Annotated in this window: 56 protein-coding genes, 6 tRNA genes, 1 rRNA gene, 1 other RNA gene, 1 riboswitch and 2 other annotated features; all 64 genes read right to left on the bottom strand. The window is 33.8% G+C overall.

Going from position 1 to position 57671, the window contains the following annotated elements; all coding sequences use genetic code 11:
* Nucleotides 1–49: 49 nt before the first annotated feature.
* A complete protein-coding gene (locus tag BX659_RS13230; RefSeq protein WP_216358780.1) occupies nucleotides 50–541 on the bottom strand; it encodes a hypothetical protein in 492 nt (163 codons plus the stop codon).
* 329 nt (nucleotides 542–870) lie between these two features.
* A complete protein-coding gene (locus BX659_RS13225; protein WP_097017852.1) occupies nucleotides 871–1374 on the bottom strand; it encodes a hypothetical protein in 504 nt (167 codons plus the stop codon).
* A 159-nt stretch (nucleotides 1375–1533) separates the two neighbouring features.
* Entirely contained in the window at nucleotides 1534–1977 is a 444-nt protein-coding gene (locus BX659_RS13220; protein WP_097017851.1) for a hypothetical protein, read from the bottom strand.
* Between the two features lie 183 nt (nucleotides 1978–2160).
* A complete protein-coding gene (locus tag BX659_RS13215; RefSeq protein ID WP_097017850.1) occupies nucleotides 2161–2448 on the bottom strand; it encodes a hypothetical protein in 288 nt (95 codons plus the stop codon).
* 43 nt (nucleotides 2449–2491) lie between these two features.
* A complete protein-coding gene (locus BX659_RS13210; protein ID WP_097017849.1) occupies nucleotides 2492–2839 on the bottom strand; it encodes a hypothetical protein in 348 nt (115 codons plus the stop codon).
* A gap of 279 nt (nucleotides 2840–3118) precedes the next feature.
* Entirely contained in the window at nucleotides 3119–4150 is a 1032-nt protein-coding gene (locus BX659_RS13205) for a hypothetical protein (protein WP_106231915.1), read from the bottom strand.
* A gap of 169 nt (nucleotides 4151–4319) precedes the next feature.
* On the bottom strand, nucleotides 4320–5165 hold the full coding sequence (locus BX659_RS13200; protein ID WP_097017847.1) for a hypothetical protein: 846 nt from the start codon (nucleotides 5163–5165) through the stop codon (nucleotides 4320–4322).
* Nucleotides 5166–5594: 429 nt separating this feature from the next.
* The gene (locus BX659_RS13195; protein WP_097017846.1) at nucleotides 5595–6455 is read right to left on the bottom strand and encodes a hypothetical protein; all 861 of its coding nucleotides are present in this window, start codon (nucleotides 6453–6455) and stop codon (nucleotides 5595–5597) included.
* 86 nt (nucleotides 6456–6541) lie between these two features.
* Nucleotides 6542–6814, bottom strand: coding sequence for a hypothetical protein (locus BX659_RS13190; RefSeq protein WP_097017845.1), 273 nt, complete (start codon nucleotides 6812–6814; stop codon nucleotides 6542–6544).
* Between the two features lie 95 nt (nucleotides 6815–6909).
* Entirely contained in the window at nucleotides 6910–7173 is a 264-nt protein-coding gene (locus tag BX659_RS13185) for a hypothetical protein (protein ID WP_097017844.1), read from the bottom strand.
* A gap of 148 nt (nucleotides 7174–7321) precedes the next feature.
* Nucleotides 7322–7627 (bottom strand): hypothetical protein, encoded by a 306-nt coding sequence (locus BX659_RS13180; RefSeq protein WP_097017843.1) that lies wholly within the window; start codon nucleotides 7625–7627, stop codon nucleotides 7322–7324.
* 193 nt (nucleotides 7628–7820) lie between these two features.
* A complete protein-coding gene (locus tag BX659_RS13175) occupies nucleotides 7821–8069 on the bottom strand; it encodes a hypothetical protein (RefSeq protein ID WP_097017842.1) in 249 nt (82 codons plus the stop codon).
* A 633-nt stretch (nucleotides 8070–8702) separates the two neighbouring features.
* A complete protein-coding gene (locus BX659_RS13165) occupies nucleotides 8703–9482 on the bottom strand; it encodes a CAP domain-containing protein (protein ID WP_216358779.1) in 780 nt (259 codons plus the stop codon).
* A 166-nt stretch (nucleotides 9483–9648) separates the two neighbouring features.
* On the bottom strand, nucleotides 9649–10656 hold the full coding sequence (locus BX659_RS13160) for a hypothetical protein (RefSeq protein ID WP_097017840.1): 1008 nt from the start codon (nucleotides 10654–10656) through the stop codon (nucleotides 9649–9651).
* A gap of 358 nt (nucleotides 10657–11014) precedes the next feature.
* Complete coding sequence (locus BX659_RS13155) at nucleotides 11015–11281, bottom strand: Veg family protein (protein ID WP_097017839.1); 267 nt, start codon at nucleotides 11279–11281, stop codon at nucleotides 11015–11017.
* A gap of 89 nt (nucleotides 11282–11370) precedes the next feature.
* Nucleotides 11371–11844, bottom strand: coding sequence for a ribonuclease H-like YkuK family protein (locus BX659_RS13150; protein ID WP_097017838.1), 474 nt, complete (start codon nucleotides 11842–11844; stop codon nucleotides 11371–11373).
* Nucleotides 11845–12702 carry a 16S rRNA (adenine(1518)-N(6)/adenine(1519)-N(6))-dimethyltransferase RsmA gene (gene rsmA, locus BX659_RS13145; protein ID WP_097017837.1) on the bottom strand — a complete coding sequence of 286 codons (858 nt, stop codon included), beginning with the start codon at nucleotides 12700–12702 and terminating at the stop codon, nucleotides 11845–11847.
* Nucleotides 12689–13246: a ribonuclease M5 gene (gene rnmV / locus BX659_RS13140; protein ID WP_097017836.1), complete on the bottom strand. Its 558-nt coding sequence runs from the start codon at nucleotides 13244–13246 to the stop codon at nucleotides 12689–12691. Before rnmV ends, rsmA begins: the two co-directional genes overlap by 14 nt.
* Before the next feature lie 126 nt (nucleotides 13247–13372).
* The gene (locus tag BX659_RS13135; RefSeq protein ID WP_097017835.1) at nucleotides 13373–14413 is read right to left on the bottom strand and encodes a LacI family DNA-binding transcriptional regulator; all 1041 of its coding nucleotides are present in this window, start codon (nucleotides 14411–14413) and stop codon (nucleotides 13373–13375) included.
* A 650-nt stretch (nucleotides 14414–15063) separates the two neighbouring features.
* A complete protein-coding gene (locus BX659_RS13130) occupies nucleotides 15064–16389 on the bottom strand; it encodes an extracellular solute-binding protein (RefSeq protein WP_097017834.1) in 1326 nt (441 codons plus the stop codon).
* Between the two features lie 260 nt (nucleotides 16390–16649).
* A complete protein-coding gene (locus tag BX659_RS13125; RefSeq protein ID WP_097017833.1) occupies nucleotides 16650–17234 on the bottom strand; it encodes a TatD family nuclease-associated radical SAM protein in 585 nt (194 codons plus the stop codon).
* A 155-nt stretch (nucleotides 17235–17389) separates the two neighbouring features.
* Complete coding sequence (locus tag BX659_RS13120; RefSeq protein ID WP_097017832.1) at nucleotides 17390–18151, bottom strand: TatD family hydrolase; 762 nt, start codon at nucleotides 18149–18151, stop codon at nucleotides 17390–17392.
* Nucleotides 18152–18281: 130 nt separating this feature from the next.
* Nucleotides 18282–20231, bottom strand: a complete 1950-nt coding sequence (gene metG / locus BX659_RS13115) for a methionine--tRNA ligase (protein ID WP_097017831.1) — start codon at nucleotides 20229–20231, stop codon at nucleotides 18282–18284.
* A gap of 138 nt (nucleotides 20232–20369) precedes the next feature.
* Nucleotides 20370–20596, bottom strand: a binding site (T-box leader).
* A gap of 222 nt (nucleotides 20597–20818) precedes the next feature.
* A complete protein-coding gene (locus tag BX659_RS13110; protein WP_097017830.1) occupies nucleotides 20819–22060 on the bottom strand; it encodes a methyl-accepting chemotaxis protein in 1242 nt (413 codons plus the stop codon).
* Nucleotides 22061–22244: 184 nt separating this feature from the next.
* Nucleotides 22245–23477 carry a methyl-accepting chemotaxis protein gene (locus BX659_RS13105; protein WP_097017829.1) on the bottom strand — a complete coding sequence of 411 codons (1233 nt, stop codon included), beginning with the start codon at nucleotides 23475–23477 and terminating at the stop codon, nucleotides 22245–22247.
* Between the two features lie 106 nt (nucleotides 23478–23583).
* Nucleotides 23584–25425 carry an ATP-binding protein gene (locus tag BX659_RS13100; protein WP_097017828.1) on the bottom strand — a complete coding sequence of 614 codons (1842 nt, stop codon included), beginning with the start codon at nucleotides 25423–25425 and terminating at the stop codon, nucleotides 23584–23586.
* Between the two features lie 56 nt (nucleotides 25426–25481).
* Nucleotides 25482–26495 (bottom strand): DNA double-strand break repair nuclease NurA, encoded by a 1014-nt coding sequence (locus tag BX659_RS13095; RefSeq protein WP_097017827.1) that lies wholly within the window; start codon nucleotides 26493–26495, stop codon nucleotides 25482–25484.
* A gap of 261 nt (nucleotides 26496–26756) precedes the next feature.
* Nucleotides 26757–27608: a 16S rRNA (cytidine(1402)-2'-O)-methyltransferase gene (gene rsmI, locus BX659_RS13090; RefSeq protein WP_097017826.1), complete on the bottom strand. Its 852-nt coding sequence runs from the start codon at nucleotides 27606–27608 to the stop codon at nucleotides 26757–26759.
* A complete protein-coding gene (locus BX659_RS13085) occupies nucleotides 27601–27855 on the bottom strand; it encodes a GIY-YIG nuclease family protein (protein WP_097017825.1) in 255 nt (84 codons plus the stop codon). Before BX659_RS13085 ends, rsmI begins: the two co-directional genes overlap by 8 nt.
* Nucleotides 27856–27881: 26 nt before the next feature.
* On the bottom strand, nucleotides 27882–28631 hold the full coding sequence (locus tag BX659_RS13080) for a tRNA1(Val) (adenine(37)-N6)-methyltransferase (protein ID WP_253250726.1): 750 nt from the start codon (nucleotides 28629–28631) through the stop codon (nucleotides 27882–27884).
* On the bottom strand, nucleotides 28621–28965 hold the full coding sequence (locus BX659_RS13075; protein WP_097017823.1) for an initiation-control protein YabA: 345 nt from the start codon (nucleotides 28963–28965) through the stop codon (nucleotides 28621–28623). The genes BX659_RS13080 and BX659_RS13075 overlap by 11 nt, the downstream gene beginning before the upstream one ends.
* 57 nt (nucleotides 28966–29022) lie before the next feature.
* Nucleotides 29023–29829 (bottom strand): PSP1 domain-containing protein, encoded by an 807-nt coding sequence (locus tag BX659_RS13070; protein WP_097017822.1) that lies wholly within the window; start codon nucleotides 29827–29829, stop codon nucleotides 29023–29025.
* A complete protein-coding gene (gene holB / locus BX659_RS13065; protein WP_097017821.1) occupies nucleotides 29801–30820 on the bottom strand; it encodes a DNA polymerase III subunit delta' in 1020 nt (339 codons plus the stop codon). The genes BX659_RS13070 and holB overlap by 29 nt, the downstream gene beginning before the upstream one ends.
* Before the next feature lie 12 nt (nucleotides 30821–30832).
* Complete coding sequence (locus tag BX659_RS13060) at nucleotides 30833–31273, bottom strand: YaaR family protein (RefSeq protein ID WP_097017820.1); 441 nt, start codon at nucleotides 31271–31273, stop codon at nucleotides 30833–30835.
* Nucleotides 31263–31907 (bottom strand): dTMP kinase, encoded by a 645-nt coding sequence (tmk, locus tag BX659_RS13055; protein WP_097017819.1) that lies wholly within the window; start codon nucleotides 31905–31907, stop codon nucleotides 31263–31265. Before tmk ends, BX659_RS13060 begins: the two co-directional genes overlap by 11 nt.
* Nucleotides 31908–32269: 362 nt before the next feature.
* Nucleotides 32270–33727, bottom strand: a complete 1458-nt coding sequence (guaB, locus tag BX659_RS13050) for an IMP dehydrogenase (RefSeq protein ID WP_097017818.1) — start codon at nucleotides 33725–33727, stop codon at nucleotides 32270–32272.
* A 114-nt stretch (nucleotides 33728–33841) separates the two neighbouring features.
* Nucleotides 33842–33941, bottom strand: a riboswitch (purine riboswitch).
* Between the two features lie 90 nt (nucleotides 33942–34031).
* On the bottom strand, nucleotides 34032–34955 hold the full coding sequence (locus BX659_RS13045) for a thiamine pyrophosphate-dependent enzyme (protein WP_097017817.1): 924 nt from the start codon (nucleotides 34953–34955) through the stop codon (nucleotides 34032–34034).
* Nucleotides 34956–34967: 12 nt separating this feature from the next.
* Complete coding sequence (gene porA, locus BX659_RS13040) at nucleotides 34968–36149, bottom strand: pyruvate ferredoxin oxidoreductase (protein WP_097017816.1); 1182 nt, start codon at nucleotides 36147–36149, stop codon at nucleotides 34968–34970.
* A 105-nt stretch (nucleotides 36150–36254) separates the two neighbouring features.
* Nucleotides 36255–36539 (bottom strand): pyruvate synthase subunit PorD, encoded by a 285-nt coding sequence (porD, locus tag BX659_RS13035; RefSeq protein ID WP_097017815.1) that lies wholly within the window; start codon nucleotides 36537–36539, stop codon nucleotides 36255–36257.
* Nucleotides 36539–37111 carry a 2-oxoacid:acceptor oxidoreductase family protein gene (locus BX659_RS13030; protein ID WP_097017814.1) on the bottom strand — a complete coding sequence of 191 codons (573 nt, stop codon included), beginning with the start codon at nucleotides 37109–37111 and terminating at the stop codon, nucleotides 36539–36541. The genes porD and BX659_RS13030 overlap by 1 nt, the downstream gene beginning before the upstream one ends.
* 252 nt (nucleotides 37112–37363) lie before the next feature.
* Nucleotides 37364–37597: a DUF2508 family protein gene (locus BX659_RS13025; RefSeq protein ID WP_097017813.1), complete on the bottom strand. Its 234-nt coding sequence runs from the start codon at nucleotides 37595–37597 to the stop codon at nucleotides 37364–37366.
* A gap of 146 nt (nucleotides 37598–37743) precedes the next feature.
* Complete coding sequence (gene nifJ / locus BX659_RS13020) at nucleotides 37744–41334, bottom strand: pyruvate:ferredoxin (flavodoxin) oxidoreductase (protein WP_097017812.1); 3591 nt, start codon at nucleotides 41332–41334, stop codon at nucleotides 37744–37746.
* Between the two features lie 180 nt (nucleotides 41335–41514).
* Entirely contained in the window at nucleotides 41515–42111 is a 597-nt protein-coding gene (gene recR, locus BX659_RS13015; RefSeq protein ID WP_097017811.1) for a recombination mediator RecR, read from the bottom strand.
* A 19-nt stretch (nucleotides 42112–42130) separates the two neighbouring features.
* Nucleotides 42131–42439, bottom strand: coding sequence for a YbaB/EbfC family nucleoid-associated protein (locus tag BX659_RS13010; RefSeq protein ID WP_172431888.1), 309 nt, complete (start codon nucleotides 42437–42439; stop codon nucleotides 42131–42133).
* A gap of 33 nt (nucleotides 42440–42472) precedes the next feature.
* Nucleotides 42473–44125: a DNA polymerase III subunit gamma/tau gene (dnaX, locus tag BX659_RS13005; RefSeq protein WP_097017810.1), complete on the bottom strand. Its 1653-nt coding sequence runs from the start codon at nucleotides 44123–44125 to the stop codon at nucleotides 42473–42475.
* Nucleotides 44126–44169: 44 nt separating this feature from the next.
* Nucleotides 44170–44434, bottom strand: an RNA gene (gene ffs / locus BX659_RS13000) — signal recognition particle sRNA large type.
* 158 nt (nucleotides 44435–44592) lie between these two features.
* Nucleotides 44593–44684: transfer RNA gene (locus BX659_RS12995), tRNA-Ser, on the bottom strand.
* A 46-nt stretch (nucleotides 44685–44730) separates the two neighbouring features.
* Entirely contained in the window at nucleotides 44731–45180 is a 450-nt protein-coding gene (tadA, locus tag BX659_RS12990; RefSeq protein WP_097017809.1) for a tRNA adenosine(34) deaminase TadA, read from the bottom strand.
* Nucleotides 45181–45197: 17 nt separating this feature from the next.
* Nucleotides 45198–45274, bottom strand: a tRNA-Arg gene (locus tag BX659_RS12985).
* A gap of 93 nt (nucleotides 45275–45367) precedes the next feature.
* Nucleotides 45368–45461, bottom strand: a tRNA-Ser gene (locus BX659_RS12980).
* Between the two features lie 85 nt (nucleotides 45462–45546).
* Nucleotides 45547–45638: transfer RNA gene (locus BX659_RS12975), tRNA-Ser, on the bottom strand.
* Between the two features lie 196 nt (nucleotides 45639–45834).
* Nucleotides 45835–46479 carry a redox-sensing transcriptional repressor Rex gene (locus BX659_RS12970; protein WP_097017808.1) on the bottom strand — a complete coding sequence of 215 codons (645 nt, stop codon included), beginning with the start codon at nucleotides 46477–46479 and terminating at the stop codon, nucleotides 45835–45837.
* Between the two features lie 16 nt (nucleotides 46480–46495).
* Entirely contained in the window at nucleotides 46496–48019 is a 1524-nt protein-coding gene (locus BX659_RS12965) for a 4Fe-4S dicluster domain-containing protein (RefSeq protein ID WP_097017807.1), read from the bottom strand.
* 17 nt (nucleotides 48020–48036) lie between these two features.
* Nucleotides 48037–48270 carry an NAD(P)H-dependent oxidoreductase subunit E gene (locus BX659_RS12960; RefSeq protein ID WP_097017806.1) on the bottom strand — a complete coding sequence of 78 codons (234 nt, stop codon included), beginning with the start codon at nucleotides 48268–48270 and terminating at the stop codon, nucleotides 48037–48039.
* Between the two features lie 21 nt (nucleotides 48271–48291).
* Nucleotides 48292–49440: a SpoIIE family protein phosphatase gene (locus BX659_RS12955; RefSeq protein WP_097017805.1), complete on the bottom strand. Its 1149-nt coding sequence runs from the start codon at nucleotides 49438–49440 to the stop codon at nucleotides 48292–48294.
* Between the two features lie 2 nt (nucleotides 49441–49442).
* Complete coding sequence (locus tag BX659_RS12950) at nucleotides 49443–51140, bottom strand: [Fe-Fe] hydrogenase large subunit C-terminal domain-containing protein (protein WP_097017804.1); 1698 nt, start codon at nucleotides 51138–51140, stop codon at nucleotides 49443–49445.
* Entirely contained in the window at nucleotides 51141–51389 is a 249-nt protein-coding gene (locus BX659_RS12945; RefSeq protein WP_097017803.1) for a (2Fe-2S) ferredoxin domain-containing protein, read from the bottom strand. It lies immediately after the preceding gene.
* Between the two features lie 168 nt (nucleotides 51390–51557).
* Nucleotides 51558–51651: transfer RNA gene (locus BX659_RS12940), tRNA-Ser, on the bottom strand.
* Between the two features lie 94 nt (nucleotides 51652–51745).
* A tRNA-Ser gene (locus BX659_RS12935) sits at nucleotides 51746–51837 on the bottom strand.
* A 106-nt stretch (nucleotides 51838–51943) separates the two neighbouring features.
* Nucleotides 51944–53224, bottom strand: a complete 1281-nt coding sequence (gene serS / locus BX659_RS12930) for a serine--tRNA ligase (RefSeq protein WP_097017802.1) — start codon at nucleotides 53222–53224, stop codon at nucleotides 51944–51946.
* Between the two features lie 30 nt (nucleotides 53225–53254).
* The gene (gene serA / locus BX659_RS12925) at nucleotides 53255–54838 is read right to left on the bottom strand and encodes a phosphoglycerate dehydrogenase (RefSeq protein ID WP_097017801.1); all 1584 of its coding nucleotides are present in this window, start codon (nucleotides 54836–54838) and stop codon (nucleotides 53255–53257) included.
* On the bottom strand, nucleotides 54838–56001 hold the full coding sequence (locus BX659_RS12920; protein WP_097017800.1) for a pyridoxal-phosphate-dependent aminotransferase family protein: 1164 nt from the start codon (nucleotides 55999–56001) through the stop codon (nucleotides 54838–54840). The genes serA and BX659_RS12920 overlap by 1 nt, the downstream gene beginning before the upstream one ends.
* Nucleotides 56002–56120: 119 nt before the next feature.
* Nucleotides 56121–56334: a binding site (T-box leader), on the bottom strand.
* Between the two features lie 100 nt (nucleotides 56335–56434).
* On the bottom strand, nucleotides 56435–57382 hold the full coding sequence (gene sppA / locus BX659_RS12915; protein WP_097017799.1) for a signal peptide peptidase SppA: 948 nt from the start codon (nucleotides 57380–57382) through the stop codon (nucleotides 56435–56437).
* Nucleotides 57383–57576: 194 nt separating this feature from the next.
* Nucleotides 57577–57671 (bottom strand): 5S ribosomal RNA (gene rrf, locus BX659_RS12910); the annotation flags it as partial.

The raw sequence follows: 57671 nt of genomic DNA, 5'->3' as shown, positions 1-57671 counted from the left end.
CATAGATTTCTAAGCAAATTCCAACACAATATAATTCACATCCTCTCTTTTAAATGTCAACCACTGTATAAGTGATTGTAGTACTGTAGATATCAACAGGGATAGCAATAGAGACACCACTGAGCCTAAGTTGTAAATCAATTCCACTAGGGCTACCTGATCCTGTAAAAAATTCTGAATCAATAGTTCTAGTAGTTAGATAAGTCGTACCACCACTTACTGTTCCTCCACTGCCACTAGAAACACGCCTGACTCCCAAACTAAAATTACTAGACCAGATTGTATCACTTCGTTTAACATCAACTCGCCAATTACTACTACCATTACTAAGGGTTAAAGAAATATCTCCCCCACTATTTTGATAAGTACTTAGCAAATCACTTCCTGCACCATCGATTAAGTCATCAGCATTAATTGTTTCTGACCAGCTACCAGATACACTGATATCTGTTGCCTCAGCCCTTTGAGGATAAACAAGAACTAAAAAAGTTATAATCAATAGAGCAAATATTAAATATTTCCCAAAGAAATTATTCTTCATGAAACTCCTCCTATCCTAATTAACAATCTTTCTTAAGAACAGAGTCTAAAATATTTATTATAAATACATCTCATATCAATATTTTGAGCTAATAAGAATAAGCAATATAATAGAGTGATATTGCAACACTTTAATCATAAGTCTGAAATTAAGTTTAAGCTTAAAAAAAACATAAAAACACTATTCTCATATTTACTTAGACTTATGCTTGAACTTAGATCTAATAAGTATTGCAATTTATCCATAGAAAGGTAAATTGTTATATAGAAATTAAGACCAAGAGAGATAAGTCCCCTCTTGATCTCTCCTATCACCTTTAAGTTTTAACTTTATATAGTATCTGTTAGGGTAAAGGTTACAGTATGGGTCTCACCACCATTTGGTGCAACACTTGTGGTAGAAGTAGCGGTATAGGTGATAGTCTCTGCTGAATCAGCAGCATTACCTAATCCAGTTATTACATCTGCTGCTGTAGTTGAGAGGGTAACATCTCCTGCTGAAGTAGCCGAAGTAGATGCTACGTTGACTTGAAGGGTAATTCCAGCAGCATAATCTGCATCAATAGCTGCTGTAATCTTCTTACTAGCTTCATTTGTAGTATAAGACATTGTGGTATTGGTATCTGTCACAGTAAAGGAACTATCCCCAGCCGTTACACTAGCATTGGCTGCATTAATTGTGATACTTATTGTTCCAGCAGATACTGATACTTCATTAATTGCTTCTACAGTAATTGTAGCATCTTGAGTAGTAGTATTGGCTGCCATTGCTACCCCAGCAAAGACCATGAGAAAGACAAGAACCATGGCTCCAATCCATTTGATTTTAAACACTTATCTCACCTCCTTTAAATAATAATCTTATACACTTACTCCATTTTATTCCTTAAAAGTTATTTGGCTACAATAAAATTTCATAGTGAAGATATAATATCAATCAAATAATTACCGATTCTTTTTAATATAAAATTAATTTCTTGATAATATATATAGTCAGATTATGCTCTTCACTAAACTATCTATATTAACAATATTATCTTCTGGATATATTAAAGCTGACTTGCTTATGATTAGATCTCTTTTAAAATTTAATAAATCACTTATATCATCAATCAATCTCTCTACTATCTCAACTATAATCTTTAAATCTCCTTCATAAACCCTATTAACTATTAAACAGATTTTATTATTATCATAATAAATTAAATCTCCAAAGGATGATAGCTTATTATATAATTGTTTGTAAATTTCTTTGAGTAACTTATTATACTCTTTAGTAATTTCATTTGAATTATTAGCTAATATAACTATTATCCCAACAGGATAATTATCACTCTGCTTAAACTGCTCCCGAAGTTGCATAGACTCCCTACTCTTTAGTTGTGTTGAATTATCAAGCAAAGGATCTATTTTAGATTTATTTGAGTTTTTACTCATACAGCTCTCCCCCCTTCTATATTGATTGACTTCTACTTTATTTTATGACAAATAATACCAATGTGTTAATATTATTTCTTAAACTTGGGAAATAATATAATATTTAAAGATCAAAAATAAAAACCTTCAGACAAATCCGAAGGTTTAATAAAATAATGATTAAATTCAAATATATTTAAGCAACTAATCTTTGTCAGTCTTAATCTCCTCAGTTCCTAAGAATAATGCCTTAGAGCCATCTTTAAAATCTTTGACCTCCATCCTCTCATTATTTAATCTAACCTCTCCTTTCTCATCTACCTCTAAATTAAAATCCTCTCCTAAAATCTCTTGTAAAGAATTCAAATTTAAAATTCCTGCAGATGAAGAATCACAATATATTATAATAATATTCTTCTGATTAACCGATATATCTGAATTGTTCTCTTGGGTTATATCTTTGATTAAACAGTTAATATCATCTTTGTCCATACTAAACCTCCTTTTAATCACCTAAAGTTATTCAAAAATAGGGCTACTTTCTTTTGCCTTTATTATTTTGTCTAATAGTGCTAGAATCTGCATTGTAGACATTACTCTCAGGTTGTTCCACTTTTTGTATACAGTTAGCACTCTGATTTATCTTGCCTCCAGAAGAATTCTTATTCTTCTTTAAATTAAGCTGTTCATCCTCTTTATTTACTTCTTCTCTAATTTCTTCATTAGCTTCAGAAACAATTTGATTAGTCTCAGTATCATTAGAACAGATCACATTATTATTAGGCTGTTTAACATCTACATTGCAGCTCTGACTTTGATTAATGTCTCCACCAATACACCATTTCAGTAGCCTATCTTTCTCTCCTTCTTTATTTGAAATCATCTTAATCCCTCCCTCTTAATACAAAACCCTTAATCTACCAAATTGAACTTAAGTATGAAAATATAATTATAATTCCAAATATTTTAAAACATCTATTAAATTCCTAATTTATCATCTATACATATTATGAATCGAATTCAAATTCTGTTACTTAAAGCAGACAATAACTAAATCCGAATATAAAATCAACTTAAAAAATCTTTCATATTATTAAATAGAGGTTTGACCTAATTAGGCCAAACCTCCTATTGAAGTATGAAGTTATATTATCATTTCTTATCAAACTTCTTCATCATCCTCATAATCTTCAACTTCATTCTCTTGCTCAATCTCTTCATTAGCTTGATTTATAGTTACATTTCCATCAGTATTTACACAAGCTTGTGGTTGTTTATTAGATTGGTTAATTTGAGCAGTTTGTTCACAGTCTCCAGGACCTTCAACTTCAGCTGTAGCTGTAGCTGTAGAATTGGAGTCAGCATTTGCATCTGAATCACTCTCACTATCTGCATCTGCATCTGCTTCTGACTCTGATTCACTTTCACTTTCACTTTCTGCTTCTGACTCTGATTCACTTTCACTTTCACTTTCACTTTCTGCTTCTGACTCTGATTCACTTTCACTTTCACTTTCTGCTTCAGATTCTGATTCAGACTCACTTTCACTTTCTGCTTCAGCTACTCCAATTCCTACTCCTATGCCTCTGGCATCAGCATCGGCATCAGCATCGGCATCGGCATCACTATCAGAACAAGAATCACTATCGGAATCACTATCTGAATGAGCATCAGCACAAGCATCACTATCTGAATCACTATCAGCATCAGATTCTGAATCACTTTCACTATCTGCTTCTGATTCAGACTCACTCTCACTTTCTGCTTCAGCTTCTGACTCAGATTCACTCTCACTTTCTGCTTCAGCTTCTGACTCAGATTCACTCTCACTTTCTGCTTCTACTTCTACCTCAGCATCTACGTCTGCATTAGCATCTACATTAGCATCTATATCTGCATCAGCATCTAACCCTACATCTGCATCTACGTCTGCATCAGCATCTAACCCTACATCTGCATCTACGTCTGCATCAGCATCTAACCCTACATCTGCGTCCACGTCTGCATCAGCATCCAACCCTACATCTGCATCCACGTCTGTATCGGCATCTAATTCCACCTCTGTATCTGCTTCTACGTCTGCATCTGCTGCTGCATCTGCTGCTGCTAAGGCTGCTGCTACGGATTCAGCTACAGACTCTGATATCGCTGCAATTAAAGTATCTAAATCAATGTCAATATCAATCGGACTCATTAACATTCCTCCTTTTTATTATTTGGTATATATTATGCATTAAGGAAAAAAGTGTTACAAAGAATAAAATTTTTTTAATTTTAAGCTACAGGCAAAAAGAAAACTTAATTAAAATATAATTATATTTTAATTAAGTTAAAATAAAACAGAGATTCAATTATTGAGCTAATCAAAAGATTTGAATACTAAAAGGTTCAGGGCTACAGACTCCAGTCAGTTGTTCTGTATGGCTCTCTACTTCCTCTCCATCACAGATTATATTCATTGTAGCCATATCTTCTTTTACAGATAATTCAAACTCACACTCTCCTCTATCTTCTTCATTGATATATAAAAGAGCAGTACCAATAATCTTAGCTTCTTCTATTTGCTCATTATAGATAACATCATCAATTTTACCTACAGATGACGGAGATAATAATAGCTCTATGGTCTTTTCTCCTACATTATCTTTATGGAAGTAATAAATGAAGTTCTCATTATCGGTCCTTTCACCATGAACTACCATAGATAACTCCGTTATATTGACCTTACTGACCGATAAAAGTGTTCTTTTTCCCATTACATTAATCCTGATCTTTCTTCCGTATCCATATACATTACATCCAATATTAGCTGGCTCTTCATTATAATATTGATAATCTTCATCATAAGCTGCCTCTTGTGGAGTATCAACTTTATCTTTTCTATTTAATTCATCTGTATCTTGAAAGCTATAATTATCTAAATCATCTCTAGCTTCATATCCCATCCTTTTACCCTCTTCAAAAACTACAATAGCACATATACAATCAATTGGTATATAGGTTCTTTCACATCTTCCTTTACCTTTAACTCTATCATCTACCAATACAACTGTGGCACAATCAATTATCTCACAGATACATCCTCTATGCCTACAGCACCCTCCACCAGCTTGAATGATAATACTAACTAACTCAGCTTCAACCTTTAAATCCTCTAACAGCTCTATCAGTCCTTTACTACAATAACTTCCTTCAATCAATCCACTCATCTATTCAACCCTCCTTTCCTAAGTTATAATACGAAATACCCCAATAATTTGTGAATAGAATAAGAAACCAAAATATCTCTTTTAAATAATTACAACTATAGTCTTATAGTTAGTAAGCTTTATGATAAACTTTTAGTGTGACCTTATAGAGAGATATTACGACACTTTGCAACTAAGTATAAGGCTAAGATTAAGTTTGAGTAAATCATAAAAACACTGCTTAAACTATCCTTAGACTTATACTTAATCTTATACTTAAACTCAAAAAGTGTCGCAATATACCTATTAAACTCTAATTTACAATTGAAAAATATAGAATATAATGAAATTACAAATTTATTCATAATTCACAATATGAAATCTTGATCCAATTCTTTATAACCAAAAAAAAGAGAGTTGCTTTTAACATCTCTCTAAAAATAACCTTTCTTATAAGACTTTTAATTTTCTTTCCATTTCAGATTTCTGCCCAGAATCTGAATCTATATCATCATCCTCTACCTCTTGCTCCTCCTCTATTGAACTACTATCAGCTAAATCTTCTTCTTTTTTAGCTGCTATCTCCTTGTCTTTATTCTCTTCTTTAGAAGAGAAGTTATCATCTGATTTGATGCTATTAACCTCATAATCTAGATTATCATCATCTTCACTATATCTATTTCGTCTTCCTCCATCATTACGCAATCTGACTGATACTATCTTACTTATTGATATCTTAATCCGACTATTATCTTCAGTTATTAAAACTATAAAATCACTATAAACTTCGCATAAAATACCAACTATCTTACAGCAGTCTGAGCCACTAATCACAGTTAATTCTACAAAATCAAAGTTCTCTGCATGTTTAGCCAACTCATCTTTAAAAATATAAGAATCACCACTATTATTATAATTATTAATAAATATATCATCTTCTTTCTGCTTAAGTAACTCCTCTCTTAATTCATTTTTCAACTCTGCTTTCAATTCTTCTTTTAAATTATGTATTAACTCTCTTTCAAATTCGTTTTCTTGACTTCTTCCTCTTTTAGACACCCTTCTTTCACCCCCTGTCCTTTCTCTAGCTTCTTGAGCTTCCAACTTCAAATTTATCTCTTTTAATATGTCTAATAATTTATCAAGCTCCTTCTCACTAATATCAATATTGGAAATATCAAACTGAGAGAAATCATTTAATGAAGGAGTAGGAGGATTACTTACCATTGGATTCTTCTGATTTAATAATTCATTTATCAGCTCTTCTAATAACGGTTCTAGCAGCTCCAAGTCATAATCACTATCTATCATCTTTAGACCTCCTTCCTAATAAATTTTAATATTAATCAGCTGGATAATTTAAGCTATCCAACCGATTAATATTAACAACAATTTATCTAATCTCTAGGTCTACGTCTACACTCTCTTGCTGGATGAACTATAGCACAGATCTTATCTAATAAGATATAAGTTCTTACACATACATGATTACTATCAATTAATACTAAAAAGCAATCATCGATTTCGCAGATGCATCCTGTTATTTCACAACAACCTTCACCAGATTGGATAATAATAGTTACTTCTTCATTAGTATCTTTAATTTTATTTAACAATCTAACTAAATCATCTCTACAAGAATCATACCCTTGAATTTCAACTTCACTCATCTCTCTTCTCCCTCCTTTCATTTAAAACTAATACATACTATGACTCTATATCAGAATATGTTAATAAAAATAATTGCTAAACCTTTAGATGACTATTAGCATCTGTGACAACCTTTTGCCGGATGAATAACTGCACAAATCTTATCTAATAGAATATAAGTCTTTACACAGATATTATCACCATCTACTAATACTAAAAAGCAATCATTAATCTCACAGATACATCCTGTAAAATCACAACAATCCTCTCCTGATTGGATAATAATAGTAACCTCTTCATTTGTATCCTTGATCTTATTCAATAATTTCTTCAATGACTTAATACAAGAACCACAATCCTCCAATCTAATCTCCTCCATAATATCCCTCCTCCTCTTCTTTATTTGTTATATAGTATGACTCTGTCTTTAAATGTGTTAAAAAAAGAAGAGATAAGAAACTCTTATCTCTTCAAAGTAAATATTAGATTTTATCAATTTCTCTTTTTAATAATAAGAAATAATCCACCTAATCTCTAGGTCTGTGTTTACAACCCTTTGCTGGATGGACTATAGCACAGATCTTATCTAATAAAATATAGCTTCTTACACATACATGATTACTATCAATTAATACTACAAAGCACTCATCAATTTCACAGATACATCCTGTTATTTCACAACAACCTTCACCAGATTGGATAATAATAGTTACTTCTTCACTAGTATCTTTAATTTTATTTAATAACCTAACTAAATCATCTCTACAAGAACCACCCCTGCGAGAATTACCTCTACGAGAATCACATCCTTGAATTTCAACTTCTTCACTCATCCTTTTTCCCTCCTTTCATTTAAAGTTAATACATACTATTGCTCTATATCAGAATATGTTAATAAAATAATTTTTTAATTATTATCCATCACAACAGAGATTTGTTAGATAAATAAAAGCAATGTGTTAAAAAAAGAGATAAGAATATTCTTATCTCTCTTCCTTAAATATTGAATTTTATAAGTATCTCTTCTTAATATTCGTCGCAACAAGTTTGTGCTGGATGAACAAGGGCACAGATACAATCAAGCAAGATATAAGTTCTAATACAAGTTCCATGCTTAGTATCAATTAATACTACAAAACAGTCATCAACCTCACAGATGCAGCCAGTAAATTCGCAGCAGTCCTCTCCTGATTGAATAATAATATCAACCTGCTCATCAGTATCCTTTATCCTCTCCAATAAACGTCTTAAGTCATCTCTACAAGTATTCGCCATCCTTACATACCTCCTTATTAATCATAAATAATTAAATTTCTCTCTTTTAACAGTACATAATATGACCCCCTCGGCCAATCTGTTAATAAAATATAGTGTAAATATATATAATATAAGGTAATTTAAGAGATAATTATTAAAATATTCATATAATGCTTACTTAAGATAGATATTTTTGATCAAACAATTTAATATAGTCATCTTTAATCTTATCTATATCAATATCAGTCTCTTCCTTTGCTAGATAGCTTCTATTATACAGACTCTCAAGCAAATAATATAAATACAATCTAGAGAAAAAATATAAAATTATAATAGATATTATGATTATAAGATAATTCCCTCCCATTGACTACTAACCTCCTTTCTAATATTTAGTAATAACTCATATTCCAGTAATCATTAAAAAGCTTATCTTTCTTATATTTTATGAAAAAAATTGAAATAATGTTAAGATAAAAATTATATACTAAATAAATCTAATAGATAATAGATTCAGCTATGTATAGATTTATCATTCTATAATCTAATTTAAACACGTCTTTATAGATTAGAGTTTAAGATTTAGTAAAATATAAAAAGAGTAGCTTGCAAATGTTTGCAAGCTACTCTTTTTATATAAAAATCAAAAAATTAATTAACTAAATCAGCAAATTCTTGAGAAAACATCTTGCCGTAAGGTCCACCATTAACAATTCCAATTCCTATATGGGTATAATCAGGATGAAGAATATTATCTTTATGACTGGGACTCTCCATCAAACTATTATGTGCCCATTGTACATTAGGTGCTCCTGCTATGTTCTCACCAGCTAAGTAATAATCAATACCTAATTTTTTCATCATGTCAAAGGGTGAACCATAGTTAGGATTAGGCGAAAAATGGCTAAAATAACCTTCATCAATCATATTTTGACTCTTTGCTCTAGCCACTTGAACCAATCTAAAATCAATTTTAAGAGGATTTAATCCCTCCTTAATTCTTTCCTTATTCAAAAGATCTAACATAAGCTCTTCATCTCTACTCAATGAATATACCTTCATCTCTGTCCAGTCTTCATTCTCGATTATCTCTACTCCATCATCTTTTGTAACATCTTCACTTTCTGTTGAAGGGGTTTGATTATCTGGCTCAATTTCTTCCTGTGATGTCGAATTACTACTCTGCTCACCATTGCCATTTTGAATAGCAGAATTATCAGTTTGATCAGTTATAGGCTCTGAAGTAGGACTCTTATCACCTACCATCTTCCCCAGAAAGAATAAAGCAAAAAAAGCCTTTAAAATATTTAAAATATTATCATCTAAGTCTAATCCTCCAAAGGCATAAGCAGTACCTGTACTAACTAACACTATTGTGGGCATAATTAGTGCAAAAATAAGTATCCATGTTATTATTTTCTCTAGTTCCATCTACTCCCCCCTGTACTTTTCATGCTTAATTTTATTATACCATATAGCAATTTAAAATCAGAATGTAACTTATGGCAGTATAATAAGATAAAATCAAAGCTAAAATTTATCCTTAGCAAAATAAAAAAAAGCAGACATATGTCTGCAAATAATTAAAATATACAAATTAAAAGGTTATGTTTAGGGCAGTTAAGACATTATTTATCTTATTACAGATTGTACTCTTATCTGAACCTGCAAAAAGTAAACCAACAGCCTCATTATCTTTATTTACCACTAATGCACCACTATCACCAGGTTTAGAAAAAGGCTCTGTTATAATCTGGTCTGTAAAGACAGCAGACTCCTCAGCAGATAATTGAACTTTAATAGTAGCATTAACAGCTTTAATTTTAGCTGATGTTAGCCCACTGGTTCTCCCACTCTTTCTAACTAACATCTTTAATTCTGGTTCAGCTACTCCTGCTACCTCTCCAATTCCTAGAATCTCTGAATTAATCAATTCCCGATCCTTTGGTTTAGCAACAGCACAATCTACCTTATTATTTATCGATGATCGTCTAACCTCATAAGGGGCTCCAATTAATCTTCCTAAACCCTTTAATACTTGATTGAATCCAGACATTAAAGGACAAGCAGGTGGTTGATCATTATAAATAGGCATAAAACGCTCTAAATACGCTATTACATCCTCCTGCTCATTACCACCATCATAGCTACCTGGTTGTAAGATAGGGTCTCCTTTACTTGCCCTACCATCACTACCATTTGTAATATTGGCTAAAACATGATTATTTGATAAGATAAGCGGCTCTCCAGTCTTCTTATCTTTAACTACTGCTCCAAAAGTCCCCGCTGTAATCTTATAATGACCAATACTGACTCCTGGTTGAGCAGGTCTTAACTTAGTTATTCTCATCTTGTCATCACTTGCTAATAACTCAACTTTGCCAACCTCTATAACATCAGTCTTCTGATTCTCTAAACTTTGTGGTATGATATGACTTTCATTTAAACTCTGAGCATCCATCTTATTTTCAACTAAGACTACCACACACTCTTCATTAGTCCTTCTGCCTCCAACCTCTTTATATCCTTGCCCTACTCCAACTACATTATCTAAAGAAAGAATATTCTCTACATATTTATCTATTATGTTCTTAATATCACTCATTCTTCTATATCCCCCCTTTCAGTTAATACAGTATATTCACTAACCTTACTTTTGTGATAAGAGGGAATAAAAATCCTATTATATTTAGACCTTCTGCTATTAAAAACTGATACACTAGAGAGATATTACGACACTTTGCAACTAAGTATAAGGCTAAGATTAAGTTTGAGTAAATCATAAAAACATTGCTTAAACTATCCTTAGACTTATACTTAATCTTATACTTAAACTCAAAAAGTGTCGCAATATACCCATTAATCGATAGAATTTATACTAGCAGAATAAATATTATACTTAAATTAATATATGACAAAAAAGAAAACTAGCTGCAACCACTGGTCACAGCTAGTTTAAAAACTTAAACACTAATACATCCAATTTTCATATTATTATCTTTAATCTTCACTTCAACAGTTTCCGTTAACACATCTGCATAACTATATGAAATACGTCTAGGAGTTTGATCTTCATCAACCTTAACTACAAATACCTTTGGATATGTTTGTTCCAAAATTCCTTCTTTTTCAATAATCTTACGCCGACCTTGATTGGCTTTTAATCTCACCTTTTTTCCAACAAAGGAGTCTAAGTCACTCTTAATTTGACCTAAAATATTATCTGACATGTTGACCCACCCTTCTGGAATTACTATTACTAATTATACCAAAATTAAAGAAATAAGTCAAATAAACTAATTTCCTTATATGCTAATAATTACTTAGTATATCTATCAGCAACACTAGAGGCTCCATAGGCTAAAGGCTTAATTCTTGCCTTATACCCACTGCCAACTACCATTCCTACCACTTCATTAATTAATTGCTTGGTCTTTCCTCTTCTTCCTACATCAAGATGAACCTCTATATCCAAATCCCAAATAGACTCTTCTGCTGATATTTTATCTTTTAACTTGCTTGCTAGCTCTAAGCTTCTTGCAGTCTCATAATAGATTCTCTGCTGAAAGGTCAGTTGTGGATTTAATTCATCTTTGATGTAATAAAACCTAGCTCCTTTTCCTTCACGATAGATAATTATAGTAGTTACCAAGACAATCCTTTCACTTGGTTGAGAATCACTACCAATAATCAACTGATAGTTACATTCAGGTAGACTCTGCACAAAATCAACAATGCTGCTGTAGGTCTGTTCAAAACTCAACTTACCCTCTGTAGGGCTGATAAATACCATTTACTCTCCTCCAGTTAAATTGAATAGAGCATTACTTAACTGAGCAAAGGTTTCGATACTCAATTTTTCTGCTCTTCTTCTTGGGTCTATCCCTACTTCCTCCAATGCTTGGTCGATTAAATCACGATTTAAATTCATGTAAGGTGCTTTACTTAAAGAGTTTCTAATAGTCTTTCTTCTTTGATGAAAAGCTGATTTAACCACCTTAAAAAAGAATTCTTCATCTACTACTTCAAGATTTTGTTCCTCTTTTACCTTTAAATCTATCACAACCGATTCGACCTTAGGCTGTGGTATAAAGACAGTAGGAGGTACTACAAAGGCAATCTCTGGATTACTATGATACTGTACTCCAATAGATAAGATACCATAATCTTTCCCCCCTGGTGACGCCACCATTCGCTCCCCTACCTCTTTTTGAATCATTACTACTATTTTCTCTACATCAAAGCCTTCTTCTAATAATCTCATAATAATTGGAGTAGTAATATAATAGGGCAAATTAGCTACTAGCTTAAAGCTTCCATCGACTAATTCAGAAAAATCTACCTCTAAAGCATCACCATGCACTATCTCTATATTATTATATACATTTAGCGATTCTTTTAATACTGGAATTAAACGATCATCTAATTCAACTGCGATTACCCTAGCACCTGTCTCTGCCATCTTCTGAGTCAAAGATCCAATTCCAGGACCAATCTCAATTACTGTATCTTCCTCTGTTAAATCAGCTGTTTCTACTATCTTATTTAGAATATTGTTATCAATTAAGAAGTTCTGACCTAGACTCTTCTTTAATTGTAAATTATGTTTACGTAAAATATCTTTTGTATTACTTGGATTAGCAATTTCCATCTTCAACACCCCTAGTTACCTTTTCTAATGCGAGTATAAATTCTTCTCTAGTTATACCATAATTATTCAATCTATTTAAGAACTGTTTACCATTAGCATAACCAATCCCTAACTCATTACCAACTTTATCTCTAAGCTCCTTTGAATCATAGCCACCTATTAAACCTAAAGCGACCAAATCATCCTTAATAAACTTCTTCTCTACTTCTTGATAGTCAACCTTAGCCTTAGCCAGTGCTTCTCGAATAGCCTCTGGATTAGCATTTTCAATCCCTATATCACCAGATTTAGTGGCTTTATCTTGGGCTAAGTATGCATCTTTACACCCAGGTACTGCCTGTTTTATTCTTCTTCTAATCTGCTCTCCAGCATGGTCTGGATCTGTAAAGATAATAACACCTTTCTTCTGTTGAGCTACTCTTATTCTAGTTAAAACACTTCTAGATAAGGAAAACCCTTGTGTGATAATCACTTCAGCATCTACTGCCTTCTTGACTGCATCCAAATCATCTCTACCTTCTACTACTATAACCTCTTTTATCATTCTGACCTCCTTACATAATTCTTTCTATTAGTCTAATTGATTCTAGATTTATTAAACCTAAATTCTCAAATTTCTTGATAAAGTGCAAAGGTTGCCATGAAAAACATAGCAACCTTATACTTTCATCTATTCCCCATTACCATCAACTTCTCCTTTATCTCCTCCACAGGAATCTCTAACAATGATATTAGTCTTTACTATCTCATGATAATATTCTTTTGGATCTTCACTAATGATATTGATTAAACTTTTAGTGGCTGTACTTCCCAATTCAAAAATATTGATATCTACTGTCGTTAAAGCAGGGGTAATTAATTGGGATAGAGGGTTATTATTAAAGCCAACTACCGATATATCATCAGGAACCTTTAATCCCAACTCTTTAATCCCTAGAATAGCTCCATAAGCTATTAAATCATCGACAGCAAATATAGCAGTTAATTTGGGATAGGACTCTAATAATTCTTTAGTATATCTAGTGGTTAAACCATGATGACCTGTTGTCTGGATAACATAATTTGGATTATACTCTATTCCATTATGATATAACGCACGCCTATACCCCTCTAATCTATCTTTATAAACTATATATTCACTATCTCCAGTTATTACACCAATCCTCTTATGTCCTAAACCAATTAGATACTCTATCAAATTTTTAGTCGACTCAATATTATCATTATTTACCCAAAAATTATTCTTCTCATCTTCTGGACGACCAACTACAACAAAAGGTGTCTCTAATTCCTTTAATTCTTTAAGTAATGCATCATTACTTTTAGCCCTTAGGATCAATAAGCCATCAACCCTCTTACTTCTTACAGCTTTAAGGGTTACTTCTAACTCCTCCTGCTCACCATTACTAGTAATAAGTAATAAGCTATACTCCTTATCCTGTGCCACCGAACCAATACCTCGTAATATCTCAGAATAAAAGGGGTCAGCAAAGGCTTCTTCAGTAGAATAAGGCATAACCAATCCCAAAGTATTAGTCTTCTGTTTAACTAAGCTTCGGGCAATAATATTAGGATGATAACCAATTCTCTTCATCGATTCCTTTACCTTTTTTCTAGTCTCACTACTGATTCTAGGATGATTATTGATAACTCTAGAAACAGTAGAAGGAGATACCCCAGCACTTTTTGCAACATCTTTAATAGTAGGCATAACTACCTTCCTCTCCTAATCTAATAATTTATATTATTAAATAATATAAAAGTAAGATTTTATCTCAAGTTATTATAATCCTTTGATAAAAGACTTACTTAAAATAATTTTAATAAAGTATCCAATCAAACCCTCGTTAAAAAATTTATCTATCTACAGAACTTTTAGTAACTAAGTAGCTAACTATCCCATATTTTAGTATACTACTAAGTTTATAAAAAATATATACTAATAGTCAAAATAACTTTTAAAAGTAATATTTATACAGAAATTATTAGCATAACAGTTACACCTATAATCCTTAATAAAATTCGACCAATAAAGACCATTATTTCGCTTTTCTAAAATAAATTGACGATATCAGCCTTCTTTCTCCTTACTATTATATCAAAGTTTCTATTTTAACTAAAGTTGTTTAGACAATTATTAGTATTGAAAAAGTCATATAGCTTTATCTAATAAATTTTGATAATGGCTATATATTCAAAAGGAAGATACTCTAGACCGATATCTATAGCTTGTTGCAAAAGCTAATAATTTACTCCACCTAAGCTTATTCTCCTACTTAAATGATGAGGAATTATTAAATCAATAACTATATAGCTTCCATCATCTCATCTATTGGTCTTATCGTATTGATTATTTTTAATCTATTGCATCTCTGAACCCATTTTTTCAACAATCTCATGTATTTGAGCAGCTCCACTGTCAGGATCTAAATCCCCAGCTATAAGCTTCTCCAATACTAGATGAATATCACCCACAACCATACTTATTTCTGAAGTTACAGGCATAGACTCAGTATTTCTTAACTCTTTAGTATAATCATTCATAATTAGCTCTTCTCTTACACTCACTAACTGATAAACAGATTTATTTATTGGAAATAACTTATGTTTCTTAGCAAAGATCCTCTGAGCCTCTTTGCCAGTCATAAACTTAATAAACTTTAAAGCTGCAACCTGCTCAGTTTCTGATAACTTAGCTAACATAGTATATCCGCTACCACTTATCATTGGTTGTGCATACTCAGCAGCCTTTTTAAACTTAGGCAGTAACACAATACCTAAATCAACCCCTTTAGCTTTTATATGATCTCCATAAGACCAATTACCATTGATAATAAAGGCTACTTTGCCTTCTTTGAATAGATTATCCATTAGCTTATAATCAGCATTCTCTGGAACAACCTTATCTTTAAATTTCAAATCATAAACAAACTGTAAAGCATCTTTAGTAGCCTCAGCATTAAATCTTAGGCTATCACTTTGATCAAATAAACAACCGCCAAAACCACGATAAAATACCAACCACCAAACTGCTTCAGTCAAAGGATATACTAAGCCATATTGATCTATCTTTCCATCACCATCTATATCTTTAGTTACATCCTTTGCCATAGAGATTAATTCTTCCCAACTTTCTGGAGCTTTATCTACTAACTTTTTATTATAAAACAATGTTAATTGGCTATTAAGAGTATTTGGTACACCATAGACATGACCAGTTAAACTCATAGCAGGTAATGCATTTTCAACATACATATTCTTCATATTTTCACTCATTAATCCTTCTAGAGGTTGTGCAATTCCCATTGTAGAAAAGGGTCCAATATCATCAAAGGAACTGAGGGTAAGGGTGGGTCCATTCCCAACTATAAATGATCTTTGAGTATTTTCTATCAGATCTTCTGCTTCCATATGTGTTCTTTCAACTATAATATTAGGATTTTCCTTCTGGAATTTTTCGATTAATTGGTCAATTGTGTGTCCAACAACTGGTTTTATATCCTCCCACAGCTTTATCTTTACCTCACTAGATACTTCTCTTAAATCCAATCCTAGAAAGTTCTTTTCTACTTCTTTAGCTTGCCTAATATTCTGTTGCTTTAGAACTTCCTTACTAGAATTACAAGCAGCTACTAACAACAACAGCACAAAAACCATAACTAAAATACTTATAATTCTTCTCTTCATTCTGTCCCCCCTTTTTATTTTACATAGAAATCGGACTTTAAAATAAAATTTAAATATAGGGCTAAGAGATGATGCGACACTTTTTTTACTTTGGTAGTTAGGTAGTTTGGAGGTAGGTATTTAGGAAAAACCTAACCATCCAACCACCTACCCACCTCCTACTAGTTAGAAAAGATAACTCTACGTGTAAACCATACCGAAACTGTCGCAATAGCGTTATTAAACCCTACTTTAAAATTGGTTACCTATAATAAAATCATCTAAAACCTTCTTATCTTAAGTGGAACATTCAATTTTTTAGCTAACTTACTACAACTATCTATATCTACCTCAGGATAATCTACTACAGAAACTCTAACCTCAGATATATACTTTTTAGCTTCACTAATAAACTCAATTATAGCTGGAAATGCTTTATCTGAGAAAGTAGACTTACATATTTTTTGATAAGATTTAGAGTTATGAGCATTGAGACTGATAGAAATACTATCTATCAAATCTGAAATTTCAGGTAGAATATTTCTATTATGAATCAAATTAGCCTGACCATTACTATTGATTCTAATAGGAACTTTAGGGTAGTCATTTTTAAGATAATTACTTATCTCCTTTATCTCTTCTAGTCTAATCATCGGCTCACCATAACCACAAAAGATAATCTCATTATAAGCACTTGCATCTCCAATATTATTAATAATTTCTCTGGTAGTAGGCTCCTTGTCTAGCCATAAATTATAATCTCCAACACCATCTTTAAAGTTTCTAACACAAAACTCACAATCATTAGTACATCTATTTGTTAAATTTATATATAACTTATCTTCTAACCCATATGTAATCGCCATACTAATACCCCCATAATAATAATTTTATAATACTTAATCAGTAAAGATTACTAAAATAATATACTTTATTTCACATACACCTGAAATAAAATAAGATACTAATTGTAAATACAATTAGTATCTTATTTTACGATTATTCAATTAGAATTATTATACTATATCCCCAATAAATCCTTTGCATTCTCAGTAGTCTTTTCAGCTACTTCTGCTACATCTATTCCCTTAATCTCGGCTATCTTTTCTGCTACATGTATAACAAACTTAGATTCATTTCTCTTCCCACGATGTGGGGCAGGTGTTAAGTAAGGAGCGTCAGTCTCTATTAAAATCTTATCCAAAGCTATCTCTTTGACAACTTCTCTTAAATCTTTAGCATTATTGAAGGTAATTACCCCACCAAAAGCAAGATAGAACCCCATATCTATAAGCCTTTTAGCAGTCGCTAAATCATAGGCATAGCAATGTATAATCCCCTCTAAACCTTTAGCATGCTCCTCTAAGATTGCAAGAGTATCCTCTTTAGCATCACGACTATGAATTACAATTGGTAAATTGAGCTCTCTAGCCAGCTTTAACTGCTTCTTAAAGGCTTCCTGTTGCTCTTTACGTGGAGAGTTATCATAATAATAATCTAGTCCAATCTCACCAATAGCAACTACCTTCTCATTTTGAGCTAACTTGCTTAATTCATTGTAGTCATCCTCACTAATACCTTTAGCATCATGGGGATGAACACCTACCGCGGCATAAATGAAGTCATACTTTTTAGCTAAGTTCACAGAGTTACGGCTAGATTCCATATCAGCCCCTATATTAACTATCCTCTTAACTCCAGCATCATAAGCAGCCTGGATAACCTCATCTCTATCTCCATCAAATCGATCAAAGTCCAAATGTGCATGAGTATCTGTAAACATAATATCACCTCCCTAAGTTCAGTTAATAGTTGAAAATTTATAGTGTATAGTTAAAGATTAAAACCTTAACAAACTAACATCTTAAATTTTGCCTTAACTATTAACTACCAACTATACACTATCAACTGATTTATTTTACTTGTGCTCCACTATCAATATCTCTATCAACTGTAGTTACAGTTAATTCGCCTTCATCATTAGATGCTGCCAAAATCATACCATTGGATTTCACCCCAAAGATAGTAGCAGGTTTTAAGTTAGCAACCATAACTACCTTCTTACCTACTAACTCTTCTGCTTCATAGTGCTTAGCAATTCCAGCAACCAATTGGCGTTTCTCCTCACCTAACTGCACCTGCACTTTAAGTAATTTATTACTTCCTTCAATCTGTTCTGCTTCTAAAACTTCTGCTACTCTCAATTCTAATTTGCCAAATTCATCAAAGCTTATATATTCTTGTTCAGACATCTCCTTCTCACCCTTTTTCTTATTATTTTTATCTTGAGCTTTCTTTTCTTCTTCTAATTTTTTGTAATATTCCTCTGCATCTATTCTAGGGAAGATTGGATCACCATTCTTCACTTTAGTACCAGCTTTTAGCTTACCTTGAGCTTTAGCATCTTCCCAGCTCTGTTCTGCTAAGCTCTCTTCAATACCTAATTGCTCCCACATCTGAGCTGGTGCTTCTGGTAAAAAGGCAACTAAGGTAATTGCTACCCTTCTTAAAGTATCTAAAAGATTATACAATACTGTTCCCAATTCATCACGTCTATTCTCATCCTTAGCTAAGACCCACGGCGTAGTCTGATCAATATATTTATTAGTTCTTCGAATTAAATTCCATAAGTCCTCTAAAGCAACACTAAATTGTAAGTTCTCTAGATTCTCTTCTAAAGATTTAAAGGTACTAGCAGCTACCTTAGCTAAATCAGCATCAAATTCAGTCTCAACTTTTGACTCTGGAATTACTCCCTCAAAATATTTATCGACCATTGCTACAGTTCTATTCAATAAATTTCCTAAATCATTGGCTAAATCAGAGTTGATTCTTTGGATAAAGTTATCTGTAGAATAAGAGCCATCAGTTCCAAAAGCAATCTCTCTTAATAGATAGTAACGGACAGCGTCTACCCCAAAGTCATCAATTAGTTTAACTGGGTCGATTACATTCCCCTTAGACTTAGACATCTTTCCACCATCAACAAGTAAGAAACCATGTCCAAAGACCTTTTTAGGTAGAGGGAGGTCAGCTGCCATTAAGATAGTTGGCCAGATAATTGTATGGAATCTTAAGATATCCTTACCTACAATATGGATATCAGCAGGCCAGAACTTATTGAACTTCTCCTCATCTCTATTCCAGTCAATCCCTGTTAAATAACTGGTCAAGGCATCAAACCAGACATAAATCACATGCCCTTCATCAATTGGTACCGGAATTCCCCAATCAAAGGTAGTTCTAGAAACACATAAATCCTCCAACCCATCTTTAATAAAGTTAATCATCTCATTACGCCTTTTAGCAGGTTGAATGAAATCAGGATTCTCATCTAAAAACTCTAATAATCGATCTTGATATTTTGACATTTTAAAGAAGTAACTCTCTTCTTCCATCCATTCTACCGCTCGATTACAATCGGGACAATTCCCCTCTTCATCTAGCTGTCTTTCAGTCCAATAGGTCTCACAAGGTGTACAGTAATACCCTTCATACTTACTCTTATAGATATCACCCTTATCATAAACCTTCTTGAAGATATACTCTACATCTGCTCTATGTTCATCACTAGTAGTTCGAACAAACTCTGTATAATCTACCTTTAGCTTATCCCATAACTCTTTGAAGGAAGCTACAATCCCATCAACATACTCCTTCGGGGACATATCATGCTTAGCAGCAGATTTTTGAATCTTCTGCCCGTGCTCGTCAGAACCAGTAATCAGTTCACACTCATATCCTTGTAATTTCTTAAATTTAGTAATCGTATCTGCTGCTGTTGTCGTATAAGTATGACCAATATGCAGCTTGTCATTTGGATAATAAATCGGTGTTGTCACATAAAAAGTCTTATTACTCATCTTTATTCCTCCTATATTTATAAAATTTACAATTAGCAAATGCCAATACACAATTAAAATACCTATTACATCTTATTTAATTGTCACTTGTACATTCTACATTGTCCATTAAATATAAAAACCCCTCGTCCCTAAAATTATAGGGACGAGGGGTTAACTATCGTCGCGGTACCACCCTAATTGCTATATACTTAATTATATAGCCACTCTTAAGCTGATAACGGTAGCAACCCGATATGATCTACTAAACTTCAACCATATAGCTCTAGGACCATCTTCAGTATTCTTGCTCTTACTGGTTCTCAACCTCAGCCCAGCTCTCTGTAAACAGCTTAAATACTTACTCTTCCCTTCTTTGCTTCTAACCTATATACTTTTAATACAATACTAATTTTCCTTTAACAACCACAAATCCCCTTCGGGTTCCTTGAACCCTTCGTGAGCAATAAGTGCCTAAAACCACCAAGCACTTATTGACTCTACTCTTCCCTTCTTCGCTTTTACTATATATATTTAATTGACTTTTAATATCCAGAACTTAGTTTAAAATATACAAGATATTAATAGTTTTGTCAAGTTAAAGAAAATTATTCTTTTGATAAATTAATCTCTTCAACTAATTTTTCTAAGTCAGCAACAACTGCTTCCAATTTGCCAACAGTCTCTGAAGATTTTTCTGCCTCAACAGACTGTTCCTGACTAATAGCAGCTACCTCTTCTGCCGAAGCAGATATCTCTTCTACAAAACTGGCTATATCCTCACTAGAAGATACAGCCTTATCTAACGCCATATCTAATTCATTTACCTTATCCTTAATGGTAATAAATTCTTTATTAGCCTGATTGATAATATCTAAACCAGTATCAGCCTTTTCACGCCCAACTTCCATCTCTTTTACAGTATCTTCAGATTGTCTTTTCATCTGCTTAATTAAATCTACTATATCTTCAGCAGATTTATTAGATTCTTCTGCCAACTGTCTAATCTCTTCAGCTACAACTGCAAAGCCTTTGCCATGCTCTCCTGCCCTTGCAGCCTCAATACTAGCATTTAATGCTAACAGATTTGTCTGTTCTGCTATATTAGTAATAGCACCAACAAAATTGCTAATCTCTTGAGTAAAACTATTCAACTTATCCACTGTTGTTGCAGAATTATTGATGCTTAAGTCAATCTCTTCCATTACTTCTACAGCACGACTGATAATCTCATTTCCTTCATTAGCAGCCTTAGAGATATCTCTAATGGATATCTGATTATTATCAGTAATATTCCCATTTATCCTCTGAATATTATCTGATAATCCTTGAATTAAATTAACATTCTGCTCAGCACTGCTTGCTACCTCTCCAATAGCTTCAGCAGATCTAATAGCCATCTCATCTGCTTGTCTAGTAGATACAGATAACTCCTTGCTTACTTGACTTACCTCAGTAGTAGTATAATTAATCTCTTTTAACATCTTATTCATATCTAATATCATATTCCCTAGCTCTCGCTGTAAATAACCAATCTCACCTGAACGTTGGAACTTTAAATCCTCTTCCTTTAACTCATCTCTACCTATGTTCTTGACTAACTTAATCATCTGTTTAATAGGTCTGATAATCATAAATTCAGTTAGAGCTTGTATCACTATCATACTTATAATAATATTGGTAATAGCCGAAATGATAACTGGGTTTAGCCCCATAGAATGCTCCATAATGTATCCTTTTGCCAATTGAGCCAAAGTAGGCCCTGCAGATAAAGATAATAGTAATACTAATGCAAACTTATACCTCAAACTCAACCCTATATTAGAAGACTTCTTAGATTTTAACCCCACTTTTTATACCCCCTCATTTACATACTTATAATTATATATTTAATTCTATAAAATACTACAAATTCCTTTTTCATAAAGGTATATTAAAATAATTTTTGCTTAAATACTACATTAATACTAATTTTCAAGCAAAAATAGAGGATATTCTAATAATATTATTAGAATATCCTTTATTTAAAAGAGTCTAATCTCGATGTAGATGTATCTCTTCAACTAGCTGCTGTAAATCAGTTACTAATATATCTAGCTCATTTGCTAAAGCCGATGTTTCTTCAGCATCTGCAGACTGCTCTTGACTAATAGCAGCTACTTCTTGAGCTGCACCAGAGATATCTTCTGTAAAGGTAGCAACTCCCTCCATAATCTCCATTATACTATCTAAAGTATTATGAAGACTATTGATTCTATTCTTTATATCAGCAAAGGATTGATCAGCCTGATTAATTATCTCAAGACCAGAATTGGCTTTATCTCTACCCAGCCTCATTTCATCAACAGTTGTTTTAGATTTTTTAGTCATATCTTTAAGTAAAGCAACTATATCCTCAGCAGCCTTATTTGATTCTACTGCCAACTCTCTAATCTCTTCAGCCACTACTGAAAAACCTTGACCAGCTTCACCAGCTCTAGCTGCTTCAATAGATGCATTTAACGCTAATAAGTTTGTCTGTTCCGCTATTCCTGTAATAGCATCTACAAAACGGCTAATGTTTTGAGTAAATTCATTCATCTCTTCTACTATCACTGTAGATTTATTGATTCTTTGAGCAAGTTCTGTAATCATATTAACAGCATCACCGATAACTTCATTACCAGTATTAGCAACATCAGATACTGCTTGAATGGAGTATTTACTATTACCTGCACTACCACTGATTTCCCTAATACTCATTTTCAATCCCTCTACTAGATTAACCTCTTGCTGTGACTTAAAGGCTATATCCTGTATAGAATGAGCTGCTTGCTGACTCATCATCCCTGACTCTTCAGAGGCTCTAGCCAGATCAGAGCTTATACTCTCTACACGATTAGTGGTGCTATTAATCTTTTCTAGCATTTTATTCATACTTATTATCATCTTGTTTAACTCTGTTTGTAGAGAGCCTATCTCATCATTGCGTTTTACTTTATTAACATCAATATCCAAATTCCCCTTAGATACTTGACGAGTTAACTTAGTCATGTTATTGATCGGTTTTATAATTAAGCGATTGGTTAACAATAAAATCATTCCAGTTATAATAATTCCCTGAATAACTGTTGTGACATAAACTAAAAAATCTCCTTGATAAATATTGCTTGAAATAAACAAGTTTAATTTATCGGCAATAAATGAACCTATCAGTAAAGAAACAATTACTGCAAACACAAATTTAACCCTTAAACTGATCTTAAAATTACGTCCCAAACTTTTCAAGTCAAATTCCTCCCCCTTATCTTCTTATATTAAAATATCACTACATTATTTATTCTACAACATTGTCAAATCACCTTTAATCTCAACAACATTATTCCCAGTGATATTATTCTATCTCTTCATAAATTTTACCGAAAATTGATTTTCTAGCAACAATCTTCCCCTTTTCTGCCAAATCATCTAATTTGTCTGCTAGAATATTTCTTTCTAGCACTACATCTAATCTATCATTAATCTCCTCTAACTTTGACATCATATCATTGCTATCTATAGGAAGGCTATTTACGATAGCTTGATACAACTTATCATCCTCTGCTTCACTATGGTTATTTAATTCTTCAAAAGGGTTCTCAGTATGAGGACTTTCAGTCTTAGAAGCTCTGATTCTAACTGCTAAGGTTCTACCAAAGATAGCTGAAGAGACAAAGGTATCTCCAGAACGCAAATAAGGTAACCGTTTAGCCTCTTCTGCTGTCAGATCTGTCTCCTGCTTAATCGTCTCAATATCACTGGCTCTAACGGTTCTAAAGACAAATTTAGTATTCAACTGTGCCGTTACAGTCTCATCTAATAAGGTCGGTCTTTGAGTAGCTAAAATTAAGAAAGTTCCATACTTTCTCCCCTCTTGAGCAATCTCTTTAATCACCTTATTGGCTGGAGCATCATAGCCTTTAGGAGCAAAGTTATGGGCCTCATCAGTTGCAATTACAAAAGGAGGGAAGTAGTCTACCTCCTGTTGACGATATTGAGCATCTTTATAGTCTCTGCGCTTACGATATAATGTTCCTAAGACATAAGTAGCAAATACCTGTAATAACCAGATTGGACCTTGGATAACTACCAGTTTACGCTCTTTAATCCCTACTTCAATCTGATCAATGCTGTGGCTAAATAGTCCTTCTCTCTCTAAACGATTCAGCCTCCAAATTAGACCACTAACTGAGCTAGGAGGTAAATTCCCATAAGCATCTAACAGCTCCAAATACATCTGGTACTCTTCCTTTAAATCACCCTCTACTGCACCACTTTTTACATCTCTTTCTAGGCGTTTTCTTCCTAGTTCTTGAGCCTTTTGCAGATCTTCTAATCTCCCTTTAAAGCTTAATAAGCTATCTCTCTTATGATGTAAGCTCTGAACAGCATTAATCATAGAATCACTCAAACTACTCGCTGCTGCCAATAAATCAGATAAATCCTTAGTACTTAAATCACTAAAGTTAACCCCTACAGTCTGTCCAATCTGATAAACTTCAAAATCATTACTAAAGTCATTGGCATATTTATCAGCTAATTTTTCAAATTTTGTACTAAAATCCATCTCAAAGTGAGGATCAAAGACGATAGTTGGTACTCTTAATTTCATCAACTCTTCTAGGATAACCCTCATCCCAAAGGATTTACCTGAACCAGACCCACCTATAATTCCAATATGGGGATATTGATGCATCGCCTTGACCTTAAAGTTGAAAGGAACTCCTATTTGGGGAATTACCTCCTCATCTTCAAATAAAGGGGCTATATCCTTTAGCTCTTCATCCATCTCTTGGCCCATCTCTTCTGTCCCCTTGATCACACCAAGAACCAGACCATCTTCTGGTCTTTCTTTGACCAAAAGACTCTTTACTTCACTGAATTCAGGACTTACTACATTAGAACCAGTCTTTATAGGGTAAGGTGCTTCTTTAAGTAATCTTACCTTAGCAATATTAATCTCATCTTCAGAGATGTTATAGCCTATACTCTGTAGTGAGGCAATAACCCCTTTATCTACAAATCCCTTATCTATTGATAATGGTATGTATCTATTATAAGCCTGTGTTTCTACAACTTCACCTAATGGAGTACCTAAACTTTCATCTACTATCTTTAGCATCTCATTGATTCTAAACTTTCTCTCTTTAGAAGCTACATAAACCTCCTGCTGAGTAGTCAAACCTACTACCTGCATATTAAACCACCTTCCATCTTTAATTATCAATTATTAATTATAAATTATGCATTGCCTTAGTAAACTCTATCTGCTCTTTTAGAATGGAATAACCGCTGTTTCAAAGTAGGATCTAGATAGTTATCAATAATCATCTCCATCATCTTATTGCTAATTCTGACCTCTTCATCAACGATATCAAGCCAGATTGGAATTCCCCTGCCTGCTTCTGGAGTTAAAGAATAGACTAAGCTAGCCACATCCTTGATCACACTACTCTGCTCCTTTAAGAGATCTATTCCAATTACCCCAGGATCACGAGAACTTCTGACAAAGGCCTTTTTAAGTTGATCCTTTGGGTCAGCAAATAACATCATCTCTCCTATTTCTAATAGACCAAACATTAGCTCCCTGTCATACATGTCAACCATCTTATTAGGTAAATCATCACCTAAAGCTAGGCTTAAATCATGGGTTCCTATCTCTTCGATAACTCCGACAATCAAGACCTCTCTCTTTAAAGCCAACTCTACTAGCTCTTCCCACTCCTCTTCAGCCTGAATCTTATATCTAGCTAAAGAACCATCCATCATTATCAAACTTGGATTCCATTTTAATATGCTATCATAAGCTACCAACACCTCTAAGCTAGCCAATAATGAACTCCTAATCTTTCCTGCTACCTCTTGAGCATAGACCTTACTATCTTCATCAACCTTATTATTTGCAATAGATACCTTCTTTAAGATATTCTGCTTATCCTTTTCAATCATGGGACTGAAGATATCATGCCTAACGATGCCCGATTGACTTCTATCAGTACTTTTAGCCAAAGCCTGTAAGAGCTCAATATAATGGGGATAGACCTTACCCTGTTTATTGACTGAGCCATCTACCCCAATAATAGGTCTACCTTTAATTAACTTATCAATCTCTACTTTTTTCATTCTATTTAAACTGATAAACTCCGCCATCTTACTAATCAATCGGCGTAAATCCTTTTTACCAAGATTAGATTGATTCTCATACTTCTCTTTTAATTTATCATTACAGTCCTTTAATAAGAACTTCAAATCTTCTGTTAGGAGCATCTTCATCACCAACCTTTATCTTTAATCTTCAACATCTAAAAAGAACTTCCTGCTTAAGAACTTTTCTTTTATTTGCCAATTTAAGTATTATAAGTCTAAGATCAAGATTGAGTAGATCATAAGATCACTTTTCAATATTTTACTTAGACTTAACCTTAACTTGAACTATCTTAATATTACAATGCTTCCTAAACCATCTCTTACTATCCGCAAAGGTTAAAATATACAAAAAGAAGAGCTTCTCCAGCCCTCCCTCTCCATTTATATATTAACTTTTATCTTAGTGGCAATCTGATAAACTTCATTTTTGGGTAAGGAACGTAATTTAGCCACTTCTTTAATAGCTTTCTTCTTAGTCAAACCATCTGCCATTAAACTTTCTAGATGATCTAAAATAGATAGACCTCTCCACTCCTCTAGCTCTTCATCTTGCTGAATTACTCCACCTTCAACAACCAAGACCATCTCACCTCTAGGGGAATCCTCTTTAAACTCCTCTAGCAGTTCACTGACTTTGCCACTAATCGTCTCTTCAAACTTCTTAGTCAGCTCCCTGCATAAAGCTATCTTCCTATCTCCCAATACCTCTAAGATATCAGCTAAGGTCTTGGTCAAACGATGGGGTGCTTCATAAAATATTAGTGTCCTCTCTTCCCCTTTTAGGCCCTCTAAATAACTTCTCCGCTCATTCTTCTTTCTAGGTAGAAAACCTTCAAAGGCAAAACGGTCTGTTGGCAACCCTGAAATGACCAAGGCTGTGGTCATAGCTGTAGGACCAGGGATTGGAACAACCTTAATCCCTTCTTCTCTAAGCAAAGAGATTAACCTATATCCTGGATCAGATATTCCTGGCATCCCTGCATCAGAGACCAAAGCAACATCTAATCCGCCTCTTAATCTCTCTAAAAGCTCCTTACTCTTCTCTAATTCATTATGTTCATGATAACTGGTTAATTTGGCTTCAATCTGATAATGATTGAGTAATTTTCTAGTATGCCGAGTATCCTCAGCAGCAATCAAATCAACCTCTTTTAATGTATTTAAAGCACGCAAGGTAATATCATCTAAATTCCCAATTGGAGTCCCACAGACATATAAAATCCCTTCATCCATCTATATCACCCTTTATTAATCTCAATTTATCCTGCCTTTTCAACTGTTTAATAGCATATTCCCGCTTCATAGCTTCACTCTTAGTCTGATACTCTTCAAAATAACGGAGCTTAACAGGGGTTCTACCCCGAGTATATTTAGCACCCTTACCAGAGTTATGCAGGTTAATCCTTCTCTCTAAATCATTAGTATAACCAGTATATAAAGTATTATCAGCACACTGTAGTATGTAAACATAATTAGACATCTAACCACCCTTTAAAGAAGAATCAATTACTTCTCAGGAAAATAAATCTTCTTTACCTCTTCAGTATAGTTCCCTTTATCATCATTAAGAATTAAAGGAGCTAAAATATCTAGACCAACGCCTCCACCTTTAACACCTTCTACCAAAAATAACTTAGCCTCTTTATCAATCTGTGAATGAATCAACCTTAACCTCTTAGCAGCTAAATTATACTTGTCCATCAAAGATAATAACTCAGCTAATCGCTGAGTTCTATAAACATAAGCAACCTTACCTCGATACTTAAGTAATTGGCTACTCATCTTAATAATATCTTCTAAGTCACACTCTATCTCATGGCGGGCAATAGCTACTTTATCCTCCAGATTAATCTTGCCACTGCTAGCCTTCATATAAGGTGGATTACTGATGATATAATCAAAGCTCTCCCTTTTAAATACTTCTAACCCATTCTTGATATTAGCATTAATAAACTCTAATTTATCTTCTATATTATTGTATTTGGCACTACGTTTGGCCATATCAATTAATTCTGCTTGAATATCAATACCATAAATCTTCTCGACTTGATATTTAGCCTGCATTAAATGAGGGATAATTCCACTGCCTGTACCTATATCTAAAACCTTGGAGTTCTTTTTAGGACTAGCAAAATTAGCAAGTAGAACAGCATCCAGTGAAAAACAGAAGTAATCAGGATTCTGAATTAATTTCAAATCATCAATTAATAGATCATCCAAGCGCTCTGTCTTTTTTAAATTAACTCTATTTATCACTAGATTCTTCCTCCACTTCATCTAAATTATTGTCTAAGAGTCCCATACAGAATAAACAGTCACTCTCACGCCCTTCTCCAAAGTTAAGATGACAGACATGGAAACCTTCTCTATATAAACGAGTTAAATTATCATAACCCATTCCTCCCTCTTGGTCAGGCTCCTCTTCCTCTTCTTTAGTAAAAAGTAACTTCTTTAGGTTTTGATTCTCTTCTTTCAGTTTCTCATTCTCTTTATATATATTATAAATCGTATTCTTCATCTTCTGAAAATCATTAGTCAAAACCTGTAACTCTTCCTGAAAATGAGCCAAAAGACTAATAATCTCTTCCACTATTGCAACCTCCATATCCCCAAAGTCTTATTCCTCAATATTCTATATCCTACACTATTAATCCTCTTTTTTCTCTTCAATATCATCAGCAGATACTTCAATACTCTCTTGACCACTTAATTCTACCGTTAAAGTCTCTTTAACCACATTCAATCCAGTGACTGTGCCAACCTCTTCTCCAATCTCTACTTCTTCACCTATATCAGGTAAATCATCTTTAGTCTCTAAATAATTATCAGATTCATACTTTAAACAACACATTAATCGACCACAAATCCCAGAAATTTTCTCTGGATTTAGTGATAAGTCTTGGTCTTTAGCCATCTTAATAGTAATTGGATCAAATTCCCTTAAAAAGGTCTTACAACACAGACTTCTACCACATTGACCAATACCACCCATTAATTTAGTTTCATCCCTGACACCTATTTGTCGTAGTTCTATTCTTGTTCTAAATATCGATGCTAAATCCTTAACCAATTCCCTAAAATCTATCCTTCCATCAGCCGTAAAATAGAATAACAACTTACCTTTGTCAAAGGTATACTCTGAATCGATCAATTTCATTGGTAATTTATGTTCTGCTATCTTCTCTTCGCAGATTTCAAAAGCCTTTTCTGCTTCCTTTTCATTCCTCTTAGCTTGCTGTATATCATTGTCATCGGCTTTCTTCTTTATTGGCTTTAACTCTGATTTTGAATTAACTTTAGCAATCTCTTTAGAATCTATAATAACTTCTCCTAGCTCTAAGCCACGAGCAGTTTCTGCAAGAATTTTATCACCTATATTTAACTCAATGCCATTAGGCTTAAAGTAATATATTTTACCTGCTTTTTTAAATGTAGCTCCTATTACTTGCGGCATAATTCTTCCTCCTTAATTTATTTAACCTTAAAAATAACACCTCTAAAGCCAACTGTAGATTAACATTTAAGTTATTTATTATATTACTGCTATCTTCTATCAATCTTATTATAGCTTCTATACCTTCTACTCTCCACTCTTTGGCTTCATCACTTAACTTATTATAGTAATCAATATTAATTAAATTCTTATTTTGACCCAATTTAACCATTAATAGATCCCGATACCAGGTTAAAATCATATCTAAAATCAAATTAACTTTATCCCGTTCATCTAATAGTTTTTGCACAAATTCAAAGCTTTCGATTCTAGTTAAATCCTTTAAAGAATTGGCTATTTTAAGTATCTCTCTTCTTTCCTCTACCTTATCTATATTCTCTACCCACTCTAAAGCAAATCTATACCTTCCACCTGCTAAAGTAGTAAATAATGTTGCCTCTTCTTCTGACACATCATAGTCTTGAATTAGACTATCCTTAATAATATCATCAGCAACTAATTGGAATCTAATCAATTGGCATCTTGAGATAATGGTAGGTAGGAGTTTATTTAAATTATTTGTAATCAATATTATAATTGCATAGCTTGGAGGTTCTTCTAAAGTCTTAAGCAGACTATTAGCAGCCTGTGTATTCATCTTATCAGCTTGATGAATTATATAGACTTTCTTTTTACTTTCATAAGGCTTATATAAAATCTCTTGTTGCAACTTACGAATTTGATCTATTTTAATAAAAGCACCATCAGGATAAATCTCTTTAATATCTGGATGGTTCTTATTATTGGCTTTTCTACAGGATATACAATGATTACAAGAATCATTATCATTCTCTTGACAATTAATTGCTTTAGTAAATTCAAAGGCTGTTGAATCTTTGCCTAAACCCTCTTCACCAGTAAATAAGTAGGCATGGCTTAACCTTTGTTGAACTAGTGCATTCTTTAATATAGTTTTTGCTAGGTCTTGTCCTATTATTTGATTAAAAGACATGAAAAACTCCCCTTATCTATATAAATCTACTAACATTCCCCGTACCTCATCTAATTTCCCCAAAATATCTAATTGTGATGACTGTTCATCGAGAATCATCTTAGTTAAATCCTCTAAAGATTTATCTACTGACTTGACTATCGTATGAACCTTTCCTTGCATAGGACTATAGTCCTCTTGCACATCATACATCTGCCCTACAGTCTCCTTAACAAACTGCTTAACCATCTTCTTATATCTAATTAACTCTCTAAAAGTACGATGTTTATTCAACCGCTCACCTTGTTGGTCAATCATCTCCAATAGTTCATCTAATTTACCCTTAATCTGTACACCATGAACCTTGGTTAACTCTTCTAAAAAATCGGTCTTTCTCCCCTCAATTTTCCTCACCTGACTTCCAGAAGCTCTAGCAGTATTTACATTACTCTTTAATTTATTATCAATTTTCATCTCTTATCAACCTCTTTTGAAGTATGATTTTAATTGAATTAAAGATATCTTCAATTGATTGCTTAGCATCAATCAATTCTATTCTCTCTTTCTTATTAGCCAAATCTAAATAACCCTCTCTTACCCTCTGATGAAAAGAAATCTTCTCAGCTTCAATTCTATCTCCTTTATAATGATTTTGAGCAGTTACTTGCTTTGCTCTTTGTAGAGATATTTGAGGATCAATATCTAAAAGCAAGGTTAAATCTGGTTCTAAACCTTCTGTAGCTATAACATTTAACTCTTCAATCAACTTTTGGTTTAATCCCCTTGCATAACCTTGATAAGCCAAAGTAGCATCGGTATATCTATCACTAATCACGATCTTGCCTTTTGCCAAAGATGGCTTAACTAATTCAAAAACATGCTGAGCTCTCTCAGCTACATATAGTAACAATTCTGCCCTAGATACTAACTCTGTATTATCTGGACTAAGTAAAATTCTTCTAATCTCCTTACCTACTTCTGTATCACCTGGCTCAAAAGTAGTTAGAACTTTATATCCTAAACCCTCTAAATATTCCTTGATCAATCTAACCTGAGTTGATTTCCCAGAACCTTCTACACCCTCTAGTGTAATAAAGTATCCCTTCATTGAACTTCCTCCAATATTTTTATGACTATTGTTATTATTCTTGACCGATAAATAAACTCCTTTATATTAATAATTCCATTATAATATTATACCTTTTAACAACATCTTACCATAGAAAATTACCTATTAATAGTATTTTATTGAGTAGATAAATTTTACTAAACAAAAATAAACTAATCTAAATTAATGATTCCTCTTATAAATAAAGTAAATTCAAAAGTTATCATATCACCAAAAAGTGATTTGGGTAATCAAAAGATTTATATTAATAAGTATATCCGAAATTAAAGATTTAATTATAACTATTCTCTTCTATCTTAAGATAATAAAAAGAAAAGTCCTCAATTTGAGGACTTTTACTATTAATCAACACTATAATTTGGAGCTTCTTTTGTAATTGTGACATCATGAGGATGGCTCTCTCTTAATCCAGCAGCAGTAATCTTAATAAATTGACCTTTCTCGATTAAATCGTTAACAGTAGCAGCACCACAGTACCCCATTCCTGCTCTCAACCCACCTACCATCTGATAGATAGTATCTGCCAATTCTCCTTTATAAGGAATACGCCCTTCAATACCTTCTGGTACTAATTTCTTATCATCTTCTTGGAAGTAACGGTCTTTACTTCCCATCTTCATGGCACCAATTGATCCCATACCGCGATAAACCTTATAACTTCTTCCTTTATAGATTACCTTCTCCCCTGGAGCTTCATCTGTCCCAGCTAAGACACTACCTAACATAACTGCACTAGCTCCAGCAACCAATGCCTTAACTACATCACCAGAGTACTTAATTCCTCCATCAGCAATAACAGGAACTCCATACTTATTAGCTTCCATAGCACAATCATACACAGCAGTAACCTGAGGTACTCCCACACCTGCTACTACTCTAGTTGTACAGATAGATCCTGGTCCAATTCCTACTTTAACAGCATCCGCTCCTGCCTCAATTAAAGCCTTAGTAGCCTCAGCAGTAGCTACATTTCCTGAGATAATATTCAATTCTGGGTACTTCTCCTTAACTCCCTTAACCATATCAATTACCTTTTGAGAATGTCCATGAGCAGTATCAATAATTACAACATCTACTTCTGCCTCTACTAAAGCTGCAATCCTCTCTTTAGTTCCTTCACCGATTCCTACAGCAGCTCCACATAATAGACGCCCTTGTTTATCTTTAGCAGCATTAGGATATTCCTCTGCTTTTTCAATATCTTTAATAGTAATTAATCCTTTTAAAACATTATTCTCATCTACTAATGGTAACTTCTCAATCTTATGCTTCTGTAAAATCCCTTTAGCCGCCTCTAAATCTGTTCCTACTGGAGCAGTTACTAAATGTTCACTAGTCATTACATTACTAATCTCTTGATCATAATCCTCTTCAAATAATAAATCTCTATTAGTCAAGATACCTACTAGTTTCTTCTCACTATCTACAATTGGAACTCCTGAAATATGATATTTAGACATCAATTCCTCTGCCTCATAAACCTTATTGTCAGGATTTAAATAGAAAGGATTAACGATAACACCATTCTCAGAACGCTTAACCTTATCAACTTCCTCTGCTTGTGCTTCAATTGGCATGTTCTTGTGTATAATTCCAAGTCCACCTTGACGAGCCATAGCTATAGCCATATTAGCCTCCGTTACTGTGTCCATAGCCGCACTTAAGATTGGAACATTTAGCTTAATATTCTTAGTTAAATTTGTACTAGTATCTACTTCCTTAGGTAACACTTTAGAATGAGCTGGTATTAATAAAACATCATCAAAAGTCAAACCCTCTTTAACAAACTTATCTTTCATATTTACTCCCCCTTTAATAGTTTATCTATCATAAATTGCTTTTAAAAGTCATTGATTGATATATAAAACCCTAAGCATAGTTCTCTATATACTTAGGGCTCAAAAATGCACATAACCTGAAAATCTATAATTCGTAGTCAGGTAGTTACGGCCACCTGGTAGAAACTTTCGAGCCCATTCTCGATTTTATACGAAACTTTACTATGTCTTTTTAATTTTTTTAAGTTTATCAACTTTATACTAAGATGTCAAGTAGAAGTAGAAAATAAAATTAGAGGTCTGATAAATCAGACCCCTAATCTTATTATTGCCTTTCACCACAGCGCTCTAAGATATAATTCCACCTCTTATCAGTATGCTCTTGAATATCTTCAATTATATGCTCATTTCCTCGTTTAAATAGATGCTTAAATCTACCTTGTTGCCTTAACCATTCTTCGACAGGTTTCTTCTTTCTAGGCTTATAAAGTAGTTTCCATTCACCATTTTCTATCTCAAACATTGGCCAAACACAGGTATCTGCTGCTACCTTAGTCAATTCAATCCCTTTTTCTGCTCTACTTCTCCACCCACGAGGACAAGTAGCTAATACATTTAAAAAAGCAGGTCCTTTAGTTTCAAAGGCCTTTTGGGCTGCTTTCATCAACTCTTGTGGTTTAAAGGGAGAAATTTGAGCAACATAAGGAATATTATGGGCTGCCATAATATCAGTTAACTCTTTTCTATATTGTTGCTTACCAGCAATTACCTTTCCTGCTGGAGAGGTTGTTGTATTAGCACCTTTAGGTGTAGCACTAGAACGTTGAATACCAGTGTTCATATATGCACCATTATCATAACATACATAGACCATATCATGACCCCGTTCCATAGCACCTGATAATGATTGGAATCCAATATCATAGGTTCCTCCATCTCCACCAAAGGCAATAAAATCAAAGTCCTCTTCCATCTTACCTTGCTTCTTTAAAGAACGGTAAGCAGCTTCAACTCCACTAACAGTTGCTGCAGAATTTTCGAAAGCATTGTGAATAAAAGAATCCTTCCAAGCAGTGTAAGGATAGATTGAGCTAGAAACCTCTAAACAACCTGTTGCTGCCCCTACTACTGCTGGATTCTTACTGGCTCTCATAATTAGATTGGTAACAGGCCCTGCTACACAACCCGAACATAATCTATGTCCACCTGTAAATCTTTCACTTGTCTTAGCAGCTTCTTTTAACTTCATTTATTCCACCTCCTATTGCCTTACACCAAAGTGAGTAATTCTATTTTCCACTTGACCAGTTTTAATAATTTCTTGTAGATCATTAAATATACTCTCAATCTCTTCGACCTTAATGTCCCTACCACCTAAACCATAGATATAGTCAACAACCTCTACATTGGCTTTTATATCATATAAGACACTTCTAATGTCAGCAAATACTGGACCTCCATTTGTGGAGAAACTCTCTGCTCTGTCTAAGACAGCAACAGCTTTGATATCTTTTAAAGCATCTGCTATCTCTTCAGCAGGGAATGGTCTATAGACTCTAATTTTTAATAAACCAGCTTTTACCCCTGCTTCTCTTAAATTATTTACAGCTGCCTTAGCTGTTCCTGCAGTAGAGTTTAAGGCTACAATCGCCACTTCGGCATCATCTAATTTATATGATTCAAAAAATCCATATTCTCTAGCAGTTAACTCTTTATATTCTTTAGCAATATCCAAAATTACCTGTTTAGCATCTCCCATTGCCACAGCTTGTTGCATCTTATGTTCAAAATAGAAATCCTGTAAATCTAAAGGACCTATAGCAATTGGATTGTCTGCATTTAGTAAATAATTTTCTGGTTGATACTCTCCTACAAACTCCTTCACATCTTCATCAGCTAATATCTCTAAACTCTCTACTGCATGACTTGTGATAAAACCATCTAAATTCACCATTGTTGGTAACAATACATCTTTGTGTTCAGAGATTCTAATAGCTTGAATAGCATTGTCATAGGCCTCTTGGGCATTCTCAGCATACAATTGAATCCATCCAGAATCACGAGCACCCATGGCATCACTATGGTCACAGTGAATATTGATTGGACCACTTAAAGCACGATTTACAACTGGCATTACAATTGGTAACCTTGTCCCTGATGCTATGTACAATATCTCCCACATCAAAGCTAATCCATTAGCAGCAGTTGCTGTCATAGCCCGAGAACCAGCAGCACTAGCACCTACAGTGGCACTCATAGCACTATGTTCACTCTCTACAGTAACATATTCAGTATCTACCTCTCCATCGGCTACAAATTGAGAGAAAGTCTGTACCATTGCAGTCTGTGGAGTGATCGGATAAGCAGCAACAACATCTGGATTTATCTGTCGCATAGCTTGGGCTAAAGCTTCATTACCAGTCAAAGCAACTTTACTAGACACTTTATTACCTCCCTCTAAAATCATTTAATAAAGAATAGTGAGTATTGAATAAATAAATTCAAAACCAAAATTATTCTTTATTATTTATTCTTTGCTATTTGTTCTTTACTCTTTCACCATTTCAATAGCATTTACAGGACATTCATTGGCACAGATTCCACAACCTTTACAGTGGTCATAATCTATCTGATCTGAGACAACACCATCTTCAGAAAGGATAGAAATATCAGGACAGAAAGCCCAGCATAAATGGCAATTAATACACTTTTCTTTATCTAGAATCGGCTTCTTAGTTCTCCATCCCCCAGTTTTATATTCTTTTGCATTACCAGCATCCAAAATCAATCCACCAATAGGAATATCCTTATACCCATCACCTGGTTTAACCATTATTGTTTCACCTCCTGATAAGCCCGCTTCATTGAATTCATATTCCCTTCAACTACTTCAGGCTTATGAGCAAACTTCTTCTTAAATTCACTCTCTACTTCAACTACAAATCCATCAAAATCTAATAAGTCGGTAGCTTTAATCAAAGCACCTAACATTGGCGTATTAGGAAAAGGAGCACCAATCTCTTCAGTTGAGATACCATAAGCATCTACTGTATAAACCCCACCTTCAAACCCTAACTTTTCTCTTATTTTAGCAGTTTCGACTTCTGTATTGACAATAATAGTCCCATCTGCTGGAACCCCCTCAGTTACATCTACAACCTCCAATAAGGTTGGATCTAAAACTACCACGATACTAGGCTCAGTTACTTGGCAGTGGACAAAGATGGGCTCATCACTGATCCTATTATAAGCTAATACTGGAGCACCCATTCTCTCTGGACCATACTCGGGAAATGCCTGAATATTCTTTCCTGTTTTAGCAGCAACTTTCCCTAATAAAATAGATGCCGTTTTTGAACCTTGACCACCTCGACCGTGCCAACGAATTTCCGTTAAATTTGCCATATATTCTCCTCCTTTCATTTTAGAAAATTAATCAAAAATTAAATTATCATTTTAATAGTCTTCATATATAATATTTGTTTCTTTTATAATGATTATCCAGATTATTATCTTATTTCAAAGAATTCATATTTTAATTTTTATGCTAACTATAGAAAAACACCTTCTCAGTTATTATGTAGTAGCAATAGACTAAATTTTTGGAATCAATCTCTTTAAATAAATTTTAGTGTCTTCAAGCTCACAGGATAATATTTAATTTTTATTTATTGACCTTTTCTGTTTTAATAAGTATCTATATTTACTTTCAGCAGCTTCTAATAGATAGATAGCATGGTCAATTAAATCAGGGTCAGATACAGAATTAAAATAATTTCTAGCATCATCCCACTCTTCTCTGGCTTCTATAATTTGCTCTTCTAAGTTTTCATTTACCCCTGTAGAAAGATTAGAAAAATCAAATATCTTACTGATAAGTTCAAAGGACATTAGTTTTTGACCTCCTTTAAAGGTAATAGTTGACTATAGAATACCCAGAGTGGATAGAAAATATTAAAATTAGATGACTATAGTTATCAAAAAAGAAAAAAGCAGTGGATATTATATCCACTGCTTTAAAAATTAATTATCTATAATTATTCTTTTGTAGCTGCAACTTCATCCTTAGCAATATCTGCTTCAGAATTTTCTAAAGAGTAATCCATTGCAAGATAACGTTGATACATTGTCCAACGACGTTGAGCTTCTTTCTTATTTAATTCTAATAACTCTTCAGCTTCCTCTGGATTAATCTTATATAGCTGAGAATAACGTCTTTCGCTCATTAAGAAGTCTTGATACTTATCCCATTGAGGATCCTTACAATCGATTTGGAATGGATTCTTACCTTCTTCAGCTAATGCAGGATCAAATCTGAATGTTGGCCAATATCCACACTCAGTAGCTAATTTAGCTTGAGATTGAGCATTAGTTAATCCACCCTTAACACCATGGTTAATACATGGAGAGTAAGCAATTACGATTGATGGTCCATTATGAGCCTCAGCCTCTAGCATAGCCTTTAATACTTGAGCTTGGCTTGCACCATGAGATACTTGAGCTACATATACATGACCATAAGTCATAGCAATTGCAGCTAAATCCTTCTTCTTACCGGATTTACCAGCAGCTGTAAACTTAGCAATAGAACCAGTTGGAGAAGCTTTAGAAGACTGTCCACCTGTGTTAGAGTAAACCTCTGTATCTACTACCAAGATATTAATATCATCATTACTAGCAATTACATGGTCTAATCCACCATAACCGATATCATAAGCCCATCCATCTCCACCGATCATCCAGTTAGATTGTTTTACGATGAAGTCTTTAACACCTAAGATTTCCTTAGCTGCTTCACAAGAAGTATTAGCCAAAGCATCAACTAATTTAGCTTTTAAGTCTTTAGTAATAGCACCACTGTTACGGTTTTCCATCCATTCAGTGAATAATTCTTGTAACTCAGGCTCTACTTGATCCATAGTTTCGGCCATGATATTTGCAATTCTGTCACGAGTAGTTTCAGAAGCAACTCTCATACCATATCCAAATTCAGCATTGTCCTCAAATAATGAGTTTGCCCATGCTGGACCTCTACCATCAGCATCTGTAGTAAATGGAGTTGCTGGATAAGAACCACCATAGATTGAAGAACATCCAGTTGCATTTGCAATTGTCATTCTATCTCCAAATAATTGAGAGATTAACTTAACATATGGAGTTTCTCCACAACCAGCACAAGCTCCAGAGAACTCAAATAACGGCTTAGCAAATTGAGAACCTTTAACATTAGTTGTCTTTAATAAGTCATCTTTATATGTTACTTCATTGAACATATATTCTGCATATTCTGGTTCCCCAGCTGCAATAGACTCTTTAATTGGTACCATTTCAAGAGCTTTATTTCCTCTCATACCTGGACATACATTAGCACAAACTCCACATCCAGTACAGTCTAAAGTAGAAATCTGTAGACGATATTCTAATCCATCTAGTCCTCTACCCATAGGCTTCTTAGTTATCATACCTTCAGGAGCATTAGCAACCTCTTCTTCATCCATTAAGAATGGTCTAATTACTGCATGAGGACAGACAAAAGCACATTGATTACACTGAATACAGTTGTCATGTACCCATTTTGGAACGAAGTTAGCAATACCACGTTTTTCATAAGCAGCAGCACCATTAATCATAGTTCCGTCTTCATAACCTTCAAATGCAGATACTGGTAACTCGTATCCTTTAATAGCATTGATTGGATCTGCAATATTCTTAACGAAATCTGGACGAGTTTCATCTACTTGAGCAGCTTGTTCTGCTTCAAGATTAGCCCAAGCTGAGTCAACTGTTACTTCTACTAAACCTTCAGCACCTTTATCGATAGCCTTCCAGTTAAGTTCAACGATCTCTTTACCTTTACGTCCATATAACTTTTCAGCATACTCTTTCATTAATTTTTGAGCTCTGTCATAAGGCATGATCTGCTCATTTAATTTAAAGAATGCAGATTGCATGATAGTGTTAGTACGACGTCCTAATCCAATATCTTGAGCTAAAGTTACAGCATCAATAATATAGAACTTAGCATCTTTTTCAGCCAATTGTTTTTTAACACTATTAGGCATCTTCTCTACAATTTCATCAGCACTAGAAACTGTATTTAATAAGAAAGTTCCACCTTCTTGTAATCCACTTAGCATATCATACTTATCTAAGTAAGAATCTGTAGAACAGGATACAAAGCTTGGAGTAGATACTAAGTAAGTAGATCTAACAGGGTCTTTTCCAAAACGTAAGTTTGAACGAGTTACCCCACCTGACTTCTTAGAGTCATATGCAAAGTATCCTTGTGCATATAAATCAGTGTTGTCACCGATAATTTTGATTGTATTCTTATTAGCACCAACAGTACCATCAGAACCTAATCCATAGAATAATGCTTCAGTTACATCATCAGATAATACATTAACTTCCTCTTCAACTGCTAAAGATAAGTTAGTTACATCATCAACGATACCGATTGTAAAGTTATCTTTAGCTTCTCCTGCCAAGTTATCAAATACAGCAATGATCTGTGCTGGAGTAGTATCTTTTGAAGATAATCCATAACGTCCACCAATAATTAATGGAGCATTTTCTTTACCATAGAATACTGACTTAATATCTAAGTATAATGGCTCTCCTGCAGAACCAGGCTCTTTTGTTCTATCTAATACAGCAATTTTTTCAACACTCTCTGGTAAAGCATTGAAGAAATATTTAGCACTAAATGGACGATATAAGTGAACAGTTAATAAACCTACTTTACGCCCTTGAGCTACTAAATAATCCACTGTTTCTTCAATAGTTTCAGTTACAGATCCCATAGCGATAACAACATCAGTTGCATCTTCAGCACCATAATATACAAATGGAGCATAGTCACGTCCAGTTACTTTAGAGATCTCTTCCATATATTTTGCAGCAATATCAGGAAGTGCATCATAATATTTATTTTGAACCTCTCTAGTTTGGAAGTATACATCATCATTTTGAGCACTACCACGAGTTACAGGATGCTCAGGATTTAATGCATTATTACGGAATTCTTGAACAGCATCTCTATCTAATAAACGATCATATACTTCATAATCCATCAATTCAACTTTTTGAATTTCATGAGAAGTACGGAATCCATCAAAGAAGTGTAAGAAAGGAACCTTACCTTCAATTGCAGCCAAGTGAGCTACCCCACCTAAGTCCATAACTTCTTGTACTGATCCACTTGCTAACATAGCAAAACCAGTCTGTCTAGCAGCCATTACATCTTGATGATCACCAAAGATTGATAATGCTTGTGCAGCAATTGATCTTGCAGCCACGTGAATAACACCTGGTAATAATTCACCAGCGATTTTATACATATTAGGAACTTTTAAAAGTAACCCTTGAGATGCAGTGTATGTAGTAGTCAATGCACCTGCTTGTAAAGAACCATGTACTGTTGCAGCTGCTCCAGCTTCTGATTGCATCTCTACAACATTTACAGGCATACCAAATAAATTTTTCTTCCCTTGAGAAGCCCATAAGTCAACATACTCAGCCATCGGAGATGATGGTGTAATAGGATAAATACCAGCTACTTCAGTAAATGCATAAGAAGTATATGCAGCAGCTTGATTTCCATCCATAGTTTTCATTTTTTTAGCCAATCTTTCCGCCCCCTTGTTTTATGTTTATGCTGTGTTCTAAAATTACATATTTTTAGTATACTACAACTATTAATACTAGTCAAATGTTCTAATTTTCAAAAAACTCTATCAATTATCACAAATTCTTTGTTAAATAATTATCATATAAACTTTAAAAAAAACCACTTTGAAAGTGGCTTTTTAAATCTCTCTTCTACCTTCTAAAGCTTTAGATAATGTTACTTCATCAGCATATTCCAAATCTCCACCAACTGGTAAACCATGAGCTATTCTAGTCACCTTGACTCCTAAAGGTTTCAAAAGCTTAGATATGTACATCGCAGTAGCTTCTCCTTCGACATTAGGGTCAGTAGCTAAAATAACCTCAGAGGTATTCTCATCCAATCTTGGAAGCAGACTTTTTATCTTGATATCTTCTGGACCCACTCCATCAATAGGTGAGATAGCCCCATGTAAGACATGATAAACACCTTTATATTCTCCTGTCTTCTCCATAGCAATAACATCTTTAACTTCTTCTACTATACAGATTAAGGTCTTATCTCTTTTATGCTGACTACATATTTGACAAGGGTCATTTTGGGTTAAATTATTACAAATAGAGCAATATGATAGTTTATCTCTTATCTCAGAAATAGAGTTTGCTAGATCTTGAGCATCTTTTTGATCCATCTCCAAAATATGAAAGGCCAATCTCTGTGCAGTCTTTGGTCCTACTCCTGGTAATTTAGAGAGTTGACCAATCAATTGTGATAAGGGCTGTGCATAGTATCTCATAATTTAATTCCCCTTAAACTTAAAATAGTCCTGGAATATTCATCCCACCTGTTAATTTGCCCATCTCTTTTTGAGTCATGTCTTGTACTTTACGCATCGATTCATTAACCGCTGCTAAAATTAAATCTTCTAACATTTCAACATCATCAGGATCTACCGCATCAGGATCAATTTTTATCCCAACAATCTCCTGTTGTCCATTTGCTGTTACAGTTACCATTCCACCACCAGCAGAAGCTTCAACAGTCTTTTTAGCTAACTCATCTTGCATCTTTGCCATCTGTCCTTGCATTTTTTGAACTTGTTTCATCATTTTACCCATATCCATAAATACCATCCTCCTGTAAATAAAAAATTATTATTAGCTAATCTCTTCAACCTTAACAACTCTACCGTTAAATAAATCAATAGCCTTCTTAACCAAAGGATGCTCTAATATCTCTTGCTCTTTATCCCTATCTTCATTATTAATATTTCCAGAAAAAATACATTTAACCTTCAAACTAACTCCCAAAAACTTTTTTAATACTGTACTAACAGTATCCTGCTCTCTTTCTACTGAATCTTTATGAAATTCATGCTCAAAAGATATAAACAATTTATTACCTTCAATCTTTGCTGGCACTGCATCCTTTAATAATGCCTGTAATCTCATCTTCTTATCAGATTTAAGATACTCTAAAATATCTTCCCATTTATCTCGGATCTTATCTATGTCAATGTCAACAGGAGCAGAAACCTTTACGACATTTTTATCTTCTACTTTATTATTTATGGAGTTAGATTGTTTGATATCAAGACTGTCCTCTTTAATATCTGTGCTTGTTTGAGACTTATCATCTATATTATTTACTATTATATTTCCATTATCCACTAATTCCTCTAGTCTAGACAAACGGTCTAGTACATTAGCTAAAGATTTATCCTCATCAAGCTTAATTAATTTAATAATCCCCATCTCTAGATTAATACGTGGTTGAGTGGTATTTCTTAAATCATAATGTAGCTGATTTAAGATATTTACCCAATTTAATAATTGATTTGCCTGTAATTTTTCGGCTTGTTCTTCTAATTTATTTTTATTTTCAATAGTAACATCGATTATCTTAGTAATATCTTTACATTCTTTTACTAGCAATAAATTACGCAAATGATTGATTAAATCACTTACAAATTTAGAAATATTCTTTCCCCGCTTTATAATACTATTAATCAACTCTAAGCCACTTTCTACCTCTTTATTCAAAATTGTATCTGTCAGTTCAAATAATACTTCATCACCAACCAAGCCTAAAACCTCTCCAACATCTTCAAGACTAAGCTCTTGTCCACTAAAGGAGATAGCTTGGTCTAAAATACTGATAGCATCTCTCATTCCTCCATCAGCATTACGAGCAATAGTAGCTAAAACCTCTGTTGAAGCTTCAACACTTTCTTGACTACAGATATAAGCCAACCTATCTTTAATATCATTGATAGATAAACGATTAAAATCAAATCGTTGGCACCTGGATAAAATAGTAGGCAGGAGTCTATGGGGCTCAGTTGTGGCTAAAATAAAGATAACATAATCAGGCGGCTCTTCTAAGGTTTTTAGTAAAGCATTAAACGCCTCTGTTGTTAACATATGTACTTCATCTATAATATATACTTTATAATTCCCCTCAGTAGGAGAAAATTTAACTTTTTCCCTTAAATCTCTAATTTCATCAATTCCTCGATTAGAGGCAGCATCTATCTCAATGACATCGATTGAATTATTATTTCTAATCTTATCACAAGAGTCACAGCCATCACACGGATTAACAGTTGGCCCTTCCTTACAATTTAATGCTTTAGCTAAAATCTTAGCAGTACTAGTCTTACCAGTACCCCTAGGTCCACAAAATAGATAAGCATGAGCTATTCTATCCATTTTGATTGCATTTTGTAAAGTTTTAACTACATTCTGTTGACCAGCAATATCAGAAAATTTCTGTGGACGCCATTTTCTATAAAGTGAAATGTAGGCCATCATATAACCCCCAAATAAATTTATATCATAATAATAAGAAAGGACCGTGCATTCGCGTTCACCTACCTCCTCCAAGCGTTACTTAAGCAGTTAGCTCGAATTAGGCACCCCTACGGCACACGGAAGACATTTACTTACCGCTGCTTCCTTCCGGACCTGACGGGGTTCATAAAGCTCCGTTGCGTAGGACCCAATTGTCAACACCACTTACTTAAGCCAGACCTTACAGAAGATAGACTTAGGCGAACATCAATCCCGCTATAGCGGATTGCGGGTTACAGGGTACCGCTACCACCCCATTTAGCACGGTCACAATTTATATAAAGGCAAAAGCCTTTATTACATAATTTAATTATCACATTTATAATTTTATCAAAGATAAAATTATAAGTCAACATGAAGTGAAAAAATAACAACAATTACCAAATGATTAATAAAATAAAAACACCTTACGGTGATGAGTTTTATGGCGGAGAGGGAGGGATTTGAACCCTCGGTAGACGTTAATCTACACTCGCTTTCCAGGCGAGCCCCTTAAGCCAGACTCGGACACCTCTCCATGTATTTAAAAATATTTAGCTGCTAGCTATCAGCTAGTAGCTAATTCACCTTCTCAATGATTTAAAAAAATCTTTCATGATTTGGCGACATTTATCCTCCAAAACACCATATTCAATTGCTAATTTATGGTTCAATAAATTAGAGTCTACTAAATTAAATAAAGTTCCAGCAGCTCCACCTTTAGGATCAGTTGCACCATAGACCAAAGCATCAACTCTAGATTGAACTAATGCACCAGCACACATGGGACAAGGTTCAATAGTAACATACAGAGTACATCCATTTAAGCGCCATCCACCCAACTTTTGAGCAGCTTGACGGATAGCCAATACTTCTGCATGAGCTGTTGCATCTTGCAACTCTTCCTTTAAATTATGAGCTCTAGCTATAATCTTGTTATCTTTAACGATTACAGCACCAATTGGAACTTCTTCTTTATCAAAAGCTTTCTTAGCTTCTTTTAAAGCTTCTTGCATATAATATTCTTTGTTCATCTTTTCACCTAAATTTATGGCGCGCCCGGCAGGATTCGAACCTGCGACCTCCTGATTCGTAGTCAGTTACTCTATCCAGCTGAGCTACGGGCGCATATTATATTAATTAACAATTTATAATGTACAATTAAAAGAACTAACTAATTTAATTATCAATTTAGTTTGTACATTGTCAATTGAATTTTTATGGCGGAGAGAGAGGGATTCGAACCCTCGCTAGAGATAATTCCCTACTACAGGTTTAGCAAACCCGCCCCTTCAGCCTACTTGGGTATCTCTCCATGTTTGGTTACTTTCTAAACAATAAAATATTTATTTTTTAATCTTGCCACTAGCTAACGGCTAGCAACAAGTAGCTAAAAATAATGGCGGAGAGGGTGGGATTCGAACCCACGGTACGCGCAAACGTACAACGGTTTTCAAGACCGTCACCATCAACCGGACTCGGACACCTCTCCATTTGTTTGTTAAATTCTCTAGACGCTAGATTATTATATAATACTAAAAATAATCTGTCAAGGACATTTGAAAGAATTTTTAATCAAAATATCTTTCAAATAGCTTGTCCTTTCCTTGCGACAGATATAATGATAACATAAACTATAAACAAAATCAAATTCCTTTTTCTGTAAAAAGATAACTCTTCTATCTCCTCTATATTTCACCTTTTATCTTAAAGGATAACCTTAATAATCCTTCAGTAAGATGTTCATTTTCGACAGATACCTCTTTAGAAACCTTCAAATCTACAGGAGCAAAGTTCCAAATCCCCTTCACACCAGCCAAAACTAATTTATCAGCAACATCTTGAGCCGTTTCCTCAGGTACTGCAATGATACCTATATTAATATCATTATCTTTAATATATTGTTCTAAATTAGCAATATCTCTAACCTTAATTCCATTGATTGTCATTCCTACTAATCTTGGATTAATATCAAAGGCAGTACATAAATTAAATCCTCTTCTTTTAAAATCAGTAGCACTGATTAAAGCCTGACCTAAATTTCCTACACCCACCAATACCATATTACTCTTCTTCTCTATACCCATTACTTTAGCTAAGGCATTATATAACTTCTCTACATTATAGCCATAGCCTTGCTGACCAAAGTTTCCAAAGTGGTTAAGGTCTTGTCTAAGTTGTGGAGCAGAAACTCCAACAATCTCTCCAAATTCTCGTGAAGAAATCTTTTCTACGCCTTTTTTTAATAATTTACCTAAATGACGATGGTATTTAGGTAGTCTTTTGATAACAGCAGTAGGTATTACAACTGCTTTTCCTTCTTTATGAATCATAATAAAATCCCCCTCTTTATTCACGGTGAAATTTATGACTCCCGAATCGACTTATAAAGGCTTTAGCCTCATTATTATCCACTGAATATCTTATGTTAGATTGTTCGCCAAAATTATTTACTTGCTTGGTCGTAAATTTAGTATCCATTAATGTAGCTGGTCCTCCTACACAACCTCCTTGGCAACCCATTCCTTCTATAAAAGAATTTTGATATTGATTAGCTTTAGCCAATCTCAACGTTTTAATACACTCCTCTAAACCTTGAGCCTTAATCTTATTGAACTCTTTACTTGGATCAATTTGAGATATAGCCCCTTCTACTGCCTTAATTAAGCCCCCACTTCTAGCAAAAGTTCTTCCATCATCAGTAGCAACTTCATCATTAGCAGATTCGCAGTTATTATCTTCAGAAATATTAGCTAAATTGATGCCAGCTCCTACAAACATAGATCCTAACTCTTCAAAGGTTAATACAGCATCTAGCTCATGATTTTTCAAAGCTTCATCTTTTTTAGCAATACAAGGTCCAATAAATACTACTTTAGAATCTGGGTAATCTTCTTTTAAAACTTTAGCTAGGGCAACCATAGGTGATACAGTACTAGATATATTCTCGATTAATTCCGAAAATTCCTGCTCAATTAAGGCTAAAAAAGCTGGACAACAAGAAGTTGTTAAATAATTCTGTTTATTAGGAACTTTATCTAAGAACTCTTGACTCTCTTCTATAGTAACTATATCAGCCCCTAAGGCAACCTCCTTTATCATTTTAAAGCCTAATTCTTTTAAACCTTGTTTAATTTGGGTTATTTTTATTTTAGCTCCAAATTGACCTACAAAAGCAGGTGCTAAAATCGCAATAGTATCTTCATCTTTTATCATCTTGATAGTCTGTAAAATTTGTGATTTATATGTAATAGCACCAAAGGGACAGGCTTGAACACAAGAACCACACGAGACACAGCTATCATAATTGATCTTTGCCTGCCTATCACTATTAGCAGTAATAGCCTCTATACCACAGGCTGTTTCACAGGGTCTGCTCATCTTTAGAATTGCATTATAAGAGCAGAACCTCTGACACAGACCACACTCTATACACTTATTTTGATCAATATATGCCCTATTTTGTACTATAACAATGGCACCTTTAGGGCAAACATTCATACAGCTATGATCTACACAGTTACGACAAGCATCACTTACCCTATACTTATCTAAAGGACAACGGTCACAAGCAATATCTAATACATCAATATTATTTCCTGTTATTTTCTCTAATTCTAAGGCTTGAATAGCCAACTTTTTTAAATTCTTAGCATCCCCATTCGCCTCTAGTCCCAAAGCAGATTTAATCCGATGATTAACTATTGCTCTCTCTTTATGGGCACAGCATCTATATCCTAAGCCTTGTTCTGGTATTAATTGCTCTGGTAATTTATCAATATCCTCAGCTAATCTATCTTCAAAGGCAAGTTGAGCTATGCTACTAAAGACTCTCCGTCTTAATTTTGTTACTTCTGAAACATTCTTAGGCACAATCAATTCCTCCTTGTTTATCTTAACTGCTCCTTAATTAAATCAATTAAATCCTTAGGTCTAGCAGGAGCATAGACCTCATCATCAATCTTTACTGCTGGTGCACCTTTACACTTATCTAAACAATTAACTGCCTCAACTTCAATATCAGTCTCTATCTTCTTATTAAACTCTTGTACAGCTTCAATTAGATTTTGAGATCCCATAAGATGGCATGGAGTTCCAATACAGATTTTAATTTTAATTCCCATTCTTATACCTCCTTTTTGATGTTAAAACCATTCTATAGTTACCTTCTTTCCTTTCTCTTTTAGACAGTCTACTAACCTTTTTATAATCTGCTTTCTAATCGCCATATTTTCAGGTAATCTCAAGCTCTGATGGGCTGGATTAATCTTCTTACCTATTAACATATTGATACTGTCACTTTCTAGTAATAGCCTAGCTAATTCAGTTGCCCCATCTCTTTGTTTAGGTAAGTCTTCTTGACAACTTACATTTTTTAGTCTTTCTACCGTCTTATTTAAAGTCAATAGACCTTCAGTAACTAGATCTACTCCATCCAATCGGGAAGTAGGTGGAATTTCTGGATCATGATATAACAGACTAACCTCTAATTCTTCATCCAACTCTCTAGCAACTATCTGGGCACTAGTTCCTCCTGCAATTACCCTCTTGCCTGACTTAGAAATTAATTTATCAACGACCTCTTTATCTTTATCAATATTTTTAGGTGGTCCACTGAATAATGTTAGTTCTCTTTCTTCTCTAAAATATGCAATAACAGTTGTTGTATCATCACCAGGCTCCATACAATAATAAGCATTACAGACCTCAATCAACTCTTCTGCAAATTTATTACTACTTTGATACTTACTAATAATCCGCTCAAAATGCTCTGCAATACCATCCCAACCCAAACCAAAATTTAGTAATCCCCCTACCCCAGCATGGGTAACCCCATCACTAATGAGCATTATCATTTCATTATTCTTCAATTGAAAACGTGCCTCTCTTACCTCCTTATCGCCTACTCTTCTCTTCTTCGTCTCTATTTTAGAAATATTACCTTTGCTATCAATAAAGAATGAATCAGGATTATCTATCTCTACTAAGTAAGCCCTACCATCATTAAATATTTGCAAAATAGATAAAGTAGAATAAGCTAACTGCCTCTCTTTACAGACTGGCAATGTATTGGTGATAGTATCTACCACCTCTTCTAAAGGTATCCCCTTCTCTAATAACCTGCTAGCAATTTTGGTAGTTAAAGTTGATAATATATTGGCTTTTACTCCACTACCAAGCCCATCGGATAAAACGATAATCTTACTATCTTCAGTCTCTACAATCTCTACATTATCTCCACATAACTCTTCATTATACTTGGAAATTCTAGAAACGCTAGTTTCCACAAACATAATTATCTTTCCTCCTCTTGCATCAGCTGCCTTACCTCATATAAAATCGCTTTCGTCTCTGAAGTAGATTCACCTAATAATCCTGCAATCTCTTGGGCTACCTTCATCTGCTTATGGATAACTTGATTAGCTTTCTCTAAAGTAGTCTCTTTCATCTTAGCAACTCTTTCATTATGATTTTCCCTTTCTGTAACATCAGTTATTATACCAATTACTAATTCATAATCAATCAATGGAAATACCGACTGTTCACATATCAAGTTATACTGTTTATATTCAACCTTTTTTTGTGAAATAGACTTCTTATTAAACCAGGCATCTAAATAATCTTTTGGATCAATATATCTATATAGTTTGTGACCTATCGCAATTTCGTCATTGCGATTAAATAATTCATCTGCTTTAGGGTTAAACTTCTGAATTGTCATATCTTTACCTACCACAATAATTGCATTTGGTGATGACTCTACAATTATATCTGCTAGAGATTCCATCTTACCTTTCATATAAGGAATACACATCTTCAATTCAGCCAATCCTTGATAGATAGCTATAGCTTTTTCACGACAGCTATTATAGCCACAACCGCCACAATCCAGCTCATCCTTATCACTGAATTTTCCAGTCTGTGATAATATCAACCTGATTTGATTTTCTGTAGGAATCTTCTCTTCAATTTTGCAGTTAAGATACTCTCTACTTGTATCTATCTTAAATTTATCCATATCAAATTTGTTATCTATTGTATCTTCTTTTTGAGCATACCTGATTATCCTCTCTTTTCGAGAATTGATGCTAAGCTCTGATGTAATACCTGGACCATTTATACATCCTCCAGAACAGACCATAGCTTCAATAAACTTAGGACTGATATCATCATTTAAGATATCTTCAAAAGTCTTCATACATTCAGCCAATCCTGAGATTGATAATATCTCCGTACTCAATCCAAAACTGATATCGGCAGCTTTTAAAACACCATTCTCTACTGGAAAAGCTTTGGACCAATTCCCTGAAACACTTCTGAATTGATCTTCATCTAAACTTTGATAATCTATACCTTCCAAAGAGAATAAACCCTTTAGCTCATCAAAGGTAATTGCTAAATCAACAGCACCTTTGGAACTCTCCCAGTCTATCTCTTTAATCTTGGCTATACAAGGGCCTATAAAGACTACTTTTATATCTTTAGATATTTCTTTTATCAACTTAGCATGGGCTATCATAGGAGAGATAGTAGGAGACAGATAAGGGATTAAATCAGGATAATGCTTCTCTACTAAGCTAACCACAGCAGGACAACAGGCTGATATAAGTGGCTTATTCTCTAACTCTAACAATTTTTTATACTCTCTTGCTATTACTTCTGCCCCTATACTCGTTTCCTCAACATCATGAAATCCTAAATTCTTTAAAGCTGTTATTAGTTGTCCTGGACTACAATCAAAAACAGCTGGAAAAGATGGAGCTATACTGGCTATTACCTTCTCTTCTTTTAATAATCTCTTCAACTTCTCTAAATGATTAGTAACACCTTTAGCATTTTGTGGACATATTTCTATACAATGACCACAATTAATACACTTTTCTTTGACTACCTCTGCTTGACCATTATTAATCTTAATTGCTTTTACAGAACAATCCCGTACACAGCGATAACAATCTTTACACTCTGATTCACTTAAAGTGATAAGACTCAATCAACTCACCCCTTTATTAAACTCTCTATAAAAGAGTTCTTCTATGTTTTCTGGAGATACATTTGAAATCATCTCTTGATCAAACTTCAAAATAACACCTTCTGTACACTTACCTTGGCAAAAGGAAGCCCCTAATTCTATTTCAGTATCCAATTCTTCTTCATTGATTATCTTCTTTAATATTTCTACAATTTCATAAGCCCCTTTAAGATGACAGCTACTTCCAACACAAATTAGAATTTTTTTCATCTAAAACCCCTCTGTTGTTATTTTTTTAACAATATAGGCAAAAAAATAAATCTCTTATCTATATTCATATTAACATGTAAAATAATCTTTGACAACTCTATTATTTAGTTTTATAAATAAAAAAACATCCTTTTTAGGATGATTGTATTGAGAACTATTATATTAAAATGGCGGAGAGAGAGGGATTCGAACCCTCGCTAGAGATAATTCCCTACTACAGGTTTAGCAAACCCGCCCCTTCAGCCTACTTGGGTATCTCTCCATGCTGATTTTACTAATATTAAACTGATAACACTTATAAATTCTATAATAATTTCTTCAGATTATCAACTGGTTAATGTTGAGAATAATATAAATGGCGGAGAGGGTGGGATTCGAACCCACGGTACGCGCAAACGTACAACGGTTTTCAAGACCGTCACCATCAACCGGACTCGGACACCTCTCCGTATTTACTTAACACAAGATTTATTATAAGTTATTTTAAAAGGATTGTCAAGAAAAAATAATAAAAAATTAAATGGGTCTAAAAATTTTTAGACCCATTTAAAATATTAGATATTAATCTTTTCAACTCCACCCATATACCCTCTTAAAGCTTTAGGAATAGTTACACTACCATCCTCATTCTGATAATTTTCTAAAATAGCGGCTACAGTCCTTCCAATAGCCAGTCCTGAACCATTTAATGTATGAATATATTCTGTACTAGCATTAGGTTCTGGACGATACTTAATTCCAGCTCTTCTTGCCTGATAATCTTCAAAATTACTACAAGAGGAGATTTCACGATAAGTGTCATAACTTGGTAACCAAACCTCAATATCATAAGTTTTTGCAGAAGAGAAGGTCAAATCCCCTGTACATAAAGTAACCACACGATATGGAAGCTCTAACCTCTGTAAAATAGTCTCTGCATTTTGCACTAACTTCTCTAACTCATCATAAGAGTCTTCTGGCTTAACAAACTTAACCATTTCAACTTTATTGAATTGGTGCTGACGAATAATACCTCTAGTATCACGACCATGAGAACCAGCCTCAGATCTAAAGCATGCACTATAAGCTGTATGATATATTGGTAAATCATCAGCAGCTAAGATTTCATCACGATACATATTAGTTACTGGTACTTCAGCAGTTGGTACTAAGTAATAATCAGTCCCTGATAATTTAAAAGCATCCTCTTCAAACTTAGGAAGCTGTCCTGTCCCAGTCATACTCTCACTATTAACGATAAAAGGAGGAAATATTTCTTGATAGCCATGTTCTCCAGTATGGATATCGAGCATAAAACTGATTAAGGCTCTTTCTAATCTTGCTCCTAAATTCTTCAAAAAGGTAAATCTAGAACCTGTTACTTTAGCACCACGCTCAAAATCTAATATATCTAAATCTACTCCTAAATCCCAATGAGCTTTAGCTTCAAAATCAAATTCTGTTGGCTCACCCCAGGTTCTAACACAGACATTATCCTCTTCATCTTTGCCTACTGGTACGTCCTGATTAGGGATATTAGGAATTCGTAGCATTATATCTTCTAACCTTTGATTGTACTCTTTGAGCTTCTCATCTAAATCCTTGATTTTATCCGCTACTTCGCCCATCTTTCGAATAACTTTCTGGGCTTCTTCCTCTTTACCATCCCTCTTTAATAGACCAATCTTAGAAGATTCTTCATTACGAATCTGCTTTAAACTCTCTACTTCCTGAATCAGCTCTCTTCTTTTTATATCTATATCGGCAAATTCATCAATTGGGGCTTCAGTTGCTCGTTTATTTAAAGAATCCTTCACTAAATCTATATTCTCTCTAACAAACCCTAAATCTAACATCTTTATCCTCCTCTTCTATCTTAAAACTAATTATAAAGTTAATACATTCACATCTGCCATACCATCTATCTCTAATAACTCTTCTTTTAAGTCATTATCTATCTCTTGATCAATATTTAAGACCATTATTGCTTTACCACCGATTTTATTACGGCCAAGTTTCAAACTAGCTATATTAACTCCATTATCACCTAATAAACTTCCTACTTTACCAACTACACCTGGTTGATCAGTATGACTAGTTACTAATAAGATACCTTTTGGTACGATATCAATTTCATAACCATCTATTTCTACAACTCTTAGCTCACTTTTATTGAATACAGTTCCAGATAACTGTCTTACACCTTGACTGTTTTTAACTTTCAAAGTAATTAAACTAGAATAAACATTAGTATCATCATTTTTAATTTCACTAACCTTAATTCCTCTTTCTTCGGCAAGTAATCTAGCATTTACCAAATTAACATTGTCATCTAAAATAGGATTTAATAGACCCTTTAATAGTGTAGTAGTCACTGGTTGTAAATCATAATTAGTAATTTCACCTGTATAAATAACTTCAACTTCTTCAATTCTATTATCAGTTAGACCAGCATAGAAATTCCCAAGTTTTTCTGCTAGATTGAAATATGGTCTAATTTGATTCATTTCCTCTGGCTCTAACGTAGGTATATTTAATGGAGTTTTTGCAAAACCTTTTTCAAACACCATCAACATCTGACGAGCAGCATCAATAGAAACATTATCCATAGCTTCAACTGTGGTCCCACCTAAATGAGGAGCTACAATTACGTTCTCTTCTAATTGTAATAAAAGATAATCCTCTGCAAGTGGCTCTTCTTCATGTACATCTATACCTGCTGCTGCTACTTTACCATTTTTAATAGCTTCATATAAAGCTTTATGGTCAACATTCTTTCCTCTAGCTACATTTACTACTCTAACTCCATCCTTCATTTTAGCAAATTCTTCTGTGCTCAAAATATGATGAGTCTCTTCAGTTAATGGAGTATGTAAAGTAATATAATCAGATCTTTCTAAAAGTTCATCTAGTTCCACCAATTCTACTCCTAATTTTTCACCTCGTGATGCTGGGATATAAGGGTCACTAGCAATTATATTCATATCAAAAGCTTTAGCTCTTTGAGATACTAAACCACCAATTCTTCCTAATCCGATGATCCCTAAAGTCTTTTCATATAATTCAACACCCATATACTTCTTCCTATCCCAAACACCTTGATGTAAGGATTGATTTGCCTGAGCTGTATTTCTAGAAATAGCTAACATCAAAGCCATTGTCTGCTCAGCAGCAGAGATTGAATTCTGTCCTGGAGTATTTAAGACTATTATTCCCAATTTTGAAGCAGCATCAACATCAATATTATCATAACCAGAACCTGCTCTAGCAATTACTTTTAAATTTTTAGCATGACTTAAGACTTCTTCATTTAATGGAGTCATACTTCTTAAAATAATTCCATCATATTTACCTATTTCTTCTAATAATTCTTCATAAGATAATTGAGTATTATAAGTAACTTCAGCACCATTCTCCTCTAAAACATCAATACCTTTTTGTGAAATAACATCGCTAACTAATACCTTCATTAACTTCTCTCCTCCTCATAAAATACTTTTTGGGCAGCAGCTAAGCCTGCTCCTAACTCCAACTCAAATCCTAAATCTAATAAGACAAATTCTAAAGCTGATATAGTAGATAATATATCCATTCTACTAACATTACCAAGATGCCCAATCCTAAAGACCTTTCCTTGTAGCTGTCCTTTACTACCAGTAATATAAACATTATATTTATCTTTCAAATTACTTCTTAATACACTATAACTTATACCTTCTGGTAATCTAACAGCAGTTACTGTTTTAGAAGCAACTTCATCATCAACTAGTAGTTCTAAACCAATAGCCTTCATGGATAATCTTATGGCTTTAGTAACTATTTCATGTCGCTTGAATACATTCTCTAATCCTTCTTCTTTAATATCTCTTAATACTTCTCTTAATACATAAAGAACAGAAATTGCTGGTGTAGCTGGTGTTTGATTCTTAGCATCATATCGATCCTTAGCACGCTTGAAGTCCAAATAGAATTTAGGTAAATCAGATGTCTCATAGGCTTTTAATGCTCTATGACTAACACTTACTAAACATAGTCCTGGAGGAGTCATTAAAGCTTTTTGTGAAGATGTAACTACTACATCAGCACCCCATTTATCGGTCTTTAACTCAATTCCTGCTAAAGAACTAACAGCATCAATCAATAATAAGCAATTATACTTTCTAGCTAGCTTACCTATAGGTTCTGGATGATTAATGACTCCAGTTGAAGTTTCATTATGAGTCATTAAGATTGCTTTAATTTCACCTTCTTTATAGCTCTCTAGTTTCTCTTCTACTCTTTTAGGATCTACAGCCTCTCCCCAAGATACATCTAATCGTTCTACTTCTAAACCATATTTTTCAGCAATAGTAGCATACCTTTCACCAAAAGCGCCTGTACATAGGGATAATACCTTATCCCCTCTAGACAAAGTATTAGTAATAGAGCCTTCTAAGCCCCCAGTACCAGAACAGGTCAAAACTAATACATCATTTTCAGTCTGAAAAACATACTTTAAACCATCAACTACTTCTTTTAATAACTCTTCACACTCTACTTCACGATGGCCAATCATCTCTGTAGCACCAGCCAACCTTGCCCTTTCAGGAATTGGAGTTGGACCAGGCAACATTAAAGTTCTTTTCTCTTTCATAATATCTATCTCCCTTCTCAATACTCATAAATTTATTAAAGAATACTAACAGGTATTATATAATTAATTATATAAATAAAAATCTCCCATCCCAAACAGACCCAGTAATAATTGGATTTGTTAGGGACGGGAGATTAATAATTACCCGCGTTGCCACCCTAATTGGTCAAGTATTGACCCTCTCTAATGACAGATAACGGCGTCATAACCGGTTTAGCTTGTATTCACTAACCACTCCTAGGTGGATTCAATTCCTCTTTATATCAGCTCTCAGCAACCGCTGACTCTCTCCAAATAAAGATGAAATTTACTATTCCTATTCATCATGTTTAATATATGTGTTTAATTCTCTCTTTATTTATGGAATATTATATAATAAGAGAAAGTAAAATGCAACCCTTTAAATTAAATTTAAATTCTCTTATCTTAGCTATCAGTAATAATAGAATCCGAGATCTTTATCCTTTATGTTATCTGTCTGTATAGATAGATTATTTACTAAGCCTTTGATTAGGCTTTTATTAAAATTCCCTAATAGAAGTTCTATAGGTGATAATTTATTATAATAAATTAAATTAGGTTTTCCCTCAATTCCAACCATTTTAGCTAATTCATCTACTGCATCATAAAAAGTTCCCAATTCATCTACTAAGCCTAATTCTTTAGCTTGCTCACCACTATAAATTCTACCATCAGCCAACTCTTTAACTCTATCTTCTGTCATAGATCTACCTTCCATGACAGCATCAACAAATTGTTGGTATACTCCTTTAACCATTGTTTGTAAAATTTCTTTCTCCTCAGCAGTCATCTCCCTATCAGGATTACCTAAATCCTTATACTTTCTACTTTTAATAGTAATATAGTCTATACCAATTTTATTATATAATTCTTTCAGATTAGCAAATTGCATTATAACACCAATACTACCCGTAATAGTAGAAGGATTGGCATAAATCTTATTTGCTGCCATAGATACATAATAACCACCTGAAGCAGCTGCATCCCCCATAGATACAACTATAGGTTTACCAGTTTCTCTAAATTTTTTTAATTCTCGATAGATTGCATCAGAAGCAGCTGAACTACCACCAGGGCTGTTCACTCTCAATAAAATTCCTTTAACTGATTCATCGTCTTTAGCTTCATTAATATGAGCCATTATCTGATCAGAAGTAGCTTCCATACTACCAAAAGCTCCTCCACCCTCTCCTCCTACAATAGCCCCACTTATATTTATTACTGCTAAACTATCTTTAGCTTTATTTTCTGAATCAACAAAACTCTTAACTAATATATAAAAACCACTTGCTAAAAATAATAAAGAAATCATAAATATAATAGCCATAACCAATAGAACCTTTTTCACATTAATCTCCATATACATCCTCCTAGTTGATATTACTGTAATATAGTTATTAATTTAACCAAATTAGAAGTTAAAAATTAATAAGTAATTTAATTGACTATATCAAATTTAGATATCAATGATAATAAATCCTTTTTTTATTAGTATAATTTATTTCCTTGAAATAAAAAAACTTCTAGACTATAGTCTAGAAGTTTTTTTAAGTTTTCTGGCAGTGACCTACTCTCCCACAAGGCTGCCCCTGCAGTACAATCGGCGCTGGAGGACTTAACTGCTGTGTTCGAAATGAGAACAGGTGTGA

The organism is Orenia metallireducens (genome assembly GCF_003001995.1).
Classification (GTDB): Bacteria; Bacillota; Halanaerobiia; order Halobacteroidales; family Halobacteroidaceae; genus Orenia; species Orenia metallireducens_B.
Note: the sequence above shows the minus strand (reverse complement) of the source record. Positions and strands in the feature narration are given on the sequence as shown.

What these genes read in the sequence shown, in the direction of transcription:
- BX659_RS13010 (WP_172431888.1), bottom strand. Translation starts at nt 42,439, where the DNA reads ATGGATATGGGTAAAATGATGAAACAAGTTCAAAAAATGCAAGGACAG.
- recR (WP_097017811.1), bottom strand. Translation starts at nt 42,111, where the DNA reads ATGAGATACTATGCACAGCCCTTATCACAATTGATTGGTCAACTCTCT.
- BX659_RS13125 (WP_097017833.1), bottom strand. Translation starts at nt 17,234, where the DNA reads ATGGCGATTACATATGGGTTAGAAGATAAGTTATATATAAATTTAACA.
- BX659_RS13165 (WP_216358779.1), bottom strand. Translation starts at nt 9,482, where the DNA reads ATGGAACTAGAGAAAATAATAACATGGATACTTATTTTTGCACTAATT.
- BX659_RS13155 (WP_097017839.1), bottom strand. Translation starts at nt 11,281, where the DNA reads ATGTCAGATAATATTTTAGGTCAAATTAAGAGTGACTTAGACTCCTTT.
- serA (WP_097017801.1), bottom strand. Translation starts at nt 54,838, where the DNA reads ATGAAGGTATTAGTTAGCGATGTTATTTCACAAAAAGGTATTGATGTT.
- BX659_RS13135 (WP_097017835.1), bottom strand. Translation starts at nt 14,413, where the DNA reads ATGCCTACTATTAAAGATGTTGCAAAAAGTGCTGGGGTATCTCCTTCT.
- tmk (WP_097017819.1), bottom strand. Translation starts at nt 31,907, where the DNA reads ATGAAGGGATACTTTATTACACTAGAGGGTGTAGAAGGTTCTGGGAAA.
- BX659_RS13160 (WP_097017840.1), bottom strand. Translation starts at nt 10,656, where the DNA reads ATGAGTGATATTAAGAACATAATAGATAAATATGTAGAGAATATTCTT.
- rnmV (WP_097017836.1), bottom strand. Translation starts at nt 13,246, where the DNA reads ATGATAAAAGAGGTTATAGTAGTAGAAGGTAGAGATGATTTGGATGCA.
- porD (WP_097017815.1), bottom strand. Translation starts at nt 36,539, where the DNA reads ATGGTTAAACCAGGTGATGGGTATAAGGATATTCCTATTGGTGGATTG.
- BX659_RS12970 (WP_097017808.1), bottom strand. Translation starts at nt 46,479, where the DNA reads ATGATTCATAAAGAAGGAAAAGCAGTTGTAATACCTACTGCTGTTATC.
- BX659_RS13030 (WP_097017814.1), bottom strand. Translation starts at nt 37,111, where the DNA reads ATGGCAAATTTAACGGAAATTCGTTGGCACGGTCGAGGTGGTCAAGGT.
- BX659_RS13060 (WP_097017820.1), bottom strand. Translation starts at nt 31,273, where the DNA reads ATGAAAATTGATAATAAATTAAAGAGTAATGTAAATACTGCTAGAGCT.
- BX659_RS13025 (WP_097017813.1), bottom strand. Translation starts at nt 37,597, where the DNA reads ATGTCCTTTGAACTTATCAGTAAGATATTTGATTTTTCTAATCTTTCT.
- BX659_RS12955 (WP_097017805.1), bottom strand. Translation starts at nt 49,440, where the DNA reads ATGTTTGTGGAAACTAGCGTTTCTAGAATTTCCAAGTATAATGAAGAG.
- BX659_RS13220 (WP_097017851.1), bottom strand. Translation starts at nt 1,977, where the DNA reads ATGAGTAAAAACTCAAATAAATCTAAAATAGATCCTTTGCTTGATAAT.
- BX659_RS13045 (WP_097017817.1), bottom strand. Translation starts at nt 34,955, where the DNA reads ATGAAGTTAAAAGAAGCTGCTAAGACAAGTGAAAGATTTACAGGTGGA.
- BX659_RS13190 (WP_097017845.1), bottom strand. Translation starts at nt 6,814, where the DNA reads ATGAGTGAAGTTGAAATTCAAGGGTATGATTCTTGTAGAGATGATTTA.
- guaB (WP_097017818.1), bottom strand. Translation starts at nt 33,727, where the DNA reads ATGAAAGATAAGTTTGTTAAAGAGGGTTTGACTTTTGATGATGTTTTA.
- rsmA (WP_097017837.1), bottom strand. Translation starts at nt 12,702, where the DNA reads ATGGAAATTGCTAATCCAAGTAATACAAAAGATATTTTACGTAAACAT.
- tadA (WP_097017809.1), bottom strand. Translation starts at nt 45,180, where the DNA reads ATGAACAAAGAATATTATATGCAAGAAGCTTTAAAAGAAGCTAAGAAA.
- BX659_RS13130 (WP_097017834.1), bottom strand. Translation starts at nt 16,389, where the DNA reads ATGAAGAGAAGAATTATAAGTATTTTAGTTATGGTTTTTGTGCTGTTG.
- sppA (WP_097017799.1), bottom strand. Translation starts at nt 57,382, where the DNA reads ATGGAGATTAATGTGAAAAAGGTTCTATTGGTTATGGCTATTATATTT.
- BX659_RS13120 (WP_097017832.1), bottom strand. Translation starts at nt 18,151, where the DNA reads ATGTTTACAGATACTCATGCACATTTGGACTTTGATCGATTTGATGGA.
- serS (WP_097017802.1), bottom strand. Translation starts at nt 53,224, where the DNA reads ATGTTAGATTTAGGGTTTGTTAGAGAGAATATAGATTTAGTGAAGGAT.
- BX659_RS12920 (WP_097017800.1), bottom strand. Translation starts at nt 56,001, where the DNA reads ATGAAAGAGAAAAGAACTTTAATGTTGCCTGGTCCAACTCCAATTCCT.
- BX659_RS13215 (WP_097017850.1), bottom strand. Translation starts at nt 2,448, where the DNA reads ATGGACAAAGATGATATTAACTGTTTAATCAAAGATATAACCCAAGAG.
- BX659_RS13185 (WP_097017844.1), bottom strand. Translation starts at nt 7,173, where the DNA reads ATGGAGGAGATTAGATTGGAGGATTGTGGTTCTTGTATTAAGTCATTG.
- metG (WP_097017831.1), bottom strand. Translation starts at nt 20,231, where the DNA reads ATGAGTAATAAGACTTTTTATGTGACAACACCGATTTATTATCCAAAT.
- holB (WP_097017821.1), bottom strand. Translation starts at nt 30,820, where the DNA reads ATGTCTTTTAATCAAATAATAGGACAAGACCTAGCAAAAACTATATTA.
- BX659_RS13095 (WP_097017827.1), bottom strand. Translation starts at nt 26,495, where the DNA reads ATGCTCCTAACAGAAGATTTGAAGTTCTTATTAAAGGACTGTAATGAT.
- BX659_RS13205 (WP_106231915.1), bottom strand. Translation starts at nt 4,150, where the DNA reads ATGAGTCCGATTGATATTGACATTGATTTAGATACTTTAATTGCAGCG.
- rsmI (WP_097017826.1), bottom strand. Translation starts at nt 27,608, where the DNA reads ATGGATGAAGGGATTTTATATGTCTGTGGGACTCCAATTGGGAATTTA.
- BX659_RS13100 (WP_097017828.1), bottom strand. Translation starts at nt 25,425, where the DNA reads ATGCAGGTAGTAGGTTTGACTACTCAGCAGGAGGTTTATGTAGCTTCT.
- BX659_RS13195 (WP_097017846.1), bottom strand. Translation starts at nt 6,455, where the DNA reads ATGATAGATAGTGATTATGACTTGGAGCTGCTAGAACCGTTATTAGAA.
- BX659_RS13150 (WP_097017838.1), bottom strand. Translation starts at nt 11,844, where the DNA reads ATGGTATTTATCAGCCCTACAGAGGGTAAGTTGAGTTTTGAACAGACC.
- BX659_RS13200 (WP_097017847.1), bottom strand. Translation starts at nt 5,165, where the DNA reads ATGAGTGGATTGATTGAAGGAAGTTATTGTAGTAAAGGACTGATAGAG.
- BX659_RS13070 (WP_097017822.1), bottom strand. Translation starts at nt 29,829, where the DNA reads ATGCCGCAAGTAATAGGAGCTACATTTAAAAAAGCAGGTAAAATATAT.
- BX659_RS13085 (WP_097017825.1), bottom strand. Translation starts at nt 27,855, where the DNA reads ATGTCTAATTATGTTTACATACTACAGTGTGCTGATAATACTTTATAT.
- BX659_RS13230 (WP_216358780.1), bottom strand. Translation starts at nt 541, where the DNA reads ATGAAGAATAATTTCTTTGGGAAATATTTAATATTTGCTCTATTGATT.
- BX659_RS13175 (WP_097017842.1), bottom strand. Translation starts at nt 8,069, where the DNA reads ATGGCGAATACTTGTAGAGATGACTTAAGACGTTTATTGGAGAGGATA.
- dnaX (WP_097017810.1), bottom strand. Translation starts at nt 44,125, where the DNA reads ATGGCCTACATTTCACTTTATAGAAAATGGCGTCCACAGAAATTTTCT.
- BX659_RS12960 (WP_097017806.1), bottom strand. Translation starts at nt 48,270, where the DNA reads ATGGGAATTAAAATTAAAATCTGTATTGGAACTCCATGCCATCTTATG.
- BX659_RS13180 (WP_097017843.1), bottom strand. Translation starts at nt 7,627, where the DNA reads ATGAGTGAAGAAGTTGAAATTCAAGGATGTGATTCTCGTAGAGGTAAT.
- BX659_RS13210 (WP_097017849.1), bottom strand. Translation starts at nt 2,839, where the DNA reads ATGATTTCAAATAAAGAAGGAGAGAAAGATAGGCTACTGAAATGGTGT.
- BX659_RS12945 (WP_097017803.1), bottom strand. Translation starts at nt 51,389, where the DNA reads ATGAAAAAAATTCTAATTTGTGTTGGAAGTAGCTGTCATCTTAAAGGG.